Here is a 48,837-nt window from a genome sequence, read left to right on the forward strand (position 1 = left end):
ATTCAAAATATCCAGCAGGTTATGGTATTAACACATATGATGGTCCAAATGGAAATTATAAAGGAAATGTAGATGGATCTTATCCATATGGGATTTTTGCAAGAAAAGATGGTTATATCGATATTGAACAAAATACATGGGTAAAAGAAGAGCACTTTAATGTAAGATAACATCTTTAAATCTGTATGTATTAAGTAGGATGAAAAAACTTGTTATCATACCTCTTGAGGTGAGAGTAATATCTGTAAAATGCTGTGCAGAATATAGAGTGGAATTTTTGAAAGAGCAACTGATGTAAAAGGTTGCTCTTTTTCTTTTTTGAATGTGAGGACCATAGCCTATTATATAAAATACGGCCCGTATGAGTATTTAGTCTCTAGATGTACTTAATAATTCAGTGGAATTTTAAATGATAAAAAATAAAAGAAAAAGGAGATGTTCAGTAATGGAAATTAGAAAAAAATTAGTGGATCCAAGTAAATATGGTATAAAGTGTCCCAATACAATGACACCAGAATTCATCACAGTACATAATACGTACAATGATGCATCAGCAGAAAATGAGATATCGTATATGATTGGAAATAATAATTCAGTGTCGTTTCATGTTGCAGTAGATGACAAAGAAGCGGTACAAGGTATTCCGTTTGATCGTAATGCTTGGCATGCCGGTGATGGTAACGGGAATGGTAATCGTAAATCTATCGGGGTAGAAATTTGTTACTCTTTAAGCGGTGGAGATAGATATTATAAAGCAGAAGATAATGCAGTAATTGTTATTGCTCAGTTAATGAAACAATTTAATATTACAATTAATAATATACGTACACATAAATCATGGAGTGGAAAGCATTGCCCACATCGAATGCTTGATGAAGGAAGATTGGATCAATTTATTGAGAAGATAAACAAAACATTTAATAAAGATAATAATAAACCACTACAACCAAAAGGGCTAGGTATCGCAACATCTAAATACCCAGAAGGATCGGGTATCAATTTATATAGTGGCCCTGGAAAAGATGCCTGGTTCACAGGTCATGTCATTAATACAAAAATGCCATATTTAATTATAGATGCTGCTTGGTATGGTGGGAATGAAAATATGTTGTGCCTAGGTTGGGAAGCATGGGCAAAAGAAGAACACTTTGAAGTAGAGTGGTTCCATGCTTATTCAAAATATCCAGCAGGTTATGGTATTAACACATATGATGGTCCAAATGGAAATTATAAAGGAAATGTAGATGGATCTTATCCATATGGGATTTTTGCAAGAAAAGATGGTTATATCGATATTGGACAAAATACATGGGTAAAAGAAGAACATTTTAATGTGAGATAAGGATATTAGAGTAGGGTCACTCGTGTGATTCTTTTTAATTTTTGAAAAGGAGATGAGAACGATGGAAGAACAAATCTTCAATTCAATGATTCAACAAGGAGCATTCGCAGCTTTATTTGTGTGGATGCTGTTTACTACGCAAAAAAAGAATGAACAGCGCGAAGAACAATATCAAAAAGTTATTGAAAAAAATCAACAGGTCATTGAAGAACAAGCAAAAGCATTTAGTTCGTTGTCAAAGGATTTATCAGATGTTAAGCAAAAAATATTGGGAAACGGGGATGAGAAATAAAATATGATATTAAATTATTTGTCGCGTATGTAGGTTCTCAAATAGAGATTCAATTAATATATAATAATGAGAAAAAGCCCTAATACCGATAAGTATTGGGGCTTTTTCTCATTAGCTATAGTGAATAAGGTTGTAGTGGATTCTTCAAGAGGAAAGAGTGAATGAAGTCTAATATTTAATGTAAATGAAATGAAACCTTGAAGAATGCTTAGTTATAACACAGTCTTATTCAGGGATTTGTTAGTTCGCTTTCTAAATTTAGGGAATAAATATAGCTTAGTACCTTGCAATAAATAATACTAAGTGGTATATTATGGATAAATTAGGTACCGTGTATTGAACAGTACTGAGATAGGGAAGGAGGATGGCACTTGAACGTTCAGTTTAAAAAAGGTGTGCTTGAACTTTGTGTATTAGCACTTGTAAAACGTAAAGATAGTTACGGTTATGAACTTGTTCAGCAAATTTCTAATAAATTTTTAATATCGGAAGGGTCAGTATACCCTTTATTACGTCGTTTGACGAAAGAAGGGTATTTTCAAACGTATTTAAAGGAATCTACGGAAGGGCCACCTCGTAAATATTATCAATTAACAGAGCAAGGGGAGACGCAATTTCATTTGTTAGTAACAGAATGGTGTGATTTTGCGAAAGGGGTACAAGAAATTATTGAAGGGGTGGAATGGGATGAGTAAAGAAGGGTTTCTTAAAGAATTATCAAGTTATCTTAGAAAGTTACCAGAGGAAGAGAGGCAAGATATTTTATTGGATTATGAAGAGCACTTTCAGTTTGGACTAGAAGAGGGGAAAACTGAATCAGAAATAATACAAGGCCTTGGTTCTCCGAAAGTAATAGCGAAAGAATTACTTGCGATGTATCGCTTCGATGAAATGAAAAAAATCCATCGACTTCAAATGTGACAAGAGCTGTTATGGCAGCGATTGGACTTAGTTTGTTTAATTTTATTATTGTGTTAGGACCGTTAGTCGCAATTATTGCTTTTATATTTTCTTTTTGGATCGGTGGTATTGCTAGTGTAGTAACACCATTTTTCGTTATTGGAAAAGTATTTATGGGTACTTTTATATGGTTGGATCTTTTCGTTAGTATAACGTTTGTTGGAGTAGGTTTATTGTTATGTATTATCGCTTTTTATAGTACAAAGTGGTTTAAGAGATTGTGTGTACGATATGTAATATGGAACTTCAAAATGATAAAAGGAGAGTAAATGATGAAAAAACTATTTTTAATCGCTATTGCTTGTATCATTATTGGAGTAATAGGAATTTCCCAAACATATGAAAAAGCAGTACAAACTGCTAAAAAAGGCGATAAAGAAAATGTAATTAAAAACGAAACATTAAAAAATATAGAAGTTAAGTTAGATGCCGGGGATATTATTGTCCAAAAATCTCCTGACTCTTCTTTTTATATCAAGCAATCAGGAGATGTACGTAAACAAGAGATTCGTATCGCAGAAGATGGTGACACATTAAAAGTTATTGGGGAAAGAGAAAAAGGTGCTTCATTTGATTTTTCTTTTTACGATTTTAGGTTTCAAACGTCTAAATTGACTCTCCTTGTGCCCGAACGCTCTTACCAAGATGTAAAAGTAAATTCATCTGCTGGACAAATCGAAATGAGTGATGTGAAAAGTGATAGCGTAAGTGTTAGAACACTTGCTGGAGAAGTAGAGTTGAAACAAATAACGGCTAAGAATGTGGAGGGATCGACAAAAGCTGGTGAGGTGAATTTTAAGAAGGTATTAGGGAAAGTGACCGCAAAAACAACAAGTGGGGAAATAAATATTCAAGATCATGATTCTAAGTATAATCTAGAAGCAAGTTCAACTGCGGGAGATATAGATATTACTTTATCGGAAAAACCACAAGATGCGGTAATTACTGGGCAAAGTGCTGCCGGAGATGTAACAATTTTTAATGAAGAAAATAAAAACGTAACAATTGGAAATGGTAGTAAAAAGATTAGTGGTAAAACGGCTGCTGGAGATGTGACGATTAAAACTCGTTAATAAGAAATAGAATGCATGGAAATCTATCAAAATACAAAAAAGAAGATAATTACCGTATATAAATAAGGTAATTATCTTCTTTTTATTATTTTTTAATGTAAATCACGATATACGCCAATTACTTTCCCGATAACTGACACTTGTTTTAAAATGATAGGTTCTAATGAAGAATTTTCTGGTTGTAAACGGAAATGGTCTTTTTCTTTATAGAAACGTTTAACAGTTGCTTCATTATCTTCTGTTAAAGCGACTACAATTTCACCATTATATGCAGACTGTTGTTGGCGAACAACAACTAGATCTCCATCGAAAATACCAGCTTCAATCATACTATCTCCAGAAATACGTAACATGAACACTTGGTCTGCTCCAGCGACAATACTAGCTGGAAGTGGGAAATGTTCCTCTACGCTTTCAACCGCTGTAATTGGTAAACCAGCAGTAACTTTTCCGACAATTGGAACTTGAATAACAGATTGTGTTTCCGTATCCATTCGGTCTTCACCTAAAATTTCAATGGCACGTGGTTTTGTTGGATCGCGTCGAATGTATCCTTTTTCTTCTAATCGTGATAAATGTCCGTGCACTGTAGAACTAGAAGCGAGGCCGACTGCTTGACCAATTTCACGTACGGAAGGTGGATATCCTTTTTCTTGTACTTTTAGCTTAATAAAGTCGAGAATGTCTTGCTGGCGTTTCGTTAACTTTTCCATGTTTTCTAACACCTCGTTTTCTTTCATTTTTCTTATTAATAAGTATAACATGTGAAAAAACATTCTACAAACATAAGTTCGAACAAATGGCGGATTTATGTTACACTATAGGGAAATAATAGGGAGAAAGAGGGGTTCAAAATGAATGCAATTATTTATGCACGTGTGAGTACAACGAAAGAAGCGCAAGAAACATCATTATTACGTCAAAAAGATGAATTATTGCATTTAGCTGAGCGCTATCAAATGAATGTTACTAAGGTGATTGAAGAGCAGGCTAGTGGATATACAATTGAACGTGACGGTATATTAGAGGTGTTGGATACAATTCGAGACGAACAAATCGATGTGTTACTTATACAAGATGAAACGCGCCTTGGTAGAGGAAATGCGAAGATCGCATTAATGCATTGTTTACATAAAGAAGGCATAAAAGTATATACGCATACACATAATGGTGAATTACAATTGTCGGATTCTGATTCGATGGTATTAGATATTATTGGTATTGTTGAAGAATATCAAAGAAAGATTCATAATTTGAAAATTAAACGAGGTATGCAACGTGCAGTAGAAAAAGGTTATCGTCCAGAAAATAATTTAAAAAATCGTCATTTAAGTGTAGGAAGAGAGAAAAAAGAAGTGCCAATTGAGGAAATTGTACGTTTACGAAAAAGTGAACTCACGTTTGAAGAAATTGCAGCAACATTACGTGGATTTGGTCATGATGTTTCAAAGGCGACTGTACATCGTAGATATGTAGAGTATACGAAGCAATTGCTTGATAAAGAAGAGTAACTATTGTATGATAATAATCAGTTTTGATTAGAAGGGGGATTCGAGATGATTAATCACGAACTCGTTGAACGCATTAACTTCTTAGCGAAAAAAGCAAAAGCTGAAGGTTTAACTGAAGAAGAGCAACGTGAGCGTCAATCGCTACGTGAACAATATTTAAAAGGATTTCGTCAAAATATGTTAAACGAACTTAAAGGTATTAAAGTTGTTAACGAAGAAGGTACAGATGTTACACCGACGAAATTAAAAGCTTTAAAAAAGCAAGATAATGCAAAATTAAATTAAAAGATGGGCGAAGCCCATCTTTTTTATTTGTAAAAATCGTCATTTAATAACTTTCCAGTTGTTATTAACTGTTGCTTCTATCGTTTTATGTTCCAATATATAATTAGCGATAAGTTCAGACATATCTGTGGGTATATCTTTTACTACCGGTTTGTTTTGAAACATAAAGAAATTTCCCCCGCCACTTGCACGATAATTATTCATTACAACGTCATATTCTTCATTCATATTAAGAGGAGCACTGTCATGCTGTAAAGATTCTACTCTTTCACCAATTGGTTTTGAAATGTTTAATACGTATGAAATCCCTTCCCACATATCATAATTATAATGTTGTGGCTTTGGTTCTATGTAGGTAGGACTTACGGTGATGGATCCATCTGTTTTTAATGTGAAATAAGAAGCAGAGAGTTCAAGAGCGTTTTTTATATCTGCTCCAGTTATTCTAATTACTTTTAATGTGTTTGGATAAATATAATTAGAAACGATGTCACGCATTGTTACATGTTCCGGGAAACCTGGAGATGTATTATGGAACAAACTTGTACAAGAAATTGATACATTAGCTATATCCATCTGTATTTTATTTATGAATTCGATAAAAGGATGATCATGCAAACGAGTTTGCATAGCATCTGAAATTTGCATGCCCCCTTGAATGATTCCAATAGGTTGATCAAGCCACTTTTGTGTTTTCTCTTCGTAATCGGCTACCAATGAAAGTACATCTTGGTCCGCCTCAACTCCTTGTACAGATAATAATTCAGAAGAACTCTCTTTTTTCACCCATTTATGTTTTGTTTTTTCGAATGTTATTTTTACTTTTCCAACTGAGTGTCCATTGCATCCAGTCTGTAAAATTGTTACACCGTTAGCCATTGTGTGAGAAATTTCCCGGTGTTGGTGGCCTGTTAATAAAATATCTATACCTTCAATTTCATGGCACATTGCATATCCTTGGTTTTCTCCTGTTAACACTTCAGTCGGTACCCCGGTTTGTAAATCTCGTTCAACTCCCCCGTGATACGCTACGACTAGTAAATCTGGTTTCTCATGTTTGCGAATGTAAGAAACCCATTCTTTTGTAGTCTTTAATGCATCTTCAAATAGTAAATCTTTAATGTGATGGGGTTGTTCCCAATTGGGAATGTAATGCGTTGTCACACCTAAAATAGCAATTTTTATATTTGATTCAATATGTTTTATTACATATGGTTTCCCGAAATAAGGTTTTTTACTGTTTTTATCTAAAATGTTTGCTGATAGGTACGGGAAGTTCGCAGTAGTCACAGCATTATTTAATATATCCATCCCGTAATTAAATTCATGATTGCCGATAATTGCAGCGTCATACTGTAAGTAATTCGCTAATAAGGACATTGGGTTTTTTTTGTTTTTTTCGTATGTAACATAATGATAAGTAAATGGTGTGCCTTGAATAAAGTCGCCATTATCAATTAAAAGAACGTTTCTATTTTGGGAACGTTCTTTTTTTATAAGAGTAGAAATTTTAGCTAAACCAAGTTCTGCTGGGGAGTTATCTTGGTAGTGAATAGGATAAACAGTGCCATGTATATCGCTTGTTAATAAGATGTTTAAAGTTACAGTTTGATTTTGTTCCAATATGACTCACCTTTTCTATTGTTATCTTCCAATTCATCATATCAAATATGTGAAGAGAATTTTAATGTGAGTGTATAGAATGTGTAAAGATTCTGTAAATAATCAATTATTTGTAAAAATATGTGATATATTTCTTCATGTTTATGAAAGGTTATTTTATAACAATGAAAAATGGAGGCATTAACATGTTGAAAAAAGTTTTTGCAATGAGCACAACAGTTGTACTAGCAGCGGGATTATTAAGTGGCTGCGGAACGAAAGAGTCAAGTGCAAGTAAAAATGAAGATACGAAAAAAGGGTATGTACCGAAGACTTTAAATGTTCAATTTGTTCCTTCTCAAAATGCGGATACGTTAGAGGCGAAGGCAAAACCGCTTGAGAAGCTATTAAGTGATAAGTTAAATATTCCAGTAAAAGTTAGTATTTCAACGAACTACAATACAATTGTAGAAGCGATGGCATCTAAACAAGTAGATGTAGGATTTTTACCGCCAACAGCGTACGTATTAGCACATGAAAAGAAGGCTGCAAATGTAATTTTACAAGCACAACGTTTTGGAGTAGATGATGAAACAGGAGCTCCTACAAAAGATTTAGTAGATTATTATAAATCTGAGTTTGTTGTTAAAAAAGACTCTAATATAAATAGTGTAAAAGATTTAAAAGGTAAAAAGATTGGTTATCAAGATGTAACATCATCAGCAGGGTATGTATGGCCTGCAGCTGTTCTATTAAAAGAGGGAATTGATCCGTTAAAAGATGTGAAACCTGTTACATTAAAAGGTCACGATCAGTCGCTTATTGCTCTTTTAAATGGTGACGTAGATGCGGCTGTTGTATTCCAAGATGCTCGTAATATTGTAAAAAAAGATTATCCGAATATATTTGATCAAACGAAAATAGTGAAATTTACTGAGAAAATTCCGAACGATACAATTTCTGTACGATCTGATTTAGATGCAGAGTGGAGCAAGAAATTACAAGATGCTTTCATTGAAATTGGAAAGAATGAGGAAGGTCACAAAATCATTAAAGAAGTATATTCACATGAAGGATATGTTAAATCTGATGATAGTAAATTTGATATCGTTCGTGAATATGGGAAGAAAGTAAAAACGCAATAATACATATGAAAATGGCAGCTAGCTGAAAGGGGATGTTTTCAGTTAGTTTGCCGTTTTGAATACATAGAAGGTAGGTAAGATGTGTGATAGAGTTTCGAAATGTCTCCAAAGTGTATCCAAATGGTACAAAAGGATTGAATAATATAAACTTGAAAATTCAAAAAGGTGAGTTTGTTGTAATGGTAGGGCTGTCTGGAGCTGGAAAATCTACACTTCTCAGATCCGTAAATCGTCTTCATGAGATTACCGAAGGAGAAATCATTATTGAAGGTGAGTCTATTACTGCTGCGAAAGGAAAAGAATTAAGGCGTATGCGCCGGGATATCGGTATGATCTTCCAAAGTTTTAATCTTGTAAAGCGATCAACAGTATTAAAAAATGTATTAGCTGGTCGTATTGGATATCATTCCACATTACGTACAACGTTAGGTTTGTTTCCGAAAGAAGATGTGGAGCTCGCATTTCAAGCGTTAAAAAGAGTGAATATTTTAGAAAAAGCATATGCACGTGCTGATGAATTATCAGGAGGACAACAGCAACGTGTATCAATAGCTAGAGCATTGGCACAAGAAGCAAAAATCATATTGGCAGATGAGCCTGTTGCATCGTTAGATCCACTTACGACAAAGCAAGTATTAAATGATTTGAAAAAAATCAATGAAGATTTTGGAATTACAACAATTGTGAATTTGCATTCTATTGATTTAGCTAGGCAATATGCGACACGTATTATTGGATTACATGCAGGAGAAATTGTTTTTGATGGTTCAGTAGAAGAGGCGACAGATGAAAAATTTGCTGAAATTTATGGAGATGTAGCACAGAAAAATGAATTGTTAGAGGTGGCAGTTAAATGAGTGACGTAACGATATATTCGAAATCGATACCGAAGCCGCCGAGTAAGTTAAAACATATGTTAACGTTTATTCTAGTCATTTTACTGTTGTGGGGAAGTAGTATACAGGTCGACGCATCATTTTCAAAGCTAGTAGTTGGTTTTCCTAATATGATGGATTTGTTAAAAGAAATGGTGCCGCCAGATTGGAGTTATTTTCAAGTTATTACAACAGCAATGTTAGATACAATACGTATGGCGATTATTGGGACGACTTTAGGAGCGATTTTAGCTATTCCACTTGCACTGTTTGCGGCAAGTAATGTGTTTACTAACACATTTTTATACAGTCTAGCTCGAATGATTTTAAATTTTATACGAACGATACCAGATTTATTATTGGCGGCTATTTTCGTAGCTATTTTTGGAATAGGACCACTTCCAGGCATTTTAGCTCTTACGTTTTTCTCAATTGGGCTTGTGGCGAAATTGTTGTATGAGTCAATTGAATCAATTGATCCAGGTCCGTTAGAGGCGATGACAGCGGTAGGAGCTAATAAGGTGCAATGGATTGTTTATGGGGTAATTCCGCAAGTGAAAGCACATTTTGTCTCCTATGTTCTTTATACATTTGAGGTGAACGTACGTGCAGCAGCTGTTTTAGGTTTAGTAGGAGCAGGTGGTATTGGATTATATTATGATCGTACACTTGGATTTTTACAATATAAACAAACTGCTTCTATAATTATTTATACCCTTATTGTTGTTTTGTTAATTGACTACATTAGTACATTGTTGCGGGAGAAACTATAATGAATAGAACGACGATGATTGTGCAAAAACCGAAGAAACCGAGTATATATCGCTGGATTATTTTAATAGCACTTACAGTTGTATATGCATGGGCCTTTTCAGGAGTGCCATTAGAGGGGATAAAGGACACAGCAGGTGAAATTACGAAAGCAATTATGACAGGGATATTGAATCCAGACTGGTCGTATGTATCTTTGCCAGATGGTGAAGATTTATTACATGGATTAATTGATACGTTGGCAATTGCAATATTAGGTACATTTATTTCTGCATTTTTATCTGTTCCGTTTGCCTTTTGGGCGGCAACGAATATGAGTAGTGGAAAATTAACTTCAGGATCTGGGAAATTTGTACTTAGTTTTGTTCGTACGTTTCCTGAATTAGTTATGGCTCTTTTATTTATAAAAGCTGTTGGTCCAGGCTCTTTTGCAGGAGTATTGGCCTTAGGATTACATTCTATTGGAATGTTAGGGAAACTATATTCAGAAGGAATTGAAAACATAGATAATGGACCGACGGAGCGTTACTAGCAACAGGAGCAAACCGTTTTCAAATACTTTGGTATGCAGTGTTACCACAAGTGTTACCGGATTTTCTATCGTATACGTTATACAGATTTGAAATTAATGTACGATCCGCTGCGATTTTAGGGGTTATTGGAGCAGGAGGGATTGGTACACTTTTAATTTTTGCGCTGAGTTCACGGAATTGGTCTCGTGTTGGGATTATTTTATTAGGTATCATTTTAATGGTAATTATAATTGATTGGATTTCAAGTTCGATTCGGAAAAGGATTGTTTAACTTATTTGAAAAGCATCGAAGTTAGATGCTTTTTTATGTTTTTTAAAACGTAAGTATAGAAGAAAATTGTATAAATATACAGATAATTCCCTTTCTTTTTAAAATAAAAATAATGAAAAAGTATGTCATATTGAATGCCCATACATTCCCGGAAACATTGATTTTTTTATAAAAAACCAAAAAAATATCAACATATTTGTCGATACATGTTGTATAATCTTGCGTGGGAAGCTATCATATAAATGTATAAAACGTTTACTAATATAAGCGAAGGGAAGAATAGCATGTCACATTCAATCGAACAACTTTCTATCAACACGATTCGCACATTATCCATCGATGCGATTGAAAAAGCAAACTCTGGTCACCCAGGAATGCCAATGGGTGCAGCACCAATGGCTTATACATTATGGACTCAATTTATGAAACACAATCCAAATAACCCAACGTGGTTTAACCGTGATCGTTTCGTATTATCTGCAGGTCATGGTTCAATGTTATTATACAGCCTACTTCACCTATCTGGTTATGATGTAACAATGGATGACTTAAAGAACTTCCGTCAATGGGGAAGCAAAACTCCAGGACATCCTGAGTACGGTCATACAGCTGGTGTAGATGCAACGACTGGTCCACTTGGACAAGGTATTGCAACTGCTGTAGGTATGGCAATGGCTGAAAGACATTTAGCTGCTAAATATAACCGTGATGCGTATAATGTAGTAGATCATTATACATACGCTATTTGTGGTGATGGAGATTTAATGGAGGGCGTTTCTGCTGAAGCATCTTCATTAGCTGCTCATTTACAATTAGGTCGTCTTGTTGTGCTTTATGATTCAAACGATATTTCATTAGATGGCGATTTAAATCGTTCATTCTCTGAAAGTGTAGAAGATCGTTACAAAGCATACGGATGGCAAGTAATCCGTGTTGAGGATGGAAACGATATTGAAGCAATCGCGAAAGCAATTGAAGAAGCGAAAGCTGACGAAAAACGCCCAACGCTAATTGAAGTAAGAACGACAATTGGTTTCGGTTCTCCAAACAAATCAGGAAAATCAGCTTCACATGGTTCTCCACTTGGTGTAGAAGAAACAAAATTAACGAAAGAAGCATATGCTTGGACTGCTGAGCAAGACTTCCACGTAGCAGAAGAAGTATATGACAACTTCCGTAAAACAGTACAAGATGTTGGTGAAACTGCGCAAGCTGAGTGGAACACGATGCTAGGTGAATATGCACAAGCATACCCAGAATTAGCAAACAAATTCCAAGCAGCAATGAACGGTCAACTTCCAGAAGGTTGGGAGCAAAACTTACCAACTTATGAATTAGGATCAAAAGCAGCAACTCGTAATTCTTCTGGTGCTGTAATTAATGCAATTGCAGAGTCTGTACCATCATTCTTCGGTGGATCTGCTGACCTTGCTGGTTCTAACAAAACATACATGAATAACGAAAAAGACTTTACAAGAGATGATTACAGCGGTAAAAACATTTGGTACGGTGTACGTGAGTTCGCAATGGGTGCAGCAATGAACGGTATTGCACTACATGGTGGTTTAAAAACTTACGGTGGTACGTTCTTCGTATTCTCTGATTACTTACGCCCAGCAATTCGCCTTGCAGCATTAATGCAATTGCCAGTAACGTATGTATTCACACATGACAGTATCGCTGTTGGTGAAGATGGTCCAACGCATGAACCAATCGAGCAATTAGCAGCGCTTCGTGCAATGCCAAACGTTTCTGTTATCCGTCCTGCTGATGGTAACGAATCTGTTGCAGCTTGGAGACTAGCTTTAGAATCTACAAACAAACCAACTGCTTTAGTATTAACTCGTCAAGACCTTCCAACATTAGAAGGTGCAAAAGATGATACGTATGAAAAAGTAGCAAAAGGTGCATATGTAGTTTCTGCAAGCAAGAAAGAAACGGCTGATGTAATCTTACTTGCAACTGGATCTGAAGTAAGCCTAGCTGTTGAAGCTCAAAAAGCATTAGCAGTAGACGGCGTTGACGCAGCTGTTGTCAGCATGCCATCTATGGATCGCTTCGAAGCTCAAACTGCAGAGTACAAAGAATCTGTATTACCAAAAGCAGTAACAAAACGTTTCGCAATCGAAATGGGTGCTACATTCGGATGGCACCGTTACGTAGGTCTTGAAGGAGATGTGTTAGGTATCGATACATTCGGTGCTTCTGCTCCTGGTGAGAAGATTATGGAAGAGTATGGATTTACTGTAGAGAACGTTGTTCGTAAAGTAAAAGAAATGCTTTAATGATTTCAGAAAAATCTCTCCGGCATGGAGAGGTTTTTCTATGTAAATGAGTTTTTTCGACAGAAAAAGTTTTTTATCTCTCCGCAGTCAGACAATCATTGCAAATTTTCTTATATATAATGAAGAGAAAAGGTTGTCCAGATTGGGAGTGGAAAAATGAAAACGTATGAATTGTATTTAATTCAAGAGGATATTGCGAAAGCTTATTTTGGTCGTGAATATTTGTTTTTTGATTTATTTGCTCGATTTTCAGAATCTGGGTCCCTTTCGGAGAAAAAAGTGTTATATAAGCAAATGATGTATATAACGATGCCATTGCAAGTAATGAAAATTCATCATAAATTAGAACAAGCTTTGCTCGTTCTTGGTAAATATGATAGAACACATCATACACATACACTTTATACGGGAGCGGAGTACGGCGAAATAATGGTGAAACCGCACTATATTCGTATGAATACCTCTGGAAATGTCTCTATGGAAACGACATTCTTTGAGGTGTTAAGAAAGTGTGAATTAACATTTTTAGCTATGGATTATGAAAATACAAAGTACGGATGGCTGAATCCTCTAAAACAAGTACGAACATATGTGTAAAAAATGTCGAATTGTATCTTGTCTTATTGAAAAGGTTTTAGTACACTGTAAGGTAGACAACATGAAGGAGGAAAATATATGCCAATTTGGTTAGGTATTCTAGTGGGCGTAGTAGCACTAGTAGCAGGCGTGGCGTTAGGATTTTTCATTGCCCGCAAATATATGATGAATTACTTACAAAAAAATCCACCAATTAACGAACAAATGTTAAAAATGATGATGATGCAAATGGGACAAAAACCTTCCCAAAAGAAAATCAATCAAATGATGAGCGCAATGAACAAGCAACAAATGAAATAAGCGCTAAAAGACACTCGCTAAGAGTGTCTTTCTTTTTGTTAGTTATAGTTTTTAAAACTTTTAAAAATTCTGTATTTTTGGTAAACTGAAAACATCGCTCATTTTAAGGGAGGAGGAAAAAAATGAAAGTGTTTATGAATTTAGCGTGGTTTTTTAAACAAGAAAAACGAGCGTACATAACTGGAATTATTTTATTGTTTGGCGTTGCACTTTTAGAACTTGTAGCACCAAAAGTAATTGGAATCGTTGTAGATGAAATTAATGATGGAACATTGACGACCGATAAGTTACTAAAATGGGTTGTACTATTAGTAATTGTAGGTATTACGATGTACATATTACGTTACATATGGCGTATTATGATTTTCGGGTCTTCATTAAAATTAGCTCGCCAATTACGAAAAAATTTATATGAACATTTTACAAAGATGAGTCCATCTTTCTATCAGTCAAATCGAACAGGTGATTTAATGGCACATGCGACCAATGATATTCAAGCGATCCAGCAAACTGCTGGAGCAGGTGTTTTGACGCTTGTTGACTCATTAGCTGTCGGAGGATGTGTACTCGTAGCGATGGGTTTTACAATTAGTTGGAAGTTAACATTATTAAGTTTAATTCCAATGCCGATTGTAGCTATTTCGACAAATTATTATGGAACTTTATTACATAAAAGGTTTCATAAAGCACAGCAATCGTTTTCGGAAATCAATGATAAAGTGCAAGAGAGTATGAGTGGAATGAAAGTGATTCGCTCGCTTGGACAAGAGAAAGAAGATTTGCAGGCGTTTCGAAGAAAATCAGAAGATGTTGTACATAAAAATGTGTTAGTTGCACGTATTGATTCGTTATTTGATCCGACAATCTCTCTTATCGTTGGATTTTCTTTTTTAATCACAGTATGTTATGGATCGGTATTAGTTGTAAGAGGTGAATTAACAGTAGGTGATCTCGTTACATTTACGACATATTTAGGTACCCTTGTTTGGCCAATGTTAGCGTTTGGATGGTTATTCAATATTATGGAGCGTGGGCGTGCTTCATATGACCGTGTAGAAAAAATTCTTTCACAAAAATCAGATGTAGTAAATAGCGAAAATGCTGTACATACAATAGCGAGCGGTAATGTTTCGTTTGCCGTTGATTCATTTTCGTATAAGAAAAATGAATTGTTACATTTAAACGATATTCACTTTGATTTGAAGAAGGGTGAAACGCTAGGAGTTGTAGGACGTACAGGCGCAGGGAAAACGACTTTATTAAAATGTTTAATCCGTGAGTATGATCATTTTAATGGTGAATTAAAAATTGGGGAGCGAGATATTCGAGATATAACACTTCATGGTGTCCGTTCTGCCATTTCATACGTGCCGCAAGATCATTTTTTATTTTCAGCAAGTATTGGTGAGAATATTGCCTTTGGAAAGGCGGATGCTACATATAATGAAATTACCCAAGCTGCAGAGATTGCTTGTATTCATAATGACATCCTCCAATTTTCAGAAGGATATGAAACAGTAGTAGGGGAAAGAGGTGTTTCGTTATCTGGTGGTCAAAAACAGCGAATCTCTATTGCTCGTGCTTTATTAACAAATGCTGAAATATTAATTTTGGATGATTGTTTATCAGCAGTAGATGCAAAAACAGAAGAGACGATTTTAAGTGCCTTAAAGAGGGAAAGAGCAGGGAAAACGACGATTATTACTGCACACCGATTAAGTGCAATTCAGCATGCCAATCTTATTCTTGTTGTTGATGAAGGTAGAATTGTACAAAGAGGTACACATGAGGAATTAATGAAGGAAAACGGCTGGTATAAGGAAATGTATGAAAGCCAGCAATTAGAAGCTTTAGTCGAGAAAGGAGGCGTATGATGGTAGAGAAGAAGCGAAGTGATTTAAGTAGATTGCTTTCTTATATGAAGCCATATAAAGGGTTGCTATCTTTAGCATTTATCTTTTTAGTTGGTGCGACAGTAACGGAAATGATGGGGCCTTTTTTAATTAAACAATTCCTCGATGAACACCTAGTACCGCGGGATTTTGAACGATCAGCGCTCGTTACTTTATTTGTAATTTACATAGTTGCTCATTTATTAAAAGTATTATTTACGTATTTAAATTTATTGTACTTTCAGAACATTGCTTTTAAGATTGTTCAAGATATGCGAGTCGAAGTATATGAACATGTTCAAAAGCTGTCATTAAGTTTCTTTGATCGTACGCCAATTGGTACGCTCGTATCTCGTATAACGAATGATACGGAAGCGATTAAAGATTTTTATGTTAGTGTATTATCAACATTTGTGAAAAATGTAGTCTTTTTAGTAGGTATTTTAATAGCGATGTTTTTATTAGATGTAAAATTAGCGTTATTTTCTCTCGTATTAATTCCGATCATGTTTGCGATTATGGTATTATATCGCCGGAAAAGTGCAGCTTTTTATTTAGAAGTACGTAATCAATTAAGCGTGTTAAATGCAAAATTGAACGAGTCCATACAAGGAATGAATATTGTTCAAGTGTTCAGACAAGAAAAACGTATGAGAAAAGAGTTTGAAGAAGTGAATAATAAACATTATAGTGCAGGGCGACGTACTTTGAAGTTAGACGCATTACTTTTACGACCGGCTACGGATTTAGTGCATATTGTAGCTATTGCGTTAGTACTAGGTTTATTTGGGATTGATGCTTTAAAGAGCCCTGTTGAAGTAGGAGTTTTATATGCTTTTGTTAACTATATACATCGTTTTTTCCAACCTGTAAATGAGATGATGATGAAATTGTCCTTTTTCCAACAGGCACTTGTTTCGTCATCACGTGTATTTCATTTAATGGACGAGAAAGATTTAGCACCGGTTCAAAAAGGCAATGAGAATCCTCAAGTTGTGGATGGGGATATTGAATTTAAAAATGTTACTTTTTCATATGATGGAAAGCGTGACGTTTTAAAAAATGTATCATTTCACGTGAAACAAGGGCAAACGGTTGCTTTTGTTGGGCATACTGGTAGCGGAAAAAGTACGATTATGAATTTGTTAATGCGATTTTATAATATTAAGTCAGGAAATATTGTAATAGACGGTGTAGATTTAGAAAAATTTGAAGAACGAGAAATTAGAAAGAAAATAGGACTCGTATTGCAAGATGCATTTTTATTTGCTGGAAATGTAAAGCAAAATATTCGTATGTATAATGAAGAAATTACGGATGAAGAAGTAAAAGAAGCTGCTCGATTTGTGCAAGCGAATACGTTTATTGAAAAGTTACCAAAACAGTATGAAACAGAAGTAGTAGAAAGAGGTGCAGCATTTTCAAGCGGTCAACGACAATTAATTGCTTTTGCTAGAACGATAGCAACGAATCCGAAAGTATTAGTATTAGATGAAGCAACAGCTAATATCGATACAGAAACAGAAGAGGCTATTCAAACAGCGTTGCAACAAATGCGAAAAGGTAGAACGACGATAGCCATTGCGCATAGGTTATCTACAATTCAAGATGCAGATCAAATTTTTGTGATGCATGATGGAGAGATAGTAGAAAGAGGAACACATCAAGAATTACTAAGTGAGCAAGGTTTGTATTATAATATGTACTTGCTACAAAATAAAGTGAGTTTGCAAAAGGCCTTGTAATACAAGGTCTTTTTTATTTTGTATACAAAATATGTTTACTCTTTGTTTCTATAGCATAAATGTTGTGTCCTCTTATGAAACTTGTACATATTGTATGTATACGAAGTAAAAAAATTGATAGGAGATTTTATATGCAAAACAGATCAGGTTCAAATGTTACGTTTATTGATGTGTCTCATTGGGAAGGGAATATTGATTGGAATGCAGTGAAGGCATCTGGAATTCCAGCAGCGTATGCAAAAGCGACAGAAGGTGTAAACTACATTGATCCTACTTTTACTAAGAATGTACAAGCAGCACGAAATCCGAATGTATTAATTGGTGCATACCATTTTGCACGCCCAGAACAAAATGATGCAATTTCAGAGGCGAAATATTTTGTGAGTATATTACAAAATAACCAGACAGACTTAATGCCAGTTCTGGATTTAGAATCACCAACAGATCCGAGCAACAGTAATTTAACTGGTAACGCTATATCGAATTGGGCAAGAAGCTTCATAAATTATGTGAAACAGGCTACTGGAAAAGATGTAATGTTATATACAGGAGTTTGGTATATTAATGAGTTCGGAATTAGCGGATTAAGTGATATACCGCTTTGGATTGCTAAATACTCGAGTACACCGCCTGCTGATGCGGGTGGATGGACAGCGTGGACAGCGTGGCAGTACACAGATTCTGGACAAATTTCAGGCGTAGGAAATTGTGATGTATCAGCTGCAGTTTCATTAGAAGCTTTAAAAGGGAATGGAGCAAGTGGTGGAGGTAATGTTTCCCCGCCTAATAATGCAACTCCAGTGTACGGGGTTGCTATAATTAATGGAGATAATGTGAATTTGAGAAGTGGACCATCTTTGCAGTCTAGTGTAATTCGCCAATTGAATCGTGGCGAAACATATGAAGTTTGGGGAGAACAAGATGGATGGCTTTGTTTAGGGACAAATCAGTGGGTATATAATGATCCGAGTTATATTCAGTATAAACATTATATGGCGACTATTACTGGTGATAATGTAAATTTGCGTGATGCTCCATCATTAAATGGAAATGTTATAAGACAGTTACATCATGGTGAATCGTATCGAGTATGGAGTAAGCAAGATGGATGGCTTTGCTTAGGGACAAATCAATGGATATACTACGATCCGAGTTATATTCAGTATGGTGTACAATAGAGTGAAAATAAAAGGTGCCCCGTCAGAGGTGCCTTTTATTAAAAATATACAACTTTTACAAAGTCTATATCGAAACCATAGTATACTATAGTAGATATATTTATAAAAAATAATCGAAAATGAAATAAAGGGGTAAAAATATGAATTATGTGCTAATAGGTGCGGTTTTAATATTATTAGCTGTAGTATTTGTGCTGTTTTATAAAAATAAACAGTTAGAATCAGAGAGTCAGCAAGTAGAATTTGAAAAGAAACAAGCGATTGAAACGTATAAAAATGAAATTGCAGCTACGGTGATAGAGCATAAAGAACAACAAAATAATTTAAAAAATATGGAACAGAAAAAATACAATGATTTACAAGTAAGTGCAAATAGAGAAATTGAAAATATGCGTATGATGAAAAATCAATTAGCTGTGCAGCATAGTAAAGAACGTAGTGAAATGCAAAATAAACATAATAACGAAATACATATGTTTCAAAAATTAATTGCAAATTTACGAGAATATACTAAAAACGGTGCTGAAATGAATACGTACGAAACATTACATTATATGAAGCGAGGATTCATAGAGCAAGGCATCATATTAGATGCTGAATTTCAAGTCATGCCGAATGTTTTTATTAAAAATAATAGTGAAATAAACGATAATCGAATCCATCATCTTATCTTGTGCAAAACTGGTATTTATCTACTGGAGACGAAAGAATGGAACGAGAAATTAATTCATGGTTTAACGAAAGAAAATGCTGGTATATATTCATTTATGATTGATGAAATGGGTAAGTATCAACAAGAAGTTGATAAAGAAGAAACATTTGAATATATAGTAGGTAAAGATTCGTCAACTATACAAGTGAAAAATGAAGGGAATCCAGTATATAAGGCGAAGAAACTATCTCAAATTTTATACAATTGTTTGAATGAAATGCAGGCTAATAGTATAAAAGAAAAGGTAAAACCAGTTGTATATTTTTATAATAAAAATGGAAAAGCAATAGTAGACCTTTCTAGTGAGGAAACACCTAGATTAAAAGATCGGGAGCAAATTGTAATGTTCTTTAGAAATGAAATCTTAACAGGGAAAGTAGTATATACAGAGCAAGAATTAGAACAGATTCGAGAAATGATTAGCCTGATGAATTATATTGTGAGTTAAAAGGGGAGATCTTTCTGAACGCTATGCTACGTGGCATTTTATATGTCTATTTTTGTTTGTATATAGTAATGTACATTGTATTTATATTCGTCATTGATAGGGTCCATATACCCTTAAGTGTAAGGAGCATTTTTGTAGTATTCATACCATTTGTTTTATTAGTTATGATTCAAAGGGTTATTTTATATGTTTCTAAAAATCGTAATGAAGAAAAGAAGCAAATGTTGGGGGTTTTAATAGTAGCACTCATACCATTAATAGTGTGCACTGTACAACTAAGTGTAAATGAATATACATCAAAGTTTAATCAAAATAGATGGTTAAATCATGCAGATAAGCGGGTACATATGGTAGATGATCTATTACAAAAATATAAATTAATAGGGAAATCAAATGAAGAAATTACACAATTGTTAGGAGCCCCAACGGAAACGAGAAGTGGGGAAGAAGGAGTTATCACTTTGTATTATCTTGGGACTGAACGTGGCTTTATTCCAATAGATAGCGAACAGCTTATTTTACAATTTGATAGAGATGGTAAAGTCATGGAATATACGGTGCATAAAGATTAAAGAAACGTAGAGGGAAGCTATATGTTATAGCTTCTTTTTTATTTTTCAATATGTCACGGAAGGGGGAGAAGGTTTTTGAGTGGAATAAGGAATGAAAGCGGAGGTGATGCATATATATAGATGCATTGGGTGATTATTCGCCCGATTGGTGAGCGTTAATAATCAATAAGTACGGACAAAAACCCAATGATGAAAGTTTCACTTTATCATATTGTATAAATGAAAAGGAGGTAAGACGGTGAAAGCAATCCCGACTGATGGCCTGAGTAAAGAATTGATGGAAAGAGAAGGAGTTATATCTATTACAGTAAAGGAATTTGAAAAAATAGAAGTAGCTGGAGTAGTAGTAGCTGGTCCAGCGGTTATTTTGATTAATCAAGATTAAGTACATATTATTGAAATAAAAAGCATCCGTCTAGGATGCTTTTTATTTGTATGTAAGGATAAATATGATGGATAATTGTGTTACTGGAGGGAAAGTCTGTGGCAATTATTATAACAATGTTAGTAATGGGTATTTTATTAGGATTTGTTGGAGCTGGAGGAGCTGGGTTTATTATCGCGATACTCACTTTAGTATTTCATATTCCTATTCATGTTGCTCTTGCAACATCTTCAACTGCAATGGCATTTACGACATTATCAGGTGTTGTCAGTCATTACCGTGAAGGCAATGTTGCATTTATTATAGGCGGGATTGTTGGGGGATTTGGCGCAATTGGCTCTTATATTGGTTCTAAATTTGGTTCACTTATACCAGCACATCTTCTTCATTGGTTTACAGCTGGGATGTTATTTTTATCGGCAATTTTTATGTTTATTAAATTAATTATGTTCCAAAACAAAGAACAGTCATCTTTATATAAGCATAAAGAGTTTTCCATGAACTACTTGTTGAAATGTATATGCCTTGGATTAGTTACTGGAATGATGGCTGGTTCATTTGGGATTGGTTCTGCACCGTTTATTCAGCTTGGATTAATGGTTCTATTGGGACTAACGATTCAGCAATCTGTAGGGACAACAATGCTTGTTATATTACCGATTGCAATTGGAGGCGGGCTAGGATATAGTTCGGAAGGATATTTAGATTATATATTGTTATTGCAAGTATTAATTGGGACCATGTTAGGGGCATATATTGGCGCGAAGTTTACAAATTATGCACCGCGAATGCTTTTGAGGTTTTCGATGATTATGACACCGGTTTTAGCTGGATGTATGCTATTGATGGAATAAAGTGAAATTATAATAAGTAGGGGGTTACTGCTTACAAATAGCAGGATAAAATTAATATAGCAAACTATTAATATATTTTACGAATGAATTATGTAGGTAATTCATATTTCCCATATAAAAGGATTTGTTTTAATATTATGAGTGTAAAGTTCGAGTATTCGAAGTACTACTTGAATTATATCCCTATCCCTTTTCTAAAAATGCGAACAAGTTTTGCCCTATTCTATTCAATAGTTAATTGTATAGAAATATATTGTTCGATGACCATTATGGAACGTACATAATGGGAAAATCCCGATCCTTAAAGAGGATGCCCCTAATCTTCATGTGAAAATATGATCGGATATGAAAGCTGACCAATTTATGGTCAGCTTTCTTTTTGTTCGAAAATTATTTCTTCTTTAATTTCTGTTTGCAATAATACAGTTTTTCCGAAGCGACGTTTGCATTCCGCGCGCACTTTTTCAAGGGGAAAATAAAAAAGAGGGCGAATTTTAGTAGGGGAGGGATGTTTATGGAGAGATGGATAGGTAGTGCAGCGGTATGTGTAAATGAAAGAAAGGAAGTTTTAATGGTACTGCAGGGCAAAGAGGGAGAAGAAAAAAGGTGGTCTGTCCCAAGTGGAGGACTTGAAAAGGGAGAGACACTAGAAGAATGTTGTATCAGGGAAGTTTGGGAAGAAACAGGTTACAATGTGGAAGTTGTAAATAAAATATATGAAAAAGAGGGTATTACATACGGTGTTCCAGTGTATGTCCATTATTATTTTGTTAAACAAATAGGCGGTAATATGAAAATCCAAGATCCTGATGAGTTAATACATGAAATTGCTTGGAAAGGGATACATGAAGTTGAACAATTGTGTTTAGCTTTTCCAGAGGATTATGAATTGCTGTGCCGATATATAGATAAAGAAGCAAGTATGTAAATACTTGCTTCTTTAATGTATCCAAGACAAGAAAAGCGGAACGATAACTAAACTAGCGCCTGCTGTTAAAAGCATGGATAAACTTGCGATTGTTCCTTCCACAGGACCGATTTCGAATGCTTTTGATGTACCGGTTCCATTTGCGCTCGTTTCTAACATAATACCTTTTGCGATTGCTGTTTTAATACGGCAAATACGTATGAGAGAAGGACCGAGCAATGCTCCTGTTAAGGCAGTTAAAACGACAAATACAGCAGTTAATTGTGACATACCACCAATCATTTCTGAAATAGCCATTGCGATTGGTGTTGTTACGATATGTGGCGCTAAACTATGTTCTAGTGATGAATCAATTTGAAAATAATTTGCTAGTAGTGCTGAAGTAATGACTGATAAAAACGAACCGACAATGACATTAAGTAAGATAGCCATTCCATGTTTCTTTAATAAATCAAAGTATTTATAGATTGGCCATGCAAAAGCAACTGTTGCGGGTTTTAATAATTCAGTTAACCAATGACCACCAGATTCATATGTTTCATAAGGTGTATCTAATCCGAGCAATAAAGCAATTAAAATAATGGGACAGACGAGAAGAGGAGAAAGTAGACTCCAATTCCAGCGTTGATACATTTTTTTTGATAGCCAATATGTGAATAGTGTTAATAGTAAACAAAGAAATCCGATCATTGCGTTGATCCTTTCCGCTTTAGTAGCAATTCTGTTAAAAGTCCTGTAACTAAGGTAACGCAAAGAGTGCTAATCATAATAATTAAAATGAGATCGATTCCATATTGTGTTAGTGTATCTCTGTAACGTATGACAGCGACTGCAGAAGGGATGAAAAATAAAATAAGTTCTTTTAATAAAAAATCTGCTCCGTCCTGTATCCATTCTTTTTTAACTAGGTTAAATTTTAATGAAATTAATAATAAGAAAATACCGATTATACTTCCTGGAACTGGGAGGTGTGCCTGTTTTGCAATCCATTCACCTGTCCAAGCGAAACAAAATAGTAATAAAATTTGTCCGCTTAACTTCCACCATTTCATACAGTAACCACCTCTTTCTTTTGTTACATAAAAATTGTAAAAAAGAATTAACAATTTCTACTATACGTTCATTCAAAATATTTGTCTAATATATAAATTATATGTTATTAATATATAAGACATATTAATCGAAAGTGAAAAGGGTGTCCAAAAATGGAATTACGGCATTTGCAATATTTTGTTGTTGTGGCAGAAGAGTTACACTTTGGACGGGCGGCTGCTCGTTTACAAATGACACAACCACCACTTAGTCAACAAATACAGCAATTAGAAAAAGAAATGGGAGTTACATTATTTTCAAGAACGAAAAGAAAGGTTGAACTAACAGAAGCAGGAGAAATGTTTTTAAAAGAAGTAAAAAAGGCGTTTGAACAAATTGAAAAAGCAGTAGAAGTTGCACAAAGTGCGCAAAGGGGAGAAGTAGGATCACTTTCAATTGGTTTTGTAGGTGCGGCGATATATGATATTTTACCATCAATTGTTAGGGAATATAGAAAGAAATTTCCGAGAGTGTCTGTTGCATTACATGAATTGTCAACACCAGATCAAGTTCATGCACTTCATGATAACCGTATCGATATTGGCTTTTTACGTCCACCAATTCCAACGCAATTATTAGAATTAGAGCCAATTCAAAGGTTATCTTGCACCTTATGTTTACCAAAGGCACATCCACTTGCAGAGAAAGATGAAATACATATAGAAGATTTACGAGATGAGCCGTTTGTATTTATTACGAGACCTGTATGGCCAGCTTTGTATGATACAATTTTATCTCTTTGCAGAGAAGTTGGATTTAGTCCGCGTATTGTACAAGAAGCAACAGAGTATCAAACAGTTATGGGGCTTGTAGCAGCAGGGATTGGAATTACAGTAATACCCGTGTCGGCAAATAAGTTATATAAAACAGAAGTTGTATATAAAGAGTTATATGATTCTAATTTTGTTGCAGAAATGTCAGTGGCTTATAAAAAAATGAATAGTAATCCAGAGTTGCTAGAGTTTTTAAAAATTGCAAGAGAGAAGAAAAGAATAGAAGTAGAAGATGAATAATAGTAGTAGCAGAAAATGGATTTAATTCAAATCCATAAAAGTACACCTTATTAAACAATAAAGCGGAAATGCAACTTAAGTTGCATTTCCGCTTTATTGTTCTTTTTTTAGCTCGATACTAAATAGATAAACGTGTTCATTTTCTTTTAAGAGTAGATCAATACCTGTTTCTTCATCAATGGTAGGAACGCTTACAGTTTCTTTACTTGTTTGGATTACAGCAGCTAAAGTTGTTTTTTGATTGTATTTTAAATTTTTTATAGATGGGATTGTAGTAGTTGCGGAGCTATTTACGCTTGGTGGTGCTTCTTCATGAACAAGCGTTGAACCACCATCAATATTCATATACCACTGCCTTTTTTCTTGTATATCTTTATCGAATTGGAAATGTGGTGGTAAAAAAGAAAGCTTTACTTTCTTTTTTGAAAAATGTGATGTAGCTATATTAGCAATTTCTTTTGTTTTTTTACCATTGTTATAATAATCAATCGTAGCATTTATTTCATCTTTCTCATTTTTTAGCGTAACGTTATAAAATATGCTATTTCCTTCTTGAAAAGGAGTCATTTGTAAAATAGAAGCCTGCTCTTTTGTTAATTTGTATGGCTCAACAATGGCAACTTCATTGTTTTTTAGTTGGCTACAACTTGTGAATAATAATAAAGACAAGATTAATAGTAATTTTATACGCATGCAATCTCCTCCTTTTTACAATTATATTCTAAATGTGATTTTTATCATTTCGTTTTCTAGGACTAAAGACTTAGAAGAAATTCCGATTGTAGTGCGATGTTTAAAATGTCATATTTTTATACACTAGTAGTATAGAATGCGTATGTAATAAGGTAGGGGAAGAATTTTATGTCTTTATGTCGGTTAGCGAGAAAAAATATTAGAACATTTGCTACCAAAAGGATGAAGCAATTTATGTGGATTGCTATGAGTACTATGATTTTGTTTTTTATGATATCGTTACAATTTAATGAAGGAGCTATTTTGAAAGTAGGGGATGCATTTGTATTTCAAATGTATTTTTACACACTTTTTATTGTACTAATTTTCATATGTATTTTTACTACATATAAAATGATGTACTCCCTTTTGCATGTGAGGAGGGAGGAGTTTATATCTTATGTAGCAGAAAATATGAAAAGAAAAGAGGTACTATGTGTATTATGTCAGGAGCAATTATTCATTTATGGAGCAGCATTTGTTTTTGGATTAATTAATGGGATGCTATTTTTGAAATTATTCACGGTTATCTTTATGAAAGTCGCAGGGATACAAGGAATAAATAGTGCGCCAATTACAATATATGCAGTTGTAATTATTAGTATAATTATGATGACTGTCGTTTTAATATCGATGATGCAATGTTATCGATTTGTTCGAAGTTTAAAAGATGAAAATTCGTTGCGGTTTAGAGAAAGGGCATGAGAAATCATGCTTTTTTCTATTTTACACATAAAAATAATCATGTTACAGTGAAAAGACCTGACAAAGAATGGGAAGGAAAGGTTGTATAGAATGACAAATGAACAATCAATTGTAAAAGTCGATCGGTTAACGAAGCGAATCGGATCAAAGACACTTGTACAAAATATTAGTTTTGAAGTGAAAAAAGGCGAGGTTGTCGGTTTACTCGGACCAAACGGTGCTGGAAAAACGACTTTAATGAGAATGATGGTTGGTATGATCCGTATGACCGAAGGTGAAGTATGGATTGATGGTCAATCTGTGAAACAGCAATTCGAAAAAACCGCTGCGAAAATTGGAGCGGTAATTGAGACACCTGAATGTTATCCTTTTTTAAGCGGCTATGAAAATTTAACATATTTCGGACGAATGAATGGTAATGTGACCGAAGAACGTATCGATGAAGTAGTGAAATTGTTAGGGATGGGACAAGTAATTGATCGTAAAGTAAAAGCATATTCACTCGGCATGAGACAACGTTTAGGAATCGCTCAGGCGCTTATTCACGATCCAGATGTGCTGATACTAGATGAACCGACAAATGGATTAGACCCTAGTGGAATACATGAAATGAGAATGTACATAAAAAAATTGCACATGAACAAGGAAAAGCTGTACTTGTATCAAGTCACTTACTTTCAGAAGTTGAATTAATGTGTGACAGAGTTATCATTATTCAGCACGGGCAATATGTGGCTACGCAAAATATTCAGCATAGCCAAAGCGAAGAGATGGAGACGATCCGTATACGTGTAGATGATGCGAATAAAGCAGCAGAAATATTAGGGCATGATGTTTTAGTAAAAGATAATGAATTACTTATTAATGTAAAAGATGAAGAAATCCCAAATGTTATTCGTACATTGCTTGAGAAAAATATTCAAGTGTATCGTGTATATGAAGAAAGAAAAACGTTAGAAGAGCAATTTTTAGAATTAACAGGGGGAAAAGATATTGTTTAATTTAGTATATAACGAACTGTATAAAATATTTAAGCGGAAGCGAACGATTATTCCATTTGCAGTTATTGCAGTATTAATAATCGGATTAGGATGGGTTACGGTAAAGTATTTTGAACCGGAAACAAAAGGATGGAAAGTAGATTATACAGAACGAACTGTAGAAATTGAGAAAAAGCTTGGCATGAAAAAAGAAGCTATTTTAGCAGAAAAATCAGGGGATGAGCTTGTAAAAGAATACCAGCTTAAGATGAAGCATTTAGATACGGATACAGCACCGGCAAGCAGTTCTCCACTTTCTTTCATGAGAGATACAGGTTTTATCGTATTTCCAATTTTTCTCCCATTTATCCTCGTGTATGCAAGTACAATTTTTGCGAATGAATATAGCTGGGGAACATATAAATTTTTAACGATACGACCAGCGAGTCGCTTTAAAATTTTAACAGCAAAATTTTTAGCAATCGTTATATTTGCAGCTTTATTATTTATATTTAATATGATCTTCTCCGCTTTATGTGGACTTGTTATTTATAAATTCCAACAGCCTGCATGGAGTGAGTTTATTTTCCAAGATGGAAATATAATAAAACAAAACATTTTTGTAGAAGCAAGTAAATATTATGTTTTATCGTGGTTACCAACGGTTGTGTACGCATCGTTTGCATGTATGATTTCTGTGTTAACGAGATCTAGTGGAGGTGCAATTGGTATTTCACTATTCCTTGCTTTATCAGGCAATATTGCGCTATTAGCAGCCACTAGATATAACTGGGCGAAATATTTATTGCCAGCAAACACAGATTTATATAGTATTTCAAAGAATGGAAGTTTTATTGATGGAGTAACATTCCCGTTTGCATCATGTATGTTGTTACTTTATTTGTTCGTATTTTTATGTATTTCATATACTGTGTTTTTAAAACGTGATTTAACTTAATAAGAAAAGCCGTTCAAGGTGCTGAGATGCACTTTGAACGGCTTTTTTTATGAGAATTGTTTAAGTGCTCTTTCGGCTAGTAAAGCAAAGTATTCTACACTTATAGGCAGTGCCTCTTCATTAATTGTAAAAGCAGGATGATGCCATTCATGTGTACCACTCGTTCCCATAAAGACGAATGAACCTGGTATTTCCTGTTGGTAAAATGAGAAATCTTCTCCAGCCATTGACGGACTAGGCGAGATGATATTAAGATTCATCTTTGTGGCAACTTGAGTAGATAAGTCTGGAAGAGCTTTATCGTTGTGAACAGCAGGAGGACCTGAATAAAAACGGAATTTCGTTTTTACACCTAATGCATCAGATACACCTTTAATAATACGCTCCATGAGTGCTGGAATCTTTTCACGTGTTTCAGCTTGGAATGTGCGAATCGTTCCTTCTAACGTAGCTTTTTCAGGAATCACGTTCCACGTATTTCCTGCATGAATATTTGTAACACTAACAACTACATTTTGAGATGAACTTATATTTCGGCTTACAATTGTTTGCAGTGCCATCACAATTTGAGAGGATGCGACAATAGGATCTACTCCAGCATCTGGTACAGCCGCGTGTGTACCAACTCCGTGAATTTCAATTTCAAATCGATCAACTCCGGCCATCAGTGGACCATCTTTAATGCCAATTGTACCTACTGGTAAATCAGGTTTATTATGCATGCCGAAAATCGCTTGCACATTACGTAAATGTCCAGCATCAATAACTTTGCAAGCGCCATTACTACTTTCTTCAGCTGGTTGGAATATGAAGCGAACCGTTCCATTTAGGGAAGATTCTCTTTCTTTTAATAAGAAAGCAGTACCTAAAATAGCAGCTGTATGAAAATCGTGTCCACAAGCATGCATTTTCCCTCGTACTTTAGATGCATAGGACAAATGTGTTTCTTCTTGAATAGGAAGGGCATCAATATCAGCACGAACTGCTACAATTGGTCCGTTTTTATTACCAGACACTTCAGCGATAATTCCTGTTTCTAAATTGGAATCAATGATAGTAATGTTTTTTTCTTCTAACCAATTTTTTATTGCTTTTGTTGTTTCGAACTCTTCATATGATAGTTCTGGATACTCATGTAAATGTCGACGGATGGAAATAAGTTTTTCTTTTAGTTGATTTGAAATAGATACCATGTAGTATGCCTTCTTTCTTCAGCAAAATATTTATCATAAGTATACAACAATAAAAGAGAGGATTCTCAAATGAAAATCCTCTCTCGTTTATCCTGTATTAATGGGCAGTCCGATTGGTTCAACTAATTAAAGTTTCACTTTATGCTGCGACTTTTTTATGCGTATGATGTTTACGATAACGTCCACGCATTGCGTATGCAATTTGCGGGATTGCAATCCCAATTAAAATAAGTGATACACCGAACCATTGTGAAGATAGTACAGCCTCTTTTAAAACGAATACTGACATAATTGTTGTAACTGGTAGTTCCGCTGCACCAAGAATAGTCGCTAAGCCAGAACCGATTTTTGGAATACCGATTGTAAAGGCAATAGATGGAATAACGATACTAAATGTTCCTAATCCTAAACCGTATTTCCAAAGACCTTGAGAAATGGCACCATTAAAAATAAATGTTGGTGGGAATACAATCATGACTAAAGTTAAAGCACCAGTCATTAAGAGAACACCGCGCGGTAATGAAGGTACTTCAACAGCAACTTTTCCGCTTACGAAAATGTATGTTGCGAATGTAACAGCAGATAATAAACCTAAAATGACCCCAGTCGTATCGAAAGCACCTACTGATTGTTCAAGTAAACCACTTGATAAAAATGTCCCTACAAGTAAGAAAATAACAGAAATAACTTTTTCTCTTGAAGGTAATGTTTTTGTTGCGACTGCTTCAATGATAATTCCGACCCAAACGAATTGGAATAAAAGAATAATTGCAATAGAAGCTGGTACAGTTTTTAATGAAGCATAATAAAAAATTCCGGTAAAACTTGCAGATGTTCCTGCAACGAATAAAAGTAATGCTTGCTTTAAAGGAACGCGATGTCTAGAAAATAGAAGTGTAATAGCAAGCAAAATAATCCAACCGAACAAATATTGGCTGCCAATTACCTCTCCAAGTGAAAATCCTTCTGCATATGCAAGCTTAACAAAAATAGCTAAAATTCCATAACTACACGCTCCTAATAAAACTAAAAGAGAATAACGAAGCATGAAAAATTCCTCCCATCTATATGAAGTTATTCCGTATCGAAAATATATAACTAGAGGGAAGTATACAAAATTAGAAATAAAGGGTCAAATGAAAGAAAAGTATGACATTTTATAGAATAATAATAAAAGTATGATATTTATGCATAATCTTGAAATTTTTAATAGTAGAAGTATTATAAAATAAACTTTGCATTGTATAGAGATAGCATTTGAAAAAAATATTTTTTAAACCAATATGTATATAGACGTACTAGTAACGTGCTAATTATTTGAGAAACTATGTTACCTTTGTTATGGTAATAACAATTAAAGGAGTTTTATAATCCATTTGGTTTTTTTCTATATAATAGAAGGAAATGAAAACGTTTTATTAGAAACTGTGAGGAAGTGCGTTTTTTTCTTATTGCCACGTTGTAAAAGTGATTTCACGAATTGTTCATAGTATTTTTATGTGTTTTTGTTACAATATTTAGGGAGAGGAGTGGAATGATGCAAGATATTAGTATTTTTTTAGCGTTTGGCGCCGGGTTCTTATCATTTATTTCCCCATGTTGCTTACCGCTTTACCCGGCATTTTTATCGTACATAACAGGTATGTCGGTTTCTGAATTGAAAGAAGAAAATGCAATGCTTCGCAAAAGAAGTATGATACATACAGCGTTTTTCTTACTTGGATTTTCAATTATATTTATTGCAATTGGATTTGGTACAAGTTTTATTGGAGGAATCTTTACTGACTATAAAGATTTAATCAGACAGTTAGGTGGTATATTTATCATCGTGTTCGGCTTAATTATTGTCGGGGTGTTTAAGCCGAAATTTTTAATGCAAGACCGTAAATTTACATTTAAAAATCGTCCAAGTGGCTATTTTGGATCAGTACTAATAGGATTAGCTTTTGCAGCAGGATGGACGCCATGTACCGGACCAATTCTAGTGTCTGTAATTGGATTAGCAGCAACAAATCCAGAATCAGCAATGATATATATGATTGCTTACATACTTGGATTTGCAATCCCGTTTTTCGTACTGTCATTCTTTATTACGAAAATGTCTTGGATTAAAAGAAATAGTATGGCCTTCATGAAAGTCGGAGGATATATTATGATTGTTATGGGTGTCTTCCTATACTTTAACTGGATGACGAAAATTATCGTATATTTCTCAAGTTTATTTGGTGGTTTTACTGGTTTTTAGTATTATTCTGCGAAAATGTTGGAAATACTAACGGAAAAGCATATAATGAAAGTATATTTTGCATATAGCCACAAAAAAGGATGAGAAAATATGAACATAGTTCTTTTATCAAGTATCGTTGCTGTTTGTATGGCTGTCGGTGCGATGTTTATTCGTTTAAAAGCAGCTAAGAAACCTGCAACATTGAAAAAAATTATACTTCCACCATTTTTTATGAGTACGGGTGCATTGATGTATGTTTTTCCTGAATTTCGATTAACTCCAGCAGAAATGTTAGAAGCAATTGGTGTCGGTTTGATTTTCTCTATTTTTCTTATTAAAACATCTAAATTTGAAATTAGAGGACAAGAGATTTATTTGAAGCGTTCAAAAGCCTTTGTTTTCATATTAATTGGATTACTTGTAGTGCGGATTGTATTTAAAACCTACTTAAGTCAATCTCTTGATTTAGGACAACTTAGTGGCATGTTCTTCTTACTTGCGTTTGCGATGATTGTGTCATGGAGAATTGCAATGTATCGTTCCTTTACGAAATTACAGAAGGAAATGGAAAAAGAAGATGGTTTTTATAATGAAAAAGATATGAAGCTAACTTAAAAACTGTATATGTACCAAATAAAAAGACAGCGTTTTTGACGCTGTCTTTTTATTTATAGTGCTAACACTCACTGTCCCAGCCTCGGCGTATAAACCGTGTGCCATCAAAAAAACAATTTAAATTTGGTGATACGAATGGACCGATAAACGTAATGATGTTTGGGTCTGAAGTTTCGTCAACGGAAATTGGTGGTTTAGTAGGGTCAGGTCGTAGTGTATAGCGAATGCGAGCGGTATTGCGAATGAGACCGTCTCGTGGCTCTGCTGTTACTTGAACGATAAACCGAACAACAACGGATTCCCCTGGATTAACAGTTCCAATAATAATACCGATAGTTGGGTTAGTTCCAGGACGTATTACTCCGTTTACTGTTACTGAATTCGGATAGAAAGTAACTTCGGGAGGCAGTGAATCAGTAATGAGTACATTATTTGCAGGAGTAGCGCCATTGTTAGTAAAGGTAAGTGTATATGTGATGAAGTCACCGAGTTCTACACGATTTACATTTGCGGTCTTAATAAATGTGTTTGGTTCATTAGGGTTTACTTCTATCGTAATTGGTGGTGTTGTTGTCGTTGTTGTGATAGGTGGTCTAGTAGGATCAGGTTGAGAAGTATACGTAATGGACGCGATATTTGTAATTATTCTATTAGCTGGAAGTGTAACAACCTGTGCTTGGAATGAAATAGTTACGGATTCTGTTGGATTAAGAGTTCCGACTAAAATGCCTGTGGATGGATTTGCGTTTGGAACGGGAATGTTATTAATTGTGACACTATTTGGAATGAATGATGTGCCGACAGGAAGTGAGTCTGTAACAGAAATGTCAGTGACAGGAATCGTACCTTCATTTTGGAATGTGATAGTAAATGTAATCGTATCACCTACTGAAACGATGGATTTATCAGCGGTTTTTATCGGATTGATAGTCCCAACGTTTACAGGGGTAATTGTAGTAGGAGTAGGTGTAGTAACGGATACAGGTGGCTTAGTAGGATCAGGTTGATACTGGAAGGAAACGTTACCTTGGTTTTGAATTTCTCCGCTTGGTGGAATTGAAGTAACTAGGACACGGAAAGAAATCGTTGCGGATTCAGAAGGAGCAAGTGTTGAAATAGGAATGCCTGTGGATGGATTTGCGGTTGGTTGCGGCACATTGTTAATAGTAACACTATCTTCAATGAACGAAGTACCGACAGGAATTGTATCAGTTACAACAATATTATTAGCAGGAATGGTACCTGTATTTTGGAGTGAAATCGTATACGTAATAATATCACCTAGTGTAACTGTTTCCGGCGTAGCTCTTTTTTGTGGATTTAATATAGCTGTATTTACATTCGTTGTGTTAATTGGAGTAGGGTCTGTAATGGTAATAGGAGGTTCACCAGGAACTGGTTCATATGTGAAAGTAACAGTTGCTTGATTTCGAATGATACCACCAGGTGGTACACTTGTTACTCTTGCTTGGAATTGAACCGTAATTGTATCGTTCGGATTGACTGTACCTACAGGTATACCCGCTACAGGATTTGCTCCAAGATCCAGAATACCATTTATTATAACGGTACCTGGAACAAATGTTAGCCCATTTACTAATGGATCGGTAATTATAACGGAAGTTGCAGGGACTGATCCACGATTTTGGAAGGTTACGGTATACGTTATGATTTCATTTATATCTACAATTTGTTTGTCTGCTAGTTTATTTGGGTTAGGTGTAGGTGTAATAACGGATACTTCAACAGTTGGAGTAGGATCTGTAATGGTAATAGGGGGTTCGCTAGGGTTTGGCTGGAATGTGTAAGTGACAGTTGCAGTGTTTTTAATAATACCGTCTGGCGGGAGTGTAGTTACAGTAACCTGATAAGTTAATGTAACAATTTGTCCTGGAGTTACAGTACCGATATTTACACCACTATTTGGATTTGCTCCAGGTGAAGAAATACCATTTATCGTAACGCTGTTGGGAATAAAAGTAGTACCACTTGGAGTAGGGTCTGTAATAATCACATCTGTCGCATTTATATTTCCGACATTTTGGAACGTAACTGTATAAGTGACAGTATCACCAAGATTAATAACTTGAGGGGATGCTTGTTTGTTAGGGTTAGTAGTCACTTCACTTACTTGGGTCTTTGTAGTAGGTGTAGGCGTAGTAATAGATATAGGTGGTCTAGTAGGATCTGGCTGGTATTGGAATGAAACTGTCCCTTGATTTTCAATAAAACCTGTCGGCGGTATCGATGTTATTTGTACTTGGAAAGTTACGACGGCCGAGGTGTTAGGTTCTAATGTACCGATAAGAATTCCAGAACTAGGGACGGTACCTGGTTGTGGCACGTCATTAATCATTACACTATTTGGAATGAAAGTAGTACCAGCTGGAATAGGATCGGTTACAAGTACATTCGTGGCAGGGACAGTTCCTGTATTTTGTAAGGAGATGGTATAAGTGATTGTGTCACCTAATAAAGCAAATACTTTATCAGCGGATTTTGTAGGATTCGTTGTTGCTGTGTTGACATTTGTAGTAGTAGGAGGCGTTGGAGTAGTTACTGTTACTGGTGGTTCTCCAGGATTAGGTTGGAATGTGTAGGTGATAGTAGCTTCATTTACAATAATTCCGTTAGGTGGTATGGAAACAACGCGAACTTGGAATGTTAAAACAACTGATTGACTAGGGTTTAATGTGCCCAGAGGGATGCCAAGAGCTGGGTCAAGATTACTAGTTGGTACACCATTAATTGTAACGCTATTTGGAATGAAAGTAGTTCCTGTTGGGATGGGGTCTGTAAAAACGATGTCTGTCAGTTGTACAGTTTGTAAGTTTTGGAAGGTAACGGTGTACGTAATAATATCACCTATATCAACGTTGTTTCGATCAGCTGTTTTCGATGGATTAATAATACTATTAATGATTTCAGTATTAACTGGTGGTGTTGTCTCTGTTTCTGTAATAGGAGGTTCATTTGGATTAGGCTGAGATGTAAAGTTGACTGAACCAACATTTGTAACAACCCCGTTAGGCGGTATATTTGTAATCGTTACTTGGAATGTGATGGTTACTATTTGATTCGGTTGTATTGTACCGATAGATATTCCAATACTTGGATCAATACCTGGTTGTGAAATACCATTTACTGTAACGGAATCCACAATAAATTGTGTACCTACTGGTGGTGGATCAATGACAGATACATTTGTCATAGGAATATTTCCGATGTTTTCAAGAGTGATTGTATACGTGAGTGCATCTCCAATGTTAGCAACTGATAAATCTACTGTTTTAGTTGACTCTAACTCTGCATTTTGTACAATTGTTTCTGCAATTGGAGTAGGTGTGGTTGTTGTAATAGGCGGAAGAGTAGGGTCTGGTTGAGATGTGTAAGTGACATTTGCTTCATTTGAGATAATACCATTTGGTGGTAGAGCAGTTACTTGTACTTCTAAAGTAACAGCTACTATTTGTCTAGGGTTTAGTGTGCCAACTGGAATTCCTGTTTCAGGGGTCAAGTCAGGTTGTGAAATACTGTTAATCGTAATGCTTCCAGGAATAAATGTAGTTCCAGTAGGGATAGAATCTGTAATAATGACATCAGTTGCAGGTATATTACCAGAATTTTGAAGGGTGATTGTATAAGTGAGTGTATCACCAATACTTGCAAACTCACGGTCTACTGTTTTTTGCGGATTCGGGTTAGCGGTATGAACCGGTAAAGTAACAGTAGGAGTTGTTTCCGTCGTTGTAATAGGTGGTTCACTAGGATTAGGTTGAGAAATATAGGTTACAACTGCCGTATTTTCTATTTTCCCGTTAGGTGGAATAGCATTTATTTGTACTTGGAACGTAACTGTGACGGTTTCCCCAGGGTTAACAGTACCGACAGAAATGCCTGTAAGGGGGCTTACACCAGGTTGAGGGATAGTATTTACTGTAACACTATCAGTAATAAAAGTTGTACCAGGTGGCAAAGAGTCTGTAACTGTTACACCTGTAGCAGGTATAGTTCCTTGGTTTGTAAAAGTGACAGTATAAGTTACGATATCACCAATTTCTGCAAACGTAAGATTTGCGGTTTTAGTAGGGCTTATGACTACAGTTTGAATAGGAGTCGTTGTTTCGGGAGTCGTTTCTGTTTTTGTGACTGGAGGTAAGTTTGGATCTGGTTGATAATTAAATGTTGCACTTCCTTGATTGCGTATTTCTCCACTAGCAGGGATGTTTACTACTCGTACTTGGAAAGTAATGGTCGCTCGTTCGGATGGTGCTAAAGTTCCAAGTGAAATTCCAGATGCTGGATTCGATCCTGGTTGAGGAATACCATTAATCGTAACACTGTCTGGAACTAATATAGTACCAGTAGGGATAGAATCCACTACTGTTATATTCGTAGCAGGGACAGTACCGGTGTTTTGAAATGAGAGCGTATAGGTAATGATATCATTTAATGCAACAAAGGAAAGATCTGCTGTTTTTTGTGGATTTAGTGTTGCAGTATTAACTGCCGTTTCTGTTTCAGAAGTTGTAATAGTTGTCGTAACAGGAGGTTCATTCGGATTTGGCTCATATGTGAATGTTATATTTGCTTGATTTCTAATGATTCCCCCGGGTGGGATGCTATTTACTACACCTTGGAACGTAATTGTAATACTTTGACCAGGATTTACAGTGCCAACTGGTATACCAATTTCGGAATTTTCTCCAAGTTCTGATGTTCCATTCACAACAACGCTACCTGGAACGAATGAAACACCAGATGGAAGTGTATCTTTTACGATAACGTTTGTAGCGGGTACAGTTCCTCTATTTTGGAATGTTACAGTAAAAGTAATCGTATCTCCTATATCGGCAATTTGTCGATTGGCAGATTTTGTAGTCGTCGGATTTGGATTGTTAATTGGGATGTTCACACTTGGAGTCGTAGTAGTTGTTGTTGTAACGGGAGGCTCACTCGGATTCGGTTGATATTGATAAGTGAAGGATGCTTGGTTTCTAATTATCCCGTCAGGTGGTAAATTTGTAACGACAACTTGGTAGGTGATTGTTTTTGTTTCCCCGACAGAAATAGTGCCAAGTTGTATTCCGAGTTCTGGATCGGAGCCAGGATTTGAAACGCCATCAATCGTAACGCTATTTGGAACGAAAATAGTCCCGTTAGGTGTAGGGTCTGTAACGACTACATTTGTAGCTGGAACTGTCCCATTATTTGTAAAAGTTACCGTATAGGTAATTGTATCTCCTATATCAGCAACTTGTTTGTCTGCAGATTTTGTAGGCGTAGTAACAACAGTGCCAACTTGAGTTTCTGTTTTAGGAGTTGGGGTCGTTTTTGTAACAGGAGGTTCATTTGGATTAACAATATGATTAAATGATACAATACCCTGATTTTCTATAAGGCCATTTGGTGGCACACTTGTAACTTGAACTTGGAATGTAATTGTTTTTGCCTGATTTGGAATTAAAGTGCCGATTGATATACCGTTTTCAGGATTACTGTTAGGTTGTGAGACACCATCAATCGTGACGCTATTTGGAATAAATGTTGTACCGTTTGGAATAGGATCGGTTAGTACAATATTCGTTGAGGAAACAGTGCCGTTATTTTGTAAACTAATTGTATACGTAATAATATCACCAATGTCAACAAAAGTACGATTAGCAGATTTTGTAGGATTAACCGTAGCGGTATTAACAGTGACTGTAGTAGGTGCTGTCGGTTCAGTTGTTGTAACAGGAGGCCTTGTTGGATCTGGCTGATACGTATATGTCGTTGAAGCTTCGTTTGTAATAACACCGCCAGCAGGTACTTGTGTAACAAGAACTTGGAACGAGAGTGTTTTCGTTTCACCAGGATTAATTGTTCCAACTGGAATTCCTAGTGCTGGATTTGAATTTGGAACGGGAGCATTATTTAAGACTACGCTATTTGGAATGAATGTTGTCCCAGCAGGAATTGTATCATTAAAAACTACATTCGTAGCAGGGATTGTACCATCATTAGTAAATGTAATCGTATACGTAATAATATCACCGATATCAACAGCAGTTTTATCCACCGTTTTAACAGGATTTGTAATAGCGGTATTAACAGGAGTAGTAGTAGGTGGTGTAGGGGTTGTTGTTGTAATAGGTGGTTTTGTTGGATCGGGTTGATACGTAAATGTTGTGGTTCCGATATTTCGGATTAAGCCATTCTCTGGGAGAGAGGTAACTTGAACTTGGAATGTAACTATAGCATTTGCACCAGCAGCGATTGTTCCGATTTGTATACCGCCAGCAGGATTTACACCTGGTTGTGAAGTGCCGTTAATTGTGACGCTATTCGGAATAAATGTAGTGCCATTTGGAATTGGATCAGTTACAATAACGTTCGTCGCAGCGATGTTTCCTGTATTCGGTACAGTAATTGTATACGTAATAATATCACCAATATCAGCAATTTGTGGACTAGCAGTTTTTGTTGGATTTACAATTGCAGTTTGTACAGAAGTAGTTGTTGGAGGTGGTGTTGTCGTAGTTGTCGTTGGGGGTTCAGACGGGTTTGGTTGCGATGTAAATGTTATATTTGCTTCGTTAGTAATCGTTCCGTTAGCCGGAAGAGAAGTGACTTGAACTTGAAATGTGACAGTTGTAGTTTGACCAGCAGGAATCGTACCTAGCGGAATATTTGTTGGTGTTACACCAGATTGTGTCGCTCCATTAACTGTAACACTGTTTGGAATAAAAGTGGTGCCAGTAGGGATAGGATCGGTGATAGAAACATTTGTTGCTGAAATATTACCGTTATTTGGGACAGTAATCGTATACGTAATGATGTCACCGATATTCACAATTTGTTGGTTTGCACTTTTAGCCGGATTAATGATAGGAGCATTAATTTGTGTTTCGACTATATTACTTGTAGAGTTTCTGTTAATTGGTGGTTGGTTTGGTGGATTATATTGAAAGCTTGAAGTTGCACTATTTGGAATAGGGTTTGGTGTAGGGAGAGTATTAACTCGAACTTGAAACGTAATTGTAGCATTCCCGTTTGCAGCAATCGTTCCTACATTTATTCCAGTAGCAGGATTATCCGTAGTAGGAGTACCATTCACTGTAACGCTACCCGGTACGAACGATGTGCCGGCAGGAGGTGTGTCTGTAATGATAACATTATTAGCGGCTAATGGAGCCTCATTTGTAGCAGTAATTGTATACGTAATCGTATCACCGATCGTAGCAATTGTTTTATCTACTGCTTTTGTTAATACGACATTAGCTGTGAAAATATCTGTATCAACTATATTGCTTGTTGTTGTACGTGTGATAGTGGGTGCGTTAGGTGCAGGTTGAAATTCGTATCCAAATGATGCTACGTTACTGGCGACAGGTGGGGTAGGAATACTTGTTACATCTACTTGAAAAGTAATTGTAACAGAACCACCAGCAGGAATATTATTAATAGGAATTCCAGTTGAAGGATCGCCGGCTGTTGGAGTACCATTAACAGTTACACTGTTTGGAACAAAAGTGGTGCCAGCAGGTATAGGGTCTGTAAATGTAACGTTTTGGGCAGGAAGTGTTCCGGTATTTTGGACAACGATTGTATAGGTTAAACGACTTCCTATTGTTGCTATTGCCATTCGATTCGTCCTTTCTGTATAAATTTCAATCCGGTCAAGGAATAGAATATTTACAAACAGTATTATTTTAATCATCCAGAAACAATACTATGTGAAAATATTAGTATAAAATAAATTCGTCATTGCATCCTATTCAAATTTATATGGATAGGAATAGGCAAAGGCTTTTTTTTGCCTAAATTATTCTTTGCGTTACGTATACAAATGTAACTTTTTTTCCTTGTTCGCATTAAATGAAATAGCGAATAAATATTTATTTTATATGGAAGGGAAGTGGAATTATTGGCTTTTGTACAAACATATACGAAAACGGACTCTTTATTTATGGCACACACAGGGAATACAGTTGGTATGCGTGGTATTACAACAGCGACGGCTTATCAGTACAATGCATTAATAACAAGAGATACAAGTTTAAGTTTTGCAGGAGTTCCTTCTTCGGCAGATCCATTAACTTTTGCAGGAACGACAAATGATTGGACATTAAATGGTTCTTGGGCAAGGCTTAATCCTTCATTAACAGATGTACCAGCAACAGCAACTGTAGACTTTGCAATGCTAGTATGGCAAGGAACATTGAGTGCAACTGTGACAGAGACAGTGGTAAATAATAATATGCCTACTCTTCAAACGCCAGATGGAGTTATCCATACAATTACGAGTGTTCCAACATGGGGAGAGACTAGATCGAGCGGCACATTTCAAGGTACCATTTATACACGTGCTGCAAATGTAACAAGTATTTTACAGGGACTTTCGAACCGAGCAACAGGAGATTATTTTGTAGAGAGAATACCAACGGCAAATCCACCAGCGCAAGGGACAGGGGTAGGATGGGCATTAGTTGTTGTGTATCGTGATAATTTATATCCTGTCAGGAATGTTAGTTTATATACTGGTTTACTTATTTCTACATTGGGTGAGACAGCGACGATTTCAAATTTCATCACTCCAGCTGTATCGCCGGTTACTGCTCGTGTATTTACAATGGCAATTAATGGTGATACAGATGCGACAGGTGATAGATTTAACTTAAATGGTACTGGACTTTCAGGACCTAATAATTTAATAAACAACTTTTTTGCTTCACAGGTAAATAATTATTTAGGAAATTTAGATACAGTTGGAAGTTTTGGGGATAGAAATATGCCAATTGGTACTTCTGCGACTAACCGTCGTGCGGAATTTGATGTGACAAATGTACCTGCAAATGGCGTATTAACAGCTGCATCCACTTCTACTACGGTTAATATCCCAAATACATTCGATTATATTTACGCTGGTGCTGTTGGTTTGCAAATAGATTTAGCAGAGGCACGTTTAACAGCTACAAAATCAGTAACTGTAAGTTGAAATAATAGGAAAAGTTAATAAAAATTTTTATCCTAATAGGAGTGAGTTCTATTGGCTTTTGTTCAAGCTTACGGTAAAAATGATAACTTATTTATGATGCACACAGGCAATACGATAGGAATGCGTGGTACTGCAAATACAAATTTTGCTTACAATGCACTTATTACATTAAATACTGACTTAACTTTTGGAGGAGTACCCTCATCAACTGATCCAAATACATTTGGAGGTACGACAAATGATTGGACATTAGATGGATCATGGGCTGAATTAAATCCGTCAACTACTATTGTTCCAGCTACGGCGGTTGTGGATTTTGCATTACTTGTTTGGTCAGGTGGATTGGATACGGCTGTTACAACTGCTGTTGTTGATGCGAATCCTCCAAATCTAGTTACGCCTGATGGAACGAGTACACAAGTGACAATTAATTCGGCATGGTCATCAGAAGGGACGAATTTACCTTTTATAGCCAATGTATATAACAGAGCGGCAGACGTTACATCTTTACTACAAGGGTTACCTAATCGAGCAGCAGGTAGATATAGCGTAACAAGATTACCTACGCGTCAGCCAGTTGGTTATGGTGCAGGATGGTCGTTGATTGTTGTATATCGTGATTCCTCATACCCGATGAGAAATGTGAGTTTATTCCCAGGTTTTTTATTATCAGGTATACCACAAATACTTTCTGGATTTTTCACACCGGCTACAGGGACGGTGACAGCAAGAGCTTTTGTAATGGCGGTGAATGGTGATCCAAATTTTACAGGTGATAACTTTCAATTGAACTCTGTGACATTAACGGGACCGAATAATCCATCGGGGAACTTTTTTAGAGGGCAAGTGAATGATATTAACGGGAATTTAAATACAATTGGTAGTTTTGCAGATCGGAATTTTTCGGGGACAACTACAAATGCAAATGCGAGAGCTGAATTTGATATTACAAATGTAAATGCAACAGGATCAATTGCACCAAATACGACATCTACACAAGTCAACATTACAGGTACAGGCGATACGATTTATACGAGTGCGGTCGGTTTGCAAATAGATTTAGCAGAAGCTAGATTAACAGCCGTAAAATCTGTAACTGTAAGTTAAAAAAGATTGCTATAAGTTAGCAATCTTTTTTTCATGAGGGGTATTTTGTTAGTAAAGATTGATAGTTAGAATAATCAATCTTTTTTTCTTGTAGTTTTTTTATTAAAAATTTATGATCACGCTTTGGTGTGGCAATGATATATCCCTTAATAATTAAGTCTTGTGTAATTTGAGAGGCATTTTCTTGTAATGCAAGTTCCCCGATTTTTCCAGCAATCTTTGATTTTGCAACATCACGAAATAGTTCTGGAACAGGACTTACAAGCTCTTCTAACAATTGTTTTTGTTCATCAGCCCATAAATGTCTCGTTTTATTTATGTAGTGTTCTTCCCAATCCAAAATGGACATGCCGTCTTCTTTTGGTAATCGTTTCAGGAATTTTCTGAACATAAAGTATCCACCGATAGACATAAGCCCTAACAAAATAACCGTCCATAATACAATGAACCAACTGAACCATCCTTCGAGCAAGCATATCCCCCCTTAATGATAGCGGTTTTCTTTTATTCATATTATATACAGTGAGATTCATAGAAAGCAAGAACGCTTGGTCATTTTGACCAAGCGTTATAGTTTAAACGAAGTATAGTTGTTCAACACATAAATTATTATTATCGTCTTCAACATACTCAATAATAAGTGTGCCAACTTTACGATCTTTATCTTCAGTTGTGAAAATAGAGTAAGAAGTAAAACGTGTTTTTGATAGGCCGCTTATATGTGTAGGTAAAGAAATGTAGTCGTTATCGCGGAAGAATTCCATCAGTTCAATATCCTCAAATTCTTTTCGGTCAACTTGTTTGTGTGTATAGCGGCGTTGAAGTTGTTTTAAAGATTCATTCCAAGAAATTGCTTTTGTGTCGTATACCATTGTTCTATCTCCTTACTGTATGTAATTATTAAGAACATACGTTCTAATCTGGTATACTCTTTTTATTAGAAAAGAGAAAGCAAAAAATAATGTAAGCTTGGATTTCCAAGCTTACATTATTGATGCGTCCGTCATAATCTCTATTTTTCATTATAAGTTAGATATGAATAAGAAACAAGATGATATATATAATGTTGAGAGTTTTCAAGATTCTGTATATTATAGGTGTGCTAAAGTGTAAGGGAATGAGAGGTGTGGCATACGTAATTTCACTGCAAGGGCCGATGGCTAGCGGAAAAACAACATTAGCAAAAAGGTTAGAAAAGAGAGGGTTTCGAGTTATATATGAAAATCCATATCCAATTGTAGAGAAGCGAAAAAAATTGAATTTAGATATGAATTCAAAAGTAGGGTTTATTATGAATCAAAAAATGTTTATGGAAGCAAAAATAAAGGAGTTTCAAAATGTGAAAGATTCAGTCGTAATTTTTGATCGCGGACCAGAAGACATTGAGTTTTTTACACTCTTTTATCCAACGATTATAGGAGAAGAGTGGGATATAGAAACTGAATTGAAAGATGAATTATATAAATTAAGAGCATGCCGTTCGGATGTGATTTTTTACTTAGATGTTACGAAAAAGAATGTATATGATAGAAAAAATAATGATAGAACAAGAAACAGAAGTACGTTTGCGGAGCAATTTAAATTAGTAGAAACTGAAAAAGACTGGTATAAACAATTTCCTGTAACTTATGTGGACACGAATAGATTAACAGTGGACGATTTAGAGGTATATTTTATGGACTGGTTAAAGGAGAGAGAGCTATGAAAAAAATACTTTTATTTGTATACCCAACATTTGCAGAGTTTGAAATAACAGTAGCAACGGCATTGCTGAAAAATAAATATGAAATCATTACAGCGGGCTTAACTAAAGAATTGGTTATAAGTGAAACTGGATTGCAAGTGCAGCCGCATATAGAAGTAAGTGAAGCACGTGTAGATGAGTATGAGGGGATACTTATTCCAGGTGGAGAAGAAGGACAGTTGGAAGATGCAAAACCTCTTTTTTCAATCATTCGTCAATTTCATGAACAAGAAAAATTAGTGGCGGCAATTTGTGCTGGACCGTATGCACTAGCAAAAGCAGGGTTATTTAAAGGGATTTCTTATACTGCGACTATAGATTGTCAAAAATTTGATTGTTTTCCAGTAGAAAATTTCGTGTATGAAGAAGTTGTGCAACACTCAAATATCATTACAGCACAAGGGCATGCATTTGTACCATTTGGAATAGCAATTGCCTCTTATTTTGGAGTGGCAGACGAACATAATACAGATTTTTATTGTGGTAAAGGCAATGTAGTAATGGAGAAACTTTTACGAGAAAACGTGTAAAAGCTAGCAAATGCTAGCTTTTTTCTTTTTTACACCGATAAATTACTAACGCTTTTGGATCGCGCCATATACCGTTATGGAGAGATAATTCCTTGTTGATTTCTTTTGTTAGCCATTCTTTCATCTCGGCTTGAAGATACATATTATCGGGTATATTTAGCGACGGAAACATGCTAGAAATATAGTTTACAATCGGAGTAGCATGATGAAAAACGAGAGCATTATGAATAACTGTTTCTTCAACAGTTGGAAAAACAGATTGTAATATCTCTTTACCGTTTTCTAAACAAAATGGAGTGACTGATGATGTTGTTTTCGGTAAATCAAATGCGTCTAACATACGGTTACACATTTCAACTATACGAGGTAGTGTAACGCTAGAATTTGTTGTAGCTAAAAGTGTTCCGCTAGGACGAATTACTTTATGGAATCCTTGAATTGTTTTTTCAACATCTTTCACATGGTATAACATATGTCTTGCAGTTATTAGGTCATAACAATTTGTTTCGAAAGGAAGTTTACTAGCATCCCCTCGTTTCCATTCTATTAAGTTATTTGTTTTAGCAGCTTCAGCAAGCATAGCTTCGGATTGATCAAACCCGGTTAATGTGCCTTTATGACCATTTGTTTGTAAAAGGGAAAGGAATTTTCCACTAGCGCACCCAACCTCTAATATATTTTCTTCCCCTTGAAGTTGTAAATGTTCAATGACGATCTTATCTAAATCTACGTGTTTTTCTTCGTAATGTGTATGTGTGTCGATGCGTGTTTGTAAATGGTTGCTAACGTTATACTGACGTTTTACATCATTCATTTTGTCACATTCCACCTTTGTGCAAAATTGTTGGATTGCATGTGTTAATACGTCGGTTTTCTTTAAACCTTCGTAATGGAGTGCTGATTCAAACCTTTTAAGTAATTTCTCTTCAATTCGAAAATGAATATCTTTTCGTTTTGTCACTGAAATTTCGCCCCTTTGCATCTGTTAGTGAGACTATAGCATGCTTGGAAATTTTGTGTAAATCATTTGTGTACACAAAAATAGGGGGATGAAAAAATGTTTGAATATGATTTTAAACTATTGACGATTTAAACGTTTTCATATATTCTTAAATTAAGTAATATTCAAATAATTCAAAAGAAATGAGAGAGTCACATGCTTCTTCAAGGAACACATCGAATTGGTCGTATGGCCATGCTGTTGGCACTTGCGGATGAGAATGAAAGTCCTGTATTATCCATTCCAAAAGGTTGGAAGTATTGTACGGGGAAAGTGGGTTCGATGAATTCGCAAAAGGTTGTCGCAGCAATGGAAACAGCGGCTAAAAGCAACCAAGTTATTGAAACAGACGTTTACAGAGAAACACATGCACTTTATCATGCAATTATGGAAGCTTTGTACGGAGTGACGAGAGGTCAAATTCAGTTAGCAGACGTTCTTCGTACAGTAGGACTTCGTTTTGCGATTGTGCGCGGTACACCATACGACGGAAAAAAAGAAGGCGAATGGGTTGCTGTTGCATTATATGGAACGATTGGTGCACCTGTAAAAGGATCTGAGCATGAGGCGATTGGTTTAGGAATTAATCACATATGATTTGCCCATAGTCTATTAGTTAGAAGGGGGCCTTACTTTTTTAGGACAGAAGTCTGTCTTAAAAAGATAAGGTCCCCTTTTGCCTTTTTAAGGAGGAAAAATGATGATTACGTTAACAGGACATACATTGACAGTTGAAGAAATGAAGAAGTTATTAATGGAAGGAGAAGGTGTAACAGCTTGTCCAACTAGTATGCAAAAGGTAGCGGAGCGCCGCGAAGTAGTTGAGAAAATTGTAGAGGACGGAAAAGTCGTTTACGGTATTACAACTGGATTTGGAAAGTTTAGTGATGTGCTTATCCAAAAAGATGATGTAAAGGCACTTCAACATAATTTAATTCAGTCACATGCATGCGGGATTGGTGATCCATTCCCGGAAGAAGTATCACGCGGAATGTTAATTTTACGAGCGAACACGATGCTTAAAGGAGTATCAGGCGTAAGGCCGCTCGTTGTAAATATGCTTCTTGAGTTTGTAAACCGTAAAATTCATCCAGTCGTTCCGCAACAAGGCTCACTTGGTGCGAGTGGAGATTTAGCACCTTTATCTCATCTTGCGCTCGTATTATTAGGCGAAGGTGAAGTGTTCTATAAAGGGAAACGCGTTCATGCAATGGTTGCTCTTACAGAAGAAGGGCTTGAGCCAATTGAACTTGAAGCGAAAGAAGGTCTTGCGTTAATTAATGGTACGCAGGCGATGACAGCACAAGGAGTTCTTTCTTATATAGAAGCAGAAGCAACGGCGTATCAAGCTGAACTAATTGCTTCGATGACAATTGAAGGGTTACAAGGCATTATTGATGCATTTGATGAAAATGTTCATAAAGCACGTGGTTATAAAGAGCAAGTGGAAGTAGCGAGCAGAATTCGTGACATCCTTCACGATAGTAAATTAACAACAAAACAAGGAGAATTACGAGTGCAGGATGCCTATTCACTTCGTTGTATCCCGCAAGTACACGGTGCTTCTTGGCAAGTTTTAAATTATGTAAAAGAAAAATTAGAAATTGAAATGAATGCAGCAACAGATAATCCGCTAATTTTTGATGGCGGAGAAAAAGTAATTTCAGGTGGTAACTTCCATGGTCAACCGATTGCGTTTGCGATGGACTTCTTAAAAGTAGGAATGGCGGAACTTGCAAATATTTCGGAGCGCCGTATTGAGCGTTTAGTAAACCCGCAATTAAATGATTTACCACCATTTTTAAGTCCAGAACCAGGACTACAGTCAGGTGCAATGATTATGCAATATGCTGCAGCGTCGCTTGTTTCTGAAAATAAAACGTTAGCACATCCGGCGAGTGTAGATTCAATTCCGTCTTCTGCTAACCAAGAAGATCATGTAAGTATGGGAACAATTGCTTCACGCCATGCACATCAAATTATTCAAAATGCAAGACGTGTTCTTTCTATTGAGATGATTTGTGCAATGCAAGCAGCAGAATATCGCGGGATTGAAAACATGAGTACAGTGACGAAGAGCTTCTACCACCAAGGTCGTCAGCAGGTGCCATCTATTAAAAATGACCGTATATTCTCAACAGATATTGAAAATATTGCGCATTGGTTAAAAACGAATTATTCGATAAAAGAAAGATTAGATGTAAACGCAGCACTATAAAATGAGAAAAGGGAGAGATTGAAATGGAAAAAGTACAACAAACAATTCGCGCGCCAAGAGGTACAGAGTTACAAACGAAAGGATGGGTGCAAGAAGCTGCACTTCGTATGTTAATGAACAATTTAGATCCTGAAGTTGCTGAAAAACCAGAAGAATTAGTTGTATATGGCGGAATTGGCCGTGCAGCTCGTAACTGGGAAAGCTATCAGGCGATTGTAGATTCATTAAAAACGTTAGAAAGTGATGAAACGTTACTTGTTCAATCAGGAAAACCAGTTGCCATTTTTAAATCACATGAAGATGCACCTCGCGTTCTGTTAGCGAACTCAAACTTAGTACCGAAATGGGCAAACTGGGATCACTTCCGAGAACTAGAGAAAAAAGGTCTTATGATGTACGGACAAATGACAGCTGGTAGCTGGATTTACATTGGAACGCAAGGGATTCTACAAGGAACATATGAAACATTTGGTGAAGCGGCTCGTCAACATTTCGATGGTTCATTAAAAGGTACATTAACACTTACTGCTGGCTTAGGTGGTATGGGTGGTGCACAACCTCTTGCTGTAACGATGAATGGCGGTGTTGTCATTGCTATTGATGTAGATAAGCGTAGTATCGATCGTCGTATTGAAAAGAGATATTGTGACATGTACACAGAATCATTAGAAGAAGCATTAACTGTTGCGAACGAGTATAAAGAGAAGAAAGAACCAATTTCAATTGGCTTGTTAGGAAATGCGGCAGAGATTTTACCAGAACTAGTGAAGCGTAATATTACGCCAGATTTAGTTACGGATCAAACATCTGCTCATGATCCATTAAACGGTTATATTCCAGTAGGTTACACGTTAGAAGAAGCAGCGAAACTTCGTGAAGAAAATCCAGAACGTTACGTACAATTATCAAAAGAAAGTATGACAAAACATGTGGAAGCAATGCTTGCGATGCAAGAAAAAGGCGCAATTACATTTGATTATGGAAATAATATTCGCCAAGTTGCTTTCGATGAAGGTTTGAAAAATGCTTTCGATTTCCCAGGATTCGTTCCTGCATTTATTCGTCCATTATTCTGTGAAGGAAAAGGACCATTCCGCTGAACTGAACCCAAAAAATTAGACAAATATATTAAGCAGCTACTAAGGATTGAACTCTGTATTGCACAGGGGACAATCCTTTTAGTTTTG

At 35.7% G+C, this 48,837-nt stretch carries 42 protein-coding genes and 6 pseudogenes; 36 read left to right on the forward strand and 12 right to left on the reverse strand.

The genetic code is table 11. The features are described 5' to 3' along the window. Positions 1-445: 445 nt before the first annotated feature. The 5 genes and pseudogenes from MR169_RS19710 to MR169_RS19730 all read left to right on the forward strand — a co-directional run bounded on the left by MR169_RS19710 (position 446) and on the right by MR169_RS19730 (position 3,667). A complete protein-coding gene (locus MR169_RS19710) occupies positions 446-1,342 on the forward strand; it encodes a peptidoglycan recognition protein family protein (protein ID WP_242319880.1) in 897 nt (298 codons plus the stop codon). Positions 1,343-1,403: 61 nt separating this feature from the next. Further along, the gene (locus MR169_RS19715; protein WP_000392443.1) at positions 1,404-1,634 is read left to right on the forward strand and encodes a BhlA/UviB family holin-like peptide; all 231 of its coding nucleotides are present in this window, start codon (positions 1,404-1,406) and stop codon (positions 1,632-1,634) included. 371 nt (positions 1,635-2,005) lie between these two features. Then, positions 2,006-2,329 (forward strand): PadR family transcriptional regulator, encoded by a 324-nt coding sequence (locus MR169_RS19720; RefSeq protein WP_001102627.1) that lies wholly within the window; start codon positions 2,006-2,008, stop codon positions 2,327-2,329. After that, positions 2,322-2,863: pseudogene (locus tag MR169_RS19725) on the forward strand (DUF1700 domain-containing protein). Before MR169_RS19720 ends, MR169_RS19725 begins: the two are co-directional and overlap by 8 nt. Then, positions 2,864-3,667: a DUF4097 family beta strand repeat-containing protein gene (locus tag MR169_RS19730; RefSeq protein WP_000976240.1), complete on the forward strand. Its 804-nt coding sequence runs from the start codon at positions 2,864-2,866 to the stop codon at positions 3,665-3,667. Between the two features lie 92 nt (positions 3,668-3,759). On the opposite strand, the gene lexA is transcribed toward MR169_RS19730, so the two are convergent. Next, positions 3,760-4,380, reverse strand: coding sequence for a transcriptional repressor LexA (gene lexA, locus MR169_RS19735; protein ID WP_000413738.1), 621 nt, complete (start codon positions 4,378-4,380; stop codon positions 3,760-3,762). Positions 4,381-4,521: 141 nt separating this feature from the next. Here lexA and MR169_RS19740 point away from each other — a divergent pair, with 141 nt between their 5' ends. Together MR169_RS19740 and MR169_RS19745 are read left to right on the forward strand one after the other, a co-directional pair. Then, positions 4,522-5,178 carry a YneB family resolvase-like protein gene (locus MR169_RS19740; protein ID WP_000991470.1) on the forward strand — a complete coding sequence of 219 codons (657 nt, stop codon included), beginning with the start codon at positions 4,522-4,524 and terminating at the stop codon, positions 5,176-5,178. A 45-nt stretch (positions 5,179-5,223) separates the two neighbouring features. After that, positions 5,224-5,463: a DUF896 domain-containing protein gene (locus MR169_RS19745; RefSeq protein ID WP_000607015.1), complete on the forward strand. Its 240-nt coding sequence runs from the start codon at positions 5,224-5,226 to the stop codon at positions 5,461-5,463. 39 nt (positions 5,464-5,502) lie between these two features. On the opposite strand, the gene MR169_RS19750 is transcribed toward MR169_RS19745, so the two are convergent. Continuing rightward, on the reverse strand, positions 5,503-7,086 hold the full coding sequence (locus tag MR169_RS19750) for a bifunctional metallophosphatase/5'-nucleotidase (RefSeq protein WP_193533097.1): 1,584 nt from the start codon (positions 7,084-7,086) through the stop codon (positions 5,503-5,505). Between the two features lie 185 nt (positions 7,087-7,271). Here MR169_RS19750 and MR169_RS19755 point away from each other — a divergent pair, with 185 nt between their 5' ends. From MR169_RS19755 to MR169_RS19820, 14 genes and pseudogenes are all read left to right on the forward strand, one after another. Further along, positions 7,272-8,210: a phosphate/phosphite/phosphonate ABC transporter substrate-binding protein gene (locus MR169_RS19755; protein ID WP_000915058.1), complete on the forward strand. Its 939-nt coding sequence runs from the start codon at positions 7,272-7,274 to the stop codon at positions 8,208-8,210. Positions 8,211-8,293: 83 nt separating this feature from the next. Then, complete coding sequence (gene phnC, locus MR169_RS19760) at positions 8,294-9,067, forward strand: phosphonate ABC transporter ATP-binding protein (protein WP_000569246.1); 774 nt, start codon at positions 8,294-8,296, stop codon at positions 9,065-9,067. Then, entirely contained in the window at positions 9,064-9,858 is a 795-nt protein-coding gene (phnE, locus tag MR169_RS19765; RefSeq protein ID WP_001286372.1) for a phosphonate ABC transporter, permease protein PhnE, read from the forward strand. The genes phnC and phnE (MR169_RS19765) overlap by 4 nt, the downstream gene beginning before the upstream one ends. Beyond that, positions 9,858-10,660 (forward strand): annotated as a pseudogene (gene phnE, locus MR169_RS19770) (phosphonate ABC transporter, permease protein PhnE). The gene phnE (MR169_RS19765) and the pseudogene phnE (MR169_RS19770) overlap by 1 nt, the downstream one beginning before the upstream one ends. Positions 10,661-10,944: 284 nt before the next feature. After that, on the forward strand, positions 10,945-12,945 hold the full coding sequence (tkt, locus tag MR169_RS19775) for a transketolase (protein WP_242319881.1): 2,001 nt from the start codon (positions 10,945-10,947) through the stop codon (positions 12,943-12,945). Positions 12,946-13,101: 156 nt separating this feature from the next. After that, a complete protein-coding gene (sirA, locus tag MR169_RS19780; protein ID WP_242319882.1) occupies positions 13,102-13,542 on the forward strand; it encodes a sporulation inhibitor of replication protein SirA in 441 nt (146 codons plus the stop codon). A gap of 78 nt (positions 13,543-13,620) precedes the next feature. Next, the gene (locus MR169_RS19785; RefSeq protein ID WP_001123317.1) at positions 13,621-13,842 is read left to right on the forward strand and encodes a YneF family protein; all 222 of its coding nucleotides are present in this window, start codon (positions 13,621-13,623) and stop codon (positions 13,840-13,842) included. Between the two features lie 122 nt (positions 13,843-13,964). Beyond that, complete coding sequence (locus MR169_RS19790; RefSeq protein WP_242319883.1) at positions 13,965-15,716, forward strand: ABC transporter ATP-binding protein; 1,752 nt, start codon at positions 13,965-13,967, stop codon at positions 15,714-15,716. Beyond that, positions 15,716-17,479 (forward strand): ABC transporter ATP-binding protein, encoded by a 1,764-nt coding sequence (locus MR169_RS19795; protein WP_000229517.1) that lies wholly within the window; start codon positions 15,716-15,718, stop codon positions 17,477-17,479. The genes MR169_RS19790 and MR169_RS19795 overlap by 1 nt, the downstream gene beginning before the upstream one ends. A gap of 131 nt (positions 17,480-17,610) precedes the next feature. Next, the gene (locus MR169_RS19800) at positions 17,611-18,657 is read left to right on the forward strand and encodes a GH25 family lysozyme (protein WP_242319884.1); all 1,047 of its coding nucleotides are present in this window, start codon (positions 17,611-17,613) and stop codon (positions 18,655-18,657) included. Positions 18,658-18,797: 140 nt separating this feature from the next. After that, positions 18,798-19,817, forward strand: coding sequence for an NERD domain-containing protein (locus MR169_RS19805; protein ID WP_001110277.1), 1,020 nt, complete (start codon positions 18,798-18,800; stop codon positions 19,815-19,817). 23 nt (positions 19,818-19,840) lie between these two features. Continuing rightward, on the forward strand, positions 19,841-20,389 hold the full coding sequence (locus MR169_RS19810) for a hypothetical protein (RefSeq protein ID WP_000943758.1): 549 nt from the start codon (positions 19,841-19,843) through the stop codon (positions 20,387-20,389). 238 nt (positions 20,390-20,627) lie between these two features. Further along, positions 20,628-20,774, forward strand: coding sequence for a BC1881 family protein (locus tag MR169_RS19815; RefSeq protein ID WP_242319885.1), 147 nt, complete (start codon positions 20,628-20,630; stop codon positions 20,772-20,774). A 98-nt stretch (positions 20,775-20,872) separates the two neighbouring features. Then, positions 20,873-21,628 (forward strand): sulfite exporter TauE/SafE family protein, encoded by a 756-nt coding sequence (locus MR169_RS19820; protein WP_242319886.1) that lies wholly within the window; start codon positions 20,873-20,875, stop codon positions 21,626-21,628. A gap of 367 nt (positions 21,629-21,995) precedes the next feature. Here MR169_RS19820 and MR169_RS19825 read toward each other — a convergent pair. Next, positions 21,996-22,097, reverse strand: a pseudogene (locus MR169_RS19825) (DUF3903 domain-containing protein); the annotation flags it as partial. 45 nt (positions 22,098-22,142) lie between these two features. On the opposite strand from MR169_RS19825, the gene MR169_RS19830 reads away from it, so the two are divergent. Beyond that, complete coding sequence (locus MR169_RS19830) at positions 22,143-22,556, forward strand: NUDIX hydrolase (RefSeq protein ID WP_000442979.1); 414 nt, start codon at positions 22,143-22,145, stop codon at positions 22,554-22,556. Between the two features lie 12 nt (positions 22,557-22,568). Here the strand turns inward: MR169_RS19830 and MR169_RS19835 are convergent, their stop codons facing one another. Both MR169_RS19835 and MR169_RS19840 read right to left on the reverse strand, forming a co-directional pair. Further along, positions 22,569-23,246: an LrgB family protein gene (locus MR169_RS19835; RefSeq protein WP_242319887.1), complete on the reverse strand. Its 678-nt coding sequence runs from the start codon at positions 23,244-23,246 to the stop codon at positions 22,569-22,571. Further along, positions 23,243-23,608, reverse strand: a complete 366-nt coding sequence (locus tag MR169_RS19840) for a CidA/LrgA family holin-like protein (protein ID WP_000872365.1) — start codon at positions 23,606-23,608, stop codon at positions 23,243-23,245. Before MR169_RS19840 ends, MR169_RS19835 begins: the two co-directional genes overlap by 4 nt. A 153-nt stretch (positions 23,609-23,761) precedes the next feature. Here MR169_RS19840 and alsR point away from each other — a divergent pair, with 153 nt between their 5' ends. After that, entirely contained in the window at positions 23,762-24,661 is a 900-nt protein-coding gene (alsR, locus tag MR169_RS19845) for an acetoin biosynthesis transcriptional regulator AlsR (protein WP_000423234.1), read from the forward strand. Positions 24,662-24,754: 93 nt separating this feature from the next. Here the strand turns inward: alsR and MR169_RS19850 are convergent, their stop codons facing one another. Then, complete coding sequence (locus MR169_RS19850; protein WP_240853422.1) at positions 24,755-25,354, reverse strand: histidine kinase; 600 nt, start codon at positions 25,352-25,354, stop codon at positions 24,755-24,757. Between the two features lie 168 nt (positions 25,355-25,522). On the opposite strand from MR169_RS19850, the gene MR169_RS19855 reads away from it, so the two are divergent. The 3 genes and pseudogenes from MR169_RS19855 to MR169_RS19865 all read left to right on the forward strand — a co-directional run bounded on the left by MR169_RS19855 (position 25,523) and on the right by MR169_RS19865 (position 28,036). Then, positions 25,523-26,098, forward strand: coding sequence for an FtsX-like permease family protein (locus tag MR169_RS19855; RefSeq protein ID WP_033694193.1), 576 nt, complete (start codon positions 25,523-25,525; stop codon positions 26,096-26,098). Between the two features lie 90 nt (positions 26,099-26,188). After that, positions 26,189-27,099, forward strand: a pseudogene (locus MR169_RS19860) (ABC transporter ATP-binding protein). Continuing rightward, on the forward strand, positions 27,092-28,036 hold the full coding sequence (locus tag MR169_RS19865; protein ID WP_242319888.1) for an ABC transporter permease: 945 nt from the start codon (positions 27,092-27,094) through the stop codon (positions 28,034-28,036). The pseudogene MR169_RS19860 and the gene MR169_RS19865 overlap by 8 nt, the downstream one beginning before the upstream one ends. Before the next feature lie 47 nt (positions 28,037-28,083). Here the strand turns inward: MR169_RS19865 and MR169_RS19870 are convergent, their stop codons facing one another. Both MR169_RS19870 and MR169_RS19875 read right to left on the reverse strand, forming a co-directional pair. After that, positions 28,084-29,229 (reverse strand): M20 peptidase aminoacylase family protein, encoded by a 1,146-nt coding sequence (locus tag MR169_RS19870; protein ID WP_242319889.1) that lies wholly within the window; start codon positions 29,227-29,229, stop codon positions 28,084-28,086. A gap of 139 nt (positions 29,230-29,368) precedes the next feature. Then, the gene (locus tag MR169_RS19875; RefSeq protein ID WP_000947046.1) at positions 29,369-30,277 is read right to left on the reverse strand and encodes an EamA family transporter; all 909 of its coding nucleotides are present in this window, start codon (positions 30,275-30,277) and stop codon (positions 29,369-29,371) included. Between the two features lie 322 nt (positions 30,278-30,599). Between MR169_RS19875 and MR169_RS28370 the strand changes: the two are divergent. The 3 genes and pseudogenes from MR169_RS28370 (at position 30,600) to MR169_RS19885 (ending at position 32,071) form a co-directional block, all read left to right on the forward strand. Beyond that, positions 30,600-30,750: pseudogene (locus tag MR169_RS28370) on the forward strand (peptidase T). Between the two features lie 16 nt (positions 30,751-30,766). After that, on the forward strand, positions 30,767-31,474 hold the full coding sequence (gene ccdA / locus MR169_RS19880; RefSeq protein WP_001152676.1) for a cytochrome c-type biogenesis protein CcdA: 708 nt from the start codon (positions 30,767-30,769) through the stop codon (positions 31,472-31,474). A gap of 90 nt (positions 31,475-31,564) precedes the next feature. Beyond that, the gene (locus MR169_RS19885; protein ID WP_001028440.1) at positions 31,565-32,071 is read left to right on the forward strand and encodes a CcdC family protein; all 507 of its coding nucleotides are present in this window, start codon (positions 31,565-31,567) and stop codon (positions 32,069-32,071) included. Between the two features lie 61 nt (positions 32,072-32,132). Here MR169_RS19885 and MR169_RS19890 read toward each other — a convergent pair whose 3' ends face one another. Further along, complete coding sequence (locus MR169_RS19890; protein WP_242319890.1) at positions 32,133-39,698, reverse strand: DUF7619 domain-containing protein; 7,566 nt, start codon at positions 39,696-39,698, stop codon at positions 32,133-32,135. A 282-nt stretch (positions 39,699-39,980) separates the two neighbouring features. Between MR169_RS19890 and MR169_RS19895 the strand changes: the two genes are divergently transcribed. Next, positions 39,981-41,051 (forward strand): hypothetical protein, encoded by a 1,071-nt coding sequence (locus MR169_RS19895; protein ID WP_000896239.1) that lies wholly within the window; start codon positions 39,981-39,983, stop codon positions 41,049-41,051. Between the two features lie 51 nt (positions 41,052-41,102). Further along, on the forward strand, positions 41,103-42,158 hold the full coding sequence (locus MR169_RS19900; protein WP_242319891.1) for a hypothetical protein: 1,056 nt from the start codon (positions 41,103-41,105) through the stop codon (positions 42,156-42,158). Positions 42,159-42,189: 31 nt separating this feature from the next. On the opposite strand, the gene MR169_RS19905 is transcribed toward MR169_RS19900, so the two are convergent. Then, complete coding sequence (locus MR169_RS19905; RefSeq protein WP_000889372.1) at positions 42,190-42,630, reverse strand: DUF2621 domain-containing protein; 441 nt, start codon at positions 42,628-42,630, stop codon at positions 42,190-42,192. A 103-nt stretch (positions 42,631-42,733) separates the two neighbouring features. Then, a complete protein-coding gene (locus tag MR169_RS19910) occupies positions 42,734-43,030 on the reverse strand; it encodes a hypothetical protein (protein WP_000262397.1) in 297 nt (98 codons plus the stop codon). Positions 43,031-43,275: 245 nt separating this feature from the next. On the opposite strand from MR169_RS19910, the gene MR169_RS19915 reads away from it, so the two are divergent. Further along, positions 43,276-43,863 (forward strand): AAA family ATPase, encoded by a 588-nt coding sequence (locus MR169_RS19915; protein WP_002000475.1) that lies wholly within the window; start codon positions 43,276-43,278, stop codon positions 43,861-43,863. Beyond that, entirely contained in the window at positions 43,860-44,432 is a 573-nt protein-coding gene (locus MR169_RS19920; RefSeq protein WP_086424241.1) for a DJ-1/PfpI family protein, read from the forward strand. The genes MR169_RS19915 and MR169_RS19920 overlap by 4 nt, the downstream gene beginning before the upstream one ends. 13 nt (positions 44,433-44,445) lie before the next feature. On the opposite strand, the gene MR169_RS19925 is transcribed toward MR169_RS19920, so the two are convergent. Further along, entirely contained in the window at positions 44,446-45,393 is a 948-nt protein-coding gene (locus tag MR169_RS19925; RefSeq protein ID WP_242319892.1) for a class I SAM-dependent methyltransferase, read from the reverse strand. Positions 45,394-45,588: 195 nt separating this feature from the next. On the opposite strand from MR169_RS19925, the gene hutP reads away from it, so the two are divergent. The 3 genes and pseudogenes from hutP to hutU all read left to right on the forward strand — a co-directional run. Then, a complete protein-coding gene (gene hutP, locus MR169_RS19930) occupies positions 45,589-46,029 on the forward strand; it encodes a hut operon transcriptional regulator HutP (protein WP_000926516.1) in 441 nt (146 codons plus the stop codon). A 103-nt stretch (positions 46,030-46,132) separates the two neighbouring features. Continuing rightward, a complete protein-coding gene (gene hutH, locus MR169_RS19935) occupies positions 46,133-47,650 on the forward strand; it encodes a histidine ammonia-lyase (protein ID WP_242319893.1) in 1,518 nt (505 codons plus the stop codon). A gap of 23 nt (positions 47,651-47,673) precedes the next feature. Then, positions 47,674-48,747, forward strand: a pseudogene (gene hutU, locus MR169_RS19940) (urocanate hydratase); the annotation flags it as partial. Positions 48,748-48,837 lie beyond the last annotated feature (90 nt).

Origin of the sequence: Bacillus cereus group sp. BfR-BA-01349, from assembly GCF_022663795.1 — a bacterium.
Taxonomy (GTDB): Bacteria; Bacillota; Bacilli; order Bacillales; family Bacillaceae_G; genus Bacillus_A; species Bacillus_A cereus.

What these genes read in the sequence shown, in the direction of transcription:
- MR169_RS19710 (WP_242319880.1), top strand. Translation starts at nt 446, where the DNA reads ATGGAAATTAGAAAAAAATTAGTGGATCCAAGTAAATATGGTATAAAG.
- MR169_RS19715 (WP_000392443.1), top strand. Translation starts at nt 1,404, where the DNA reads ATGGAAGAACAAATCTTCAATTCAATGATTCAACAAGGAGCATTCGCA.
- MR169_RS19730 (WP_000976240.1), top strand. Translation starts at nt 2,864, where the DNA reads ATGATGAAAAAACTATTTTTAATCGCTATTGCTTGTATCATTATTGGA.
- lexA (WP_000413738.1), bottom strand. Translation starts at nt 4,380, where the DNA reads ATGGAAAAGTTAACGAAACGCCAGCAAGACATTCTCGACTTTATTAAG.
- MR169_RS19740 (WP_000991470.1), top strand. Translation starts at nt 4,522, where the DNA reads ATGAATGCAATTATTTATGCACGTGTGAGTACAACGAAAGAAGCGCAA.
- MR169_RS19745 (WP_000607015.1), top strand. Translation starts at nt 5,224, where the DNA reads ATGATTAATCACGAACTCGTTGAACGCATTAACTTCTTAGCGAAAAAA.
- MR169_RS19755 (WP_000915058.1), top strand. Translation starts at nt 7,272, where the DNA reads ATGTTGAAAAAAGTTTTTGCAATGAGCACAACAGTTGTACTAGCAGCG.
- phnE (WP_001286372.1), top strand. Translation starts at nt 9,064, where the DNA reads ATGAGTGACGTAACGATATATTCGAAATCGATACCGAAGCCGCCGAGT.
- tkt (WP_242319881.1), top strand. Translation starts at nt 10,945, where the DNA reads ATGTCACATTCAATCGAACAACTTTCTATCAACACGATTCGCACATTA.
- sirA (WP_242319882.1), top strand. Translation starts at nt 13,102, where the DNA reads ATGAAAACGTATGAATTGTATTTAATTCAAGAGGATATTGCGAAAGCT.
- MR169_RS19785 (WP_001123317.1), top strand. Translation starts at nt 13,621, where the DNA reads ATGCCAATTTGGTTAGGTATTCTAGTGGGCGTAGTAGCACTAGTAGCA.
- MR169_RS19790 (WP_242319883.1), top strand. Translation starts at nt 13,965, where the DNA reads ATGAAAGTGTTTATGAATTTAGCGTGGTTTTTTAAACAAGAAAAACGA.
- MR169_RS19795 (WP_000229517.1), top strand. Translation starts at nt 15,716, where the DNA reads ATGGTAGAGAAGAAGCGAAGTGATTTAAGTAGATTGCTTTCTTATATG.
- MR169_RS19800 (WP_242319884.1), top strand. Translation starts at nt 17,611, where the DNA reads ATGCAAAACAGATCAGGTTCAAATGTTACGTTTATTGATGTGTCTCAT.
- MR169_RS19805 (WP_001110277.1), top strand. Translation starts at nt 18,798, where the DNA reads ATGAATTATGTGCTAATAGGTGCGGTTTTAATATTATTAGCTGTAGTA.
- MR169_RS19810 (WP_000943758.1), top strand. Translation starts at nt 19,841, where the DNA reads ATGCTACGTGGCATTTTATATGTCTATTTTTGTTTGTATATAGTAATG.
- MR169_RS19830 (WP_000442979.1), top strand. Translation starts at nt 22,143, where the DNA reads ATGGAGAGATGGATAGGTAGTGCAGCGGTATGTGTAAATGAAAGAAAG.
- MR169_RS19835 (WP_242319887.1), bottom strand. Translation starts at nt 23,246, where the DNA reads ATGATCGGATTTCTTTGTTTACTATTAACACTATTCACATATTGGCTA.
- MR169_RS19840 (WP_000872365.1), bottom strand. Translation starts at nt 23,608, where the DNA reads ATGAAATGGTGGAAGTTAAGCGGACAAATTTTATTACTATTTTGTTTC.
- alsR (WP_000423234.1), top strand. Translation starts at nt 23,762, where the DNA reads ATGGAATTACGGCATTTGCAATATTTTGTTGTTGTGGCAGAAGAGTTA.
- MR169_RS19850 (WP_240853422.1), bottom strand. Translation starts at nt 25,354, where the DNA reads ATGCGTATAAAATTACTATTAATCTTGTCTTTATTATTATTCACAAGT.
- MR169_RS19855 (WP_033694193.1), top strand. Translation starts at nt 25,523, where the DNA reads ATGTCTTTATGTCGGTTAGCGAGAAAAAATATTAGAACATTTGCTACC.
- MR169_RS19870 (WP_242319889.1), bottom strand. Translation starts at nt 29,229, where the DNA reads ATGGTATCTATTTCAAATCAACTAAAAGAAAAACTTATTTCCATCCGT.
- MR169_RS19875 (WP_000947046.1), bottom strand. Translation starts at nt 30,277, where the DNA reads ATGCTTCGTTATTCTCTTTTAGTTTTATTAGGAGCGTGTAGTTATGGA.
- ccdA (WP_001152676.1), top strand. Translation starts at nt 30,767, where the DNA reads ATGCAAGATATTAGTATTTTTTTAGCGTTTGGCGCCGGGTTCTTATCA.
- MR169_RS19885 (WP_001028440.1), top strand. Translation starts at nt 31,565, where the DNA reads ATGAACATAGTTCTTTTATCAAGTATCGTTGCTGTTTGTATGGCTGTC.
- MR169_RS19890 (WP_242319890.1), bottom strand. Translation starts at nt 39,698, where the DNA reads ATGGCAATAGCAACAATAGGAAGTCGTTTAACCTATACAATCGTTGTC.
- MR169_RS19910 (WP_000262397.1), bottom strand. Translation starts at nt 43,030, where the DNA reads ATGGTATACGACACAAAAGCAATTTCTTGGAATGAATCTTTAAAACAA.
- MR169_RS19915 (WP_002000475.1), top strand. Translation starts at nt 43,276, where the DNA reads ATGAGAGGTGTGGCATACGTAATTTCACTGCAAGGGCCGATGGCTAGC.
- MR169_RS19920 (WP_086424241.1), top strand. Translation starts at nt 43,860, where the DNA reads ATGAAAAAAATACTTTTATTTGTATACCCAACATTTGCAGAGTTTGAA.
- hutP (WP_000926516.1), top strand. Translation starts at nt 45,589, where the DNA reads ATGCTTCTTCAAGGAACACATCGAATTGGTCGTATGGCCATGCTGTTG.
- hutH (WP_242319893.1), top strand. Translation starts at nt 46,133, where the DNA reads ATGATTACGTTAACAGGACATACATTGACAGTTGAAGAAATGAAGAAG.